Below are 56,589 nucleotides of genomic sequence, written 5' to 3'. Positions count from 1 at the left end.
GTGCCTTCCCGGTATCGGTGGTGGTCACCCATGCCAGCTTGCGAGCAGGGTCCCAGGCCACGGCCCAAGGGGTGCCGTCGACGTTGCCGTACTGGTGGAGGCGGATTACGTCGTCCGCGGTATAGACCGCCAGGCGCTTGCCGGAGGTGTCGGAGCCGAGGACAATCGCGCCCTCACCAACCGCAATCTGGCCGATGCCTTGACCCGCACGCAAACGGCCGCCCGCACGATCTTTCTCCCAGTCGATGGACTGAATCGTGGAGTCAGCGCGCAGAATCCGAACCACGTTATCGGTGCCGTCGAGATTCGGAACGGCCAACAGCTGATCTGAGCCTTCCTCGACCTTGATCTCGCGGTCGCGCTTGCCATCGACGTAAATGCCCACGGCGTTGGACTCGTGGGAACCGACGAAGAGCTCGCCCGAGGAAAGCTGCGTGGCCACGGTGACCGGAGTTTCTTCTTCCATTGCGACCTCTTCAGGCGCTTCCGGCTTGGCGGGGTCAATGAGCAAGACCTTGTCGCCGCACGCGAGGACAAAGCCTTGCTCGGAAGAGCTAAGGTCGCCGCACCTGTCATCGATGGCAACCTTCTTCGGGGAACCGCCTAGGAAGTCCTTCTGGGAGCCAACCAAAAGTTCTGCCTTGGTCCGCGCTGCAATGGTATCGCCATGAGCGGCCAAGTCAACGACATCCGCATCAACTTGGGCGAGCTTGCCAGCGGGTTTGCCGGCAGACGAGGAACTCGGCGCCGGGGTAGCGTTTGCCTTCAGAGCCGAGTCAGGATCTCCTCCGACTCCCGTTTCCGGCTGACATGCACTCAACGCGAGAGTGCTAATGGCCAGCGCTAGAGGCATCAATTTCTTTGTCTTGGCCTGTGCGTTCACGATTGTTTATCGTAGCAGCCAGCGTGGGTAAATCCCGAAGTGTGCCGCGGTATGTATGCTCTCCCGAGTGAATACCGCAGCAGCAACAGACGCGATGTCCTGGATCCAGGTCATTGTCCTATCCATCGTCCAAGGCCTCACGGAGTTTCTACCCGTGAGCTCCTCCGGGCACCTTCGCATCATCTCAGAGCTCTTCTGGGGCGAGGATGCAGGTGCTTCCTTTACCGCAGTCATTCAGCTGGGTACTGAAGCAGCCGTCTTGGTCTACTTTGCCGGCATGATTTGGCAAATTATCACCGGCTGGTTCCGCGGACTTTTCAACAAGGAGCAGCGGGGCCAGGACTATCGGATGGGGTGGATGGTCATCGTCGGCTCCATTCCGATCGGCATCTTGGGCGTTGTTGGTAAAGACCTGATTCGCGATAACCTCCGCAACCTGTGGATTACCGCCGCCATGCTCATCATCTTCTCCTTCGTGTTCATCGCGGCCGAACGGGTGGGCAAGAAGGAGCGCGGTTTCGACGAGCTTACGATGAAAGATGCCGTGGTCATGGGCCTATGCCAGTGCCTTGCGCTCATCCCAGGTGTCTCGCGCTCCGGCGGTACCATTTCGGGCGGCCTTTTCTTGGGCTTGGACCGTGAGGTCGCCACGCGCTTTAGCTTCCTGCTCGCCATTCCTGCTGTGCTGGCCTCGGGGCTTTTCTCGCTTGGCGACGCCTTTGGCCCCTCCGTCGGCCAGTCCGCCACTGGCGCGCAGTTGTTGGTGGGCACGCTCATCGCCTTCGTCATTGGCTATGCTTCCATTGCCTGGTTACTGAAGTTCGTGGGCAACCACTCCTTCGAGTGGTTCGCTGCGTACCGCATCCCAGTGGGCATTCTGGTGATGATTCTGCTGGCGCTCGGCGTCCTGCAGCCTTAGGAGGATTTACTTCATGCCTAATGCATCTGAACGTGCATTAGGTGCGGGTGCGGGGCTACGATAGACCGCATGCATTCTTGGCCCACACCCCGCGTTGATACTGTTCCCGGGAAACCTCACGCACTGCATCTTTACGATTCTGCGGATGAAACCATCCGCAAGGTAGAGGTCAGCGGCGAAACTGCCACCATGTACGTCTGTGGCATCACCCCCTACGATTCGACGCACTTGGGCCACGCAGCGACCTACCTGACGTTCGACTTGGCTTACCGCCAGCTGCTGGATAACGGCTACCAGGTGCACTACGTCCAGAACATCACCGACGTTGATGACCCACTGTTCGAGCGCGCTGAGCGCGACGGAGTGGACTGGCGTGAGCTGGGGACCTCGCAGATCAATTTGTTCCGCTCCGACATGGAGCTTCTTTCCGTTTTGCCGCCGCAGGATTACGTGGGCGCAATGGAAGTCATCGATGAAGTCACTGAGATGGTGAGCAAGCTTATCGACGCCGGCGCGGCTTACGTAGTCGACGATCCTGAGTTCCCCGACGTTTATGCCTCGATCGACGCCACTAAGAACTTTGGATACGAGTCCAACTACACCGCAGCCGAGATGGCGGAATTCTTTGCCGAACGCGGCGGTGATCCCGATCGCCCCGGCAAGCGCAACCCGTTGGATGCATTGGTCTGGCGCGCGCACCGCGAAGGCGAGCCTGCCTGGGATTCTCCCTTTGGCCCGGGCCGTCCTGGTTGGCACATCGAGTGCTCTGCCATTGCGACCAACCGCCTAGGCGCGCCTTTTGATATCCAAGGAGGCGGCAGCGACTTGAAGTTCCCGCACCATGAGTTCTCCGCAGCCCATGCTGAAGCGGCCCTTGGGGTAGAGCGCATGGCCCAGGTTTATGTCCACACCGGCATGATTGGCCTCGACGGCGTCAAGATGTCGAAGTCGCTGGGCAACCTGGTTTTCGTTCACAAGTTGGTGGAAGCAGGCGTTGATCCTTCCGCGATCCGTCTCGGTGTCTTCGCAGGCCACTACCGTGCTGAACGCGACTGGTCCGATGAGGTCCTAGAACAGGCAAATGAGCGCCTCGGAGTATGGCGCGATGCGCTGCAGAACCCAGGTTCTCTCGAAGTTGCGCAGGAGCTCGTGGCCGCAATCCGCGGGGCACTGGCCAACGACTTGGACACCCCAGCTGTACTTGCGGCCGTTGATGCGTGGGCATCTGCAGATCGCGGCGCGAACAATGACGAGGCTGGGGAGCTCATCCGCACCGCACTTGATTCGCTGCTTGGCGTGCGGGCCTAGGGAACTTAGGGCAGAATTCACTGCATGAGCATTCGCGTAGATTTTCAGCCCAACATTGACGAGTTCATCAGCAACCTAGAGTCTTTTGCCACCGGCAGCTACCTCAAAGAAGATGAGAAGGAATTCTGGGAAGCGCCTTTCGATGCAGCAGCGTTGCCGGAGCTGCGCACCATTGTGGAGAAGCTTTTCGACGACCTCGATGCATTGCCGGACGATCCTGATGGCCCGACTTTGACGGCTGTGATCAACCGCTCCGTCGAGGAACTCGGCGCCTTCAACCGCAAGAATGCTGACGCCATCTTAGAGCCGGAGGAAAAGGAAGAGCTCACTGAACTGATCTACAACGCATCCGCCGCCACGGGCGCTGACGACGATGCCCTTTCTCAACTTCCAGAGCTAGATTTCTAAGACACATTCACTCTTTATGACCCCTCCTAACCACACTATCCGTCCCGCTGCCATCTTTTGGGACATGGACGGAACGCTGACCAATTCGGAGCCATTGTGGGCGGAGGCGACGCTTTATCTGTCGAGCCTTTTGGGCCACGAAATGACGCACGAGGAGCGCTTGGCCACAGTCGGTGCCACTTTTGAGACGACGCTAGATATCTGCGCAGGCTTGGCTGGGGTAAAGGTTGCCCCAAATGAAGTCGAGCGTTACCGCATGGCGATGTTCGACTATGTAAAAGGCCTCTTCCACGGCAATCTCGAAATCTTCCCTGGTGTGCCGGAGCTGTTGCGCGAGCTCCACGCCGACGGGATCCCGATGATGGTCACCACCAATACGGAACGCTATGTGGCTGGCTCCGCTATCGCTGAGTTGGGCGAGCACTTCTTTGTGGACACGATCTGTGGCGACGAAGTACCCACAGGCAAACCGGCCCCGGACATGTATGTCGAAGCGGCCCGTCGATTGGATTTGGACCCGCGTGACTGTTTGGTCTTCGAGGATTCAGCCGCAGGTATGCGCGCCGCCGTTGACGCGGGGTGCACGGTCATTGGTCTCCCGGAAGACAATCGCGTGGAGGTCCCAGAAGAGGTTGTGGAAATATCCTCCCTGCATAATTCTCGCCACTTGCACGGCGCGGGCGCCGCTGACATTTACGCGTGGTTTGCGCAGATTGGAAGCTAGACGCCTCATAAGTACGCCGTTGATGCAGGTAGGTCAAGCCCTCACAAATAGGGTAGTGGTAGCTCCAGAAGAGATATTTTAAACACCAATTACGACATTGTATGCGTATCTGTGGAAGAATAGGAAACCGTGAAGAATTTTGAGTCGCTTTTTGTTGAACTGTCCGAGAAGGTTGCCACCCACCAAGAGGGTTCCGGCACCGTAGAAGCATTCGACAAGGGCGTCCATCATCTTGGCAAGAAGATCATCGAGGAAGCCGGCGAAGTCTGGATTGCTTCCGAATACCAGTCGGACGAAGAACTCGCTGAAGAAATGTCCCAGCTCATCTACTGGACTCAGGTCATGATGCTCAAGCGCGGCCTGCAGCCAGAAGACATTTACAAATATCTGTAAACGCGTTTCCCGTAACGTCATCCCATTCACTTAAGACTCCCACCGCTCTCTGATTGCTAACGCAGCAAGAGTGATGCGGCTTATTGCGAAGGTTCCATCATGATCAAGATTGCCGTCCCTAATAAGGGTTCACTGTCAGAGGCAGCAATAGAGATTTTGGCCGAAGCAGGCTACAAAGGCCGCGGCCATAACAAAGCCCTTAACATCGTCGACGAGGCGAACGACGTTGAGTTTTTCTTCCTCCGCCCCAAAGACATCGCTATTTACGTCGCACAAGGTGTATTAGACCTTGGCATCACTGGCCGCGACCTTGCCCGAGACTCCAAGGCCAAGTTCAACGAGGTCCTCGACCTGGGCTTTGGCACTTCGACCTTCCGCTATGCCTCCCGCCAAGGCGAAAACTGGACGGTTGAGAAGCTCGCTGGAAAGCGCATTGCTACCTCGTACCCGAACTTGGTTCGTGACGACTTAAAGACTCGCGGCATTGGGGCCGAGGTCATTCGCCTCGACGGCGCGGTAGAGATCTCCATCCACCTAGGCGTCGCCGATGCGATCGCTGACGTTGTCTCGACAGGCACCACCTTGCGACAGCAGGGGCTCGAGCCATTTGGCGAGCCAATTATCACCTCTGAAGCAGTGGTGATTAAGCGCGAGGGACAGGAAGTCACGCCTGCCGAGCAAGTAGTACTCAGCCGCATCCAAGGTATTTTGCACGCACGTAACTACTTGATGATTGATTACAACGTTTCGACGGATAATCTCGATGCCGCATCCGCAGTTACGCCAGGACTCACCGGCCCGACCGTATCTCCGCTAGCTCGCGAGAACTGGGTAGCGGTCCGCGCAATGGTCCCGCGCAAGGAGGCAAACCACATCATGGACAAGCTATCTGCGCTGGGCGCCGAAGCCATTTTGGCTTCCGATCTCCGCATCGCCCGCTTTTAGGGGTAATTATTAGATTTATCCCATAGATCGGGCACCCATACGGCGGGGCTGGCTACGATGGGCGTTGAGTTTACTCACCCTTTCATCGTTCAAAATGTTCGTGAATAAATAGCGAGCATTAACCTACTAAGGAGTCCCGCCAAATGGCTAAGACCACTAAGAAGGATGTAGAGATTGACGCCAAGGAGGAAGGTGTAAAGCCATCCGCCTCTGAAGCAAAGGATGCTGCTAAGGCAACGAAGTCTTCGAAGAAGACTCGTACCGAGACCGACCTTCTCGGCTCCCTGGAAATTCCGAATGACGCGTACTACGGTGTCCACACCCTTCGCGCAATCGACAACTTCCAAATCTCGTACGTAACCATCAACACCATCCCGGACTTTATCCGCGGCATGGTGATGGTAAAGAAGGCCACCGCGATGGCAAACCGCCGTCTGCACGTTCTGCCAAAGAAGAAGGCAGAAGCCATCATTTGGGCTTGTGACCAAATTCTGGATGGGGGCCGCTGCATGGACCAGTTCCCACTGGACGTATTCCAGGGCGGCGCTGGCACCTCACTGAACATGAACACCAACGAGGTTGTGGCAAACCTCGCTCTCGAGTACCTCGGCGAGGAGAAGGGTGCTTACGACATCATCAACCCGAACGATGATGTCAACATGTCGCAGTCCACCAATGACGCATACCCAACCGGTTTCCGCCTCGGCCTGTATTTCTCGCTTGATGCCCTCATTGAGCGCATCGACGCGCTGCAGGCATCCTTCCACGAGAAGGGCAACGAGTTCCAGGACATTCTGAAGATGGGCCGTACCCAGCTGCAGGACGCAGTCCCAATGACCCTTGGTGACGAGTTCAAGGCCTTCGCCCACAACCTGGCCGAAGAGCAAGCTGTCCTGCGTGACGCTCAGAAGCGTCTGCTGGAAATCAACCTCGGCGCAACCGCAATTGGTACCGGCGTAAACACCCCAGCTGGCTACCGCCACCAGGTCACCGCCGCCCTGTCCGAGGTCACCGGCCTCGAGATCAAGACCGCTCGCGACCTGATCGAGGCAACCTCCGACTGTGGCGCTTACGTGCTTCTGCACTCCGTGATCAAGCGCACCGCCATGAAGCTCGCCAAGATCTGTAATGACCTGCGCCTGCTGGCCTCTGGCCCACGCGCTGGTCTGGGTGAAATCAACCTGCCTCCTCGCCAGGCTGGTTCCTCCATCATGCCGGGTAAGGTCAACCCGGTTATCCCAGAGGTTGTCAACCAGGTCTGCTTCAAGGTCTTCGGTAACGACCACGTCGTCACCATGGCCGCTGAAGCCGGCCAGCTCCAGCTCAACGTCATGGAGCCGGTTATCGGCGAGGCACTGTTCCAGTCCATCCGCATCATGGGCAACGCCGTTGATACACTCCGCGAGAAGTGCGTCACTGGCATCACCGCAAATGCAGATGTCTGCCGCGCATACGTCGAGAACTCCATCGGTATCGTCACTTACCTCAACCCGTTCATCGGCCACCACAACGGTGACGAAATCGCCAAGGAGTCCCTGAAGACTGGCAAGGGCGTCAAGGAGCTGGTCCTGGAGAAGGGTCTCATGGACGAGGCAACCCTGTCGAAGGTCCTGTCCGTAGAAAACCTTATGCACCCAGAGTTCCGCGGCCAGCTCTACGTCGACGAGGATTAATTCCCACTTTAAGGCCGTGTGGGAATCTGCACGGTCTTAAGAGATAAGAGTTTCAAAAGCCCGTTTCGGACTAGTTTTTGACTCGTGCCACCCCCTTAAATGGGCAGGGTGACACGAGGGCGGAAAGCTTCGTTCGAACCGGGCTTCTTGTATATCCAGGGGTTTTGATGAATTTCAATTAACCAACCGTAATATAAAGAATTAAATATGTGGGAACAAACACAAACGGGCGATTTGGCTAACAAAAGCCACATTGTTTGGGGGACAATAGGAGGGACAGAGCATGGCTCCCTCATGAATTTGGGCTGAGGAAGCCATTCATTTCAAACCTGTGGAGACTCTCATGGTTATAGTCCATATCCTCATTGTCCTTGCGGCAATTTACTTGGGCGCCCGCATCGGCTCAATCGGTATCGGTATGGCCGGCGGCCTCGGCGTACTGGCCCTTGGCCTTACCGGTATCCCCGTTACCCGCGAAGACATCCCATTCGATGTCATCGGCATCATCATGACCGTTATCGCTGCCATCGCGGCGATGCAGCGCGCTGGCGGCATGGATTACCTGGTTTATGTCGCAGAGCGCTTCCTGCGTAAGAACCCTCGCCGCATTACCTACTACGCACCAATCGTTACCTGGTTGATGACCGTACTGGCTGGTACCGGCCACACTGCGTTCTCTACTCTTCCGGTTATCGTCGAGGTCGCAAAGGAAGGCAAGGTTCGTCCTTCCCGGCCGCTGTCCATCGCCGTCGTTGCCTCACAGATGGCAATTTGTGCATCCCCGATTTCCGCAGCAGTCGTCCTGTTGGCCTCGCTCCTCGAGCCAGTAGGCATTGGTTACCTGCAGCTTCTCGCAGTATTGATTCCAGCTACCTTCCTGAGCATCTTCCCGGCTGCTTGGCTTGCCAACCACGCCGGTAAGGAACTCGACGACGATCCGGTTTACCAGGAGCGCCTGGCACAAGGCCTCGTATCGAAGCCGAAGGGGGAGTCCGGCCATACTGTCCAGAAGGGCGCTAAGGCCTCCATCGGTATCTTCCTCGCCGCCATCGTCATCGTCATGATCTGGGCAACCCTGACCTCTGAGCAGGTCGGCCTCATCACCGACCCGACCCTGCCACGTAACGAGGCAATCATGACGGTCATGCTGACCGCCGCTGCACTCATCGTGATGATCACCAAGATTCCGGCCGCGGACGTTCTCAACACCCCAGTGTTCAAGTCCGGCATGTCTGCCTCGATGTGTGTTCTGGGCGTCGCTTGGCTCGGCACCACCCTCATCAACCACTACCTCGAAGACATCCAGGCAATGGCTGGTGACATCATCAAGTCCGCTCCGTGGATGCTCGCCGTGGTTCTCTTCTTCGCAGCAGCGCTCCTGTACTCCCAGGCAGCTACCACCAAGGCACTGCTTCCAGCTGCTCTCGCTCTGGGTGCAAGCCCACTTACCGCGCTGGCAGCATTCCCAGCAGTTTCTGCTCTGTTCATTCTCCCGACCTACCCAACTCTGCTTGCAGCGGTCGAGATGGACGATACTGGTTCTACCCGCATCGGAAAGGCCGTCTTCAACCACCCATTCCTCATCCCGGGTACGGTCTCCATCGTGGCCTCTGTCCTGCTGAGCTACCTTTTGGGTGCAGTTATCGCCTAGCTTCTTGAGGCACCTGAATTACCCACCACAAAAGGTAAGTTTAAAGCCAGCCGCTTGGCCCCCAAATCTTTGAATTTGGCCGGATCAAGCGGCTTTTTCTCGGTAGCATAAAGCCATGACTACCCACCTGACAGACGTTGAAATCGCCCAGGCTCACCACCTCGAGCCCATCACCGATATCGCAGACCGCGCCGGCATCCCGGCAGAAGCTCTCATCCCTTACGGCAACACCAAAGCCAAAGTCGACATCACCAAGCTGGATCACTCTAAGCCCAAGGGCAAGCTGGTCTTGGTAACGGGTGTTTCGCCAACTCCTGCCGGCGAAGGCAAGTCCACCACGCTCATCGGCCTCACCGATGCGCTCTCCCTCCTCGGCCACAAGGCCATCGTCGCTCTGCGCGAGCCTTCTCAAGGCCCAGTCATGGGCATCAAGGGTGGTGCCGCTGGCGGCGGTTACTCTCAGATCGTCCCAATGGAAGACATCAACCTGCACTTCACCGGTGACTTCCACGCCATTGCCGCCGCCACCAACACTCTTGCGGCAATCATCGATAACCACATCCATCAAGGCAACCAACTAGGCATCGATCCTCGACGCGTGACCTGGCAGCGCTGCCTCGACGTCAACGACCGTGCACTGCGCAACGTCGTCACCGGACTCGGCGGACCCGCCCACGGAGTCCCGGCAGAAACTGGTTTCACCATCACCGCAGCGTCCGAAATCATGGCAATCCTGGGCTTGGCTACGGACCTCGAGGATTTGAAGAAGCGCCTCGGTGACATCACCGTCGGCTACACCTACGATCAAAAGCCCGTCACCGCACGTGAGCTCAACGCAGAAGGCGCGCTCACCGCGCTTATGCGCGATGCCCTGAACCCGAACTTGGTCCAGACCCTGGGCGGCACCCCGGCATTCGTGCACGGCGGCCCGTTCGCCAACATTGCCCACGGCTGCAACACCTTGCTGGCTACCCAGACTGCTATGGAGTTCGGCGACATCGTCCTCACCGAAGCTGGCTTTGGTGCAGACCTTGGTGGCGAGAAGTTCATGGACATCAAGGCTCGCTTTGGCGATCTCGACGTCGCCGGTGCAGTGGTCGTAGCAACCATCCGCTCCCAGAAGTACAACGGCGGCCAGGCTCGTGAAGACCTCACCACCGAAAACCTGGATGCGCTGCGCAAGGGCATCGTAAACCTAGAGCGCCACGTAGAGAACCTACGGAAGTTTGGCCTACGCCCAGTTGTCGCTCTGAATTCCTTCTTCACCGATACCGACGCCGAGCGTGAGTTCATGCGCACGTGGGCTGAGGACTTCGGTGTTGCTCTCGCCGAGGCAGACGTCTGGGGCAAGGGCGGCGAAGGCGCAAAGGAACTTGCTCAGACGCTCATCGACAATCTGCAGGACGGCGCAGCCCACCAGCTCTACGACCCAGCAGAGGGCGTCGAGAAGTCCATCGAGACCGTCGCCAAGGAAATCTACCGTGCCACCCACATCGAGTATGGCCCCAAGGCGAAGAAGGACCTGCAGTACATCGAGGACAACGGCTGGAATGAATTCCCAGTCGTCATCTCTAAGACGCAGTATTCCTTCTCGGACAACCCGTCTGCGCTGGGGGCACCGGAAGACCACACCCTGCATGTGCGCGAGCTTCTGCCACGTACCGGCGCTGGATTCATCGTCGTCCTTACCGGCGACGTCATGACCATGCCGGGTCTGCCTAAGAAGCCGGCCGCGAACAACATCGACGTTGACACCGACGGAACCATCTCTGGTCTGTTCTAAAGACAGAAAATCAAAAAGGCTGCCGAGTACCCGAAGGGGAGCAGTTCAGATAACAATGTGTACTCGGCAGCCTTTGTTTATGAGTTGCTAGCTGTTAACTAGGAAACGTCCGCCGTGGACCCGGGCCAGCCCGGGTACTCCGGAGGGGTGCCGCCGAACTCGGGGCACAGCTTTTGGAAGGAGCACCAGCCGCACAGCTTCGAGGTCTTTGGCCGGAAGACGCCCTCTTTGCCGTCACCTTCGATTTTCGCCCACAAATCGCCAAGGTCGCGCTCGAAGTACTCCAGCTCCTCCCGAGTTGGTGCAAGGAACATCGAGTCCAGCACCTTGAGGTACATCAGGCGCAGCTGGGCTGGAATGGTCCCGAGGATGCGCCAATAGACCAGCGCATAAAAACGCATCTGGAACTGGGCATCGTGGCTGTAACGGGGGAGCGGCTTCTTGCCCGTCTTGTAGTCAACAACGCGCACCTCGCCCGTTGGCGCCACATCAACACGGTCGATAAATCCGCGGACCGGTACGCCGTTGGGCAAGACAGTATCGACGTACATCTCGCATTCTTGGGCGTCGAAGCCCTGCGGGTTTTCCATCTGGAAGTAACCCTTGACCAGGTCCCGGGCAGAGACGAAGAAGTCGAGAGTGGCGTCGTCAGGCACCAGCTCCTTAAGCTCCGAATCCGCCGCCACCATTTTCTCCCACTCCGGCTTAATCATCTTCACCGCAGTGGGGTAGTCGCGCTGCTCACGGGGAAGCTTGTGGGTGTTTTCGAGAACCGCGTGAACCAGCGTTCCCTTCACCTGTGCCAGCGTCTTCGGTTCGGGGAGTTTGTCAATTGCTCGGAAGCGGTAGAGCAATGGGCATTGCTTATAGTCAGAGGCCCGTGACGGTGAAAGCGCCAGCGGTCGGGGAGTGCGTGCATCAGCCATGGTCCTTTTAGCCTAGCGCCCGAGCATTCATGGCAAAGTAGGGGGTATGAGTATTTCGGATGAGTTCCTCGATTTTATTGCTGCAAGCCCTTCTTCCTATCACGCAGCGCACGAAGTAGCGCGCCAGTTGGAGGAGGAAGGCTTCGTCCGTCAAGATGAATCCGCCGAATGGTCAGCGGCGCCTGGCGGACACGTCATGATTCGCGGTGGCGCAGTAATGGCTTGGTATGTGCCCGAAGGTGCGGACAAGAACTCGGCCTTCCGCATCGTAGGCTCTCACACTGACTCACCAGGCTTGGTCCTAAAACCCACCCCGGACTTTGATTCCGCCGGCTGGCAGCAAGTCGCAGTGGAAATCTACGGCGGCGCGCTCCTGCATACGTGGTTCGACCGCGAGCTCACCGTTGCTGGCCAGGTAGTCACCAAGGATGGCGAGCACCTCCTGGTCAACACCGGCCCAATCCTGCGTCTGCCTTCTTTGGCCATCCACCTCTACCGGCAAGACGAGTTCAAGCCGGACCGCCAGCACAACATGCAGCCAGTGCTTTCCGTTGGCACTCCTGATGCCTCCGTCTTGAGCGTCGTTGCGGAAAAGATAGGTGTGGAAAAAGACGAGATCTCGGCCTTTAATCTCATCACCGCTGACGCTCAGCGCGGTGCCGTCTTCGGCGTCGGTGAACCACTCATCGCAGCTGGCCGCATGGACAACCTGGCTTCGGTCCATGCTTCCTTAGTAGCCATGAAGAACGCGGCACAGAAGGGCGCGGTTGCGCATAACGACGTCCTCGTTATGGCCGCCTTCGACCACGAGGAGGTGGGCTCTTCCTCCCGCTTTGGTGCTGCTGGTCCAATCCTGGCGGACGTGCTGGGCCGTACCGGCCGCGCACTCGGCGCCAACGAAGAGGAGCGCTACCAGATGTTCGCACGCTCCTCCTGCGTATCTGCCGACGCCGCGCACTCCGTACACCCGAACTATGTAGGCAAGCACGATCCGACACACCATCCGATCATCGGCAAGGGTCCGGTCACCAAGATCAACGGTAATCAGCGCTATGCCTCCGACGCCACCACTGTTTCCTTGTGGGAACGCGCGTGTGAGCGAGCAGGAGTTCCTTTCCAACGCTTCGTGGGCAACAACGACGTCCCGTGTGGCTCCACCATCGGCCCCATCACCGCAACGCGGCTTGGCATCGACACTGTCGACGTCGGAGTGCCCATGCTCTCGATGCACTCGGCCCGCGAAATGGTCGGCGAACGCGACCAAGTATGGATGGGCGAGGCCATTGAGGCATACTTGGTAGGTTAACTAGACCCTCTCCACAGAAAGCATAGGAATCCCCACGATGCCTTACTCCGGACCATTTCACTATGGCGATCGCGTCCAGCTGACCGATGCTAAGCGCCGCCACTACACCGTGGTGCTCGAAGAGGGCGGGGAATTCCACTCGCACAAGGGCATCATCCGCCACGACGAGATCGCCGGAATGGACGAGGGCTCTGTCGTGCGCTCGACTTTGGGCAGCGATTTCCTGCTCTTCCGCCACCTCATGGTGGACCACGTGCTGTCGATGCCGCGCGGCGCCGCCGTCATTTACCCCAAGGACTCTGCTCAGATCCTGGTTGAGGGCGACATTTTCATGGGCGCCCGCGTCCTGGAGGCAGGCGCGGGTTCTGGCGCGCTTTCGATGACTCTGCTGCGTGCTGTGGGCCCAGAGGGCCACGTCTTCTCCTACGAGGTTCGCGACGATCATCTCGAGTACGCGGTGGACAACGTCAAGGAATACTTCGGTAAGCAGCCGGAGTGGTGGTCGCCGCGCTTGGGTGACTTGGCCGATGTCACCGTCGACGAGTTGGGCGGCCCAGTTGACCGCGTCATCCTCGATATGCTCGAGCCATGGGAGCACCTCGAAAAGGTGCGCGACATCCTGATTCCTGGCGGCGTGTTCATGACCTACGTGGCCACCGTCCCACAGCTGATGAAGGTCATGGAGGGCATCCGCGAGCTGCAGTGCTTCACCGAGCCTAAGGCTTGGGAGTCCCTCGTGCGCGAGTGGAAGGTCGAGGGCTTGGCTACCCGCCCAGAACACCGCATGAACGCACACACCGCATTCCTCATCTGGACGCGCCGCCTTGCCGACGGCGTGACCCCGCCGCGCCCGCAGCGCCGCGCTCGCAAGTAACGCCGCCCAAGCCCTGCGCGCCACACACAGCACACCAGGGTGCACCCTCACGAATGAGGGGTACCTAACCTTGCGGAGAGCCGTACGCGCTAGTGTGTAGCTATGAACGACGCAAGTCACACCGCCGACCTCAAACGGCAGATTGATCAACTCGCCGAGCGCAACACCAAGCTCGCGTCCTTGTTGCAGGACTCTCGCAACAAGCTGCAGCAGATGCTCGCTGAAGTCAACGCCCTTTCCGAGCCTGCTTCGACCTATGGCGTCTTCCTCGGATACTCAGGCCGCGAGCACGACTCCCGCCGTGATGCCGAGGTCTATACCAACGGCAGGCCCATGCGCCTGAAGATCTCGCCCAACTTGGAGCCGGGCAGCCTCAGCGTGGGCCAGCAGGTGCGGCTTGGCGACGGCTTCGTGGTCGTCGAAGGCTGCGGGCATCCAGATACCGGCAACCTTGCCACCGTGCAGGAAAAAGTCGATGACTCTCGCGCCATCGTGGCTAATTCCTCTGGTGAGGAACAGGTCGTTCTGCTCGCCACCCGTCTCCGCGAGGGCGTACGCGCTGGCGACACCATCCTCATCGACTCCAAGTCCGGCGTCGCACTAGAGAAGATCGAAAAGACCGAGGTTGCGCAGCTCTCGCTGGAGGAAGTTCCTGACGTCACCTACGAGGACATCGGTGGCCTCGACGCGCAGATCTCCCAAATCCGCGACTCCGTGGAGCTACCCTTCCTGCATCCGGATCTCTACCGCCAGTATGACCTCGAGCCGCCCAAAGGCGTGCTCCTATACGGCCCTCCCGGCTGTGGCAAGACCCTGATCGCCAAGGCAGTGGCCAATTCTCTTGCCAATAAGATGGGCAGCGCCGGCCCGAGTTACTTCCTCAACGTCAAGGGCCCAGAGCTGCTCAACAAGTATGTCGGTGAGACCGAGCGCCGCATTCGCCTCATCTTCGAGCGCGCCCGCGAGCTGGCGGCTCTCGACGCCGCGCGTCCTGTCATCGTCTTTTTCGACGAGATGGAGTCCATCTTCCGCACGCGTGGCTCCGGCGTGTCCTCCGATATGGAGACCACCGTGGTCCCACAGCTGTTGACGGAGCTCGACGGCGTAGAGAAGCTGGGCAACGTCATCGTCATCGGTGCCACCAACCGCGAGGAACTCATTGACCCCGCGATTATGCGCCCGGGCCGCCTCGACATCAAGATTCGTGTGAACCGCCCCAACAAGCAGAGCGCACGCGATATCTTCTCCCGTCACTTGGGGGAAAAAGTCCCGCACCAGGGCGATGTCGATGCTCTTATCGACGCCGCGGTAGAGGATCTGTATTCGGAACGCCCATTTGTGCGCTTGCACTACTTGAACGATGAGCCGCGCATTCTCTACTACCGCGACTTCGTGTCCGGCGCGATGATCGCAAACATCATCGCCCGCGCGAAGAAGCTGGCCATCAAGGAGGCTCTGGCCGGGGATGCCCGCGCAGCCCAAGGCATCACCGAGAATCACCTGCGCCAAGCGATCGCCGCGGAGCAGGCGGAGTCCGAGTACGTCCCAACCTCCGCAAGCCCGGAGGAGTGGACAAAGATTGTCGCGGGAACCGAGGCTGGCGCCGAGGTCACCCGCGTTGAGTTGATGGGTTTTAGGAGCACCTCATGGCACGCGTCTTAGGAACTGAAACTGAATACGGCATCTCCACGCCAACTAACCCGGAGATGTCACCTATTGTCACCTCGACTCACGCGGTCGTCGCTTATGCCGCGCTGCATACAGGGGCCCGCTCGCGCTGGGATTTCCGGGAGGAACACCCGCTGCGAGATTCCCGGGGCTTCGACCTCAAGCGCTACCAGACGGTACCCATCGTGGACCCCAACGCCATTGGTGTTGCCAACGTGGTCACCGCCAACGGCGCGCGCTTCTACGTCGATCACGCGCACCCCGAGTATTCCTCGCCAGAGTGCACCAATGCTTGGGACGCCATGCTTTACGACGCTGCCGGTGACCTCATCCTGCGCCGCGCCGCCGCATCCGTCGCGGAGCTCACAGAGCAGGGCACCTCGGTGCTCGCCAACCATGATCCGTGCCCGCCGCTGAAGTTCTACAAGAACAACGTGGACGGCAAAGGCGCTTCCTATGGTTCCCACGAGAACTACCAGTATCGCCGCAGCACCGACTTTGGCGACATCGCTGCGGGACTCATTCCCTTCTTTGTCGCCCGCCAGGTAGTCATTGGTGCAGGACGCGTGGGCAGGGGACAAGACGGCGAGGAGGCCGGCTTCCAAATTTCCCAACGCGCCGACTACATCGAGCAGGAGATCTCGCTAGAGACCACGCTCAACCGCGGCATCATCAACACTCGTGACGAGCCGCATGCCGTGGCAGCGGACTTCGGGCGCCTGCACGTCATCATCGGCGACGCGAACATGTCGCAGACCTCAAACTTCTTGAAGCTGGGCATGACCTCCTTGGTCCTCGATGCCATCGAAGCCGGCGTTGACTTTAGCGATCTGCAGCTGCGCGACGCCGTGGCCGAGGTATCTAAGGTCAGCCACGACCTCACCTTGACCCACAAGCTGCAGCTCAAAGACGGCCGCGAACTCACAGCACTCGAGATTCTCGCGGTCTACCGCAAGCGCGTCGCTGCGGTGACGGACGTCGACAAGCGCGTGCTCGAAGCCTGGGACGAGGTGACAGGCCTGCTGTCTGCCGCCCCAATGTCGGCAGCGCATCTCTTGGACTGGGTGGCCAAGTACCAGCTCATCAAGGGCTATATGGACCGCGGCGTGGATCCTGCGAACCCGAAGCTTGCGCTCATCGATCTTCAGTACACTGACATCGACCCAGCGAAGTCGCTATACCACGCGCTCGTGCGCAAGGGACGCATGCGCACGCTCGTCAGCGATGAGGACATCGCCCGCGCTGCGGATAATCCGCCTCGCGACACCCGCGCCTTCTTCCGCGGCAGTATCACGCAGAAGTACAGCGAAGATCTGCTGGCGGCCAGCTGGCAGACACTGTCTTTCCGCACCCCGACGGGCACGGCCACCGTAGCGCTGGACGATACGCGCGGGCTTGGCGCTGACGACGTCGAGAAGCTCATTGCGGACTCCGCAGACTCCCAGGAGCTATTGGCCAAGCTCGGCCACATGGGCGTAAACGTCGAGTACTCTAAACATGGTTAAGAAAGGAAAAGTAGAGCTATGAGTGGAAACCAATCCCAGGTCAACGCTGGCAACGGCGGAAACGACGGCGACGCATCTGAGGACTTGGCCGCAGGCCAGGTTAGCATCAACAGCGCCGGCACCGAGGATCTCCTTGACGAGATCGACGGACTGCTGGAGAACAACGCCGAGGAATTCGTGCGCGCTTACGTACAAAAGGGCGGCGAATAATCGTGGGGGAACTCGCCACAGGTCCGGTCTATGCCCGCCGCATTATGGGAATTGAGACCGAATACGGAATCACCTCGAGTGCCAGCGGCGATCAACGGAGAATGACTCCGGACGAGATCGCCCGCATCCTTTTCCGTCCCGTGGTGGACGAGTACTCCTCCTCGAATATCTTTCATCCCAACGCCTCACGCTTGTACCTCGATGTAGGTTCCCACCCGGAGGTGGCCACCGCGGAGTGCGATAGCCTCACCCAGCTCATCAACTATGAGCGCGCTGGCGACCGCGTGGTTGATGACTTAGCACGCCGCGCTGAGGAAGCTCTCGCGGCGGAACAACAGCCCCGCGCGGTGTACCTGTTCAAGAACAACGTTGACTCGGTCGGCAATTCCTATGGTTGCCACGAGAACTACCTCATCAGCCGGCACGTGGTGCTCAAGGATTTGGGCGTAGCCCTGCTTCCATTCATGATTACCCGCCAGCTGATCTGCGGTGCGGGAAAGGTTCAGCCCGCGCGAGGCGAGGAATCAGCGCACTTCCTGCTTTCGCAGCGCGCCGACCAGGTGTGGGAAGGCGTTTCTTCCGCGACCACTCGTTCGCGCCCCATCATCAACACCCGCGACGAGCCGCACGGTGACTCAAAGCGCTTTCGCCGCATGCACGTCATCGTGGGCGATTCCAACATGTCCGAGCCGACGTTGGCGCTCAAGGTCGGCTCTGCGTTGTTGATGCTGGAGATGCTCGAGGCCGGATTCGACGTTCCGCGCTTCGAGGTTGTTGATCCGATTCACCACATTCGCGAGATTGCCAGGGATACGACGGGGCGAACGCCGCTGCCATTGGCTGATGGTTCCACGATCACTGCGTTGGAGGTGCAGCAGGCGCTATGCGACGCCGCCCGCCGCTGGCTTAACGAGCGCGAAGACGCAGGCACCCCGTCGGCTGAGATGGCGCGCGTGGTCGACTTGTGGGAGCGCACATTGCATGCCATTGAGACCCAGGACTTCTCGGGCGTTGACCGCGAGATCGATTGGGTTATTAAGCGCGGACTGCTAGACCGTTACCGCGACCGCCTGGGCGGGGAGTGGGGCCACCCGAAGCTGGCACAGATTGACCTGACCTATCACGACATCCGGCCGGACCGCGGTTTGTTCAGCATCTTGGAAAGCCGCGGAATGGTGGAGCGTTGGACCACTGACGAAGCAATTGCTAAGTGCATCAACACCCCGCCGCAGACCACGCGCGCCAAGTTGCGCGGGCAGTTCCTGGCGGAGGCGCGCAGGCTGGGATCTAATGTCACTGTGGACTGGACACGCTTGAAGGTCAACCGCCCTGAGCCCATGACGGAGGAGTTTTCTGACCCGTTCGTTTCAGAGGATCCCCGCCTGCAAGCGTTGTTAGACTACATGGAGCATAACGCCTAGTTCCCGTGCCTGCCTAGATCCCGTGCGTATGGTTGGCGCGGTGCAGGTATGCGCGCTGTATTCTTAAATAAACCTGTTTGCATATAACCGATGTGAAGGAGCATGCCCGCATGGCTGAAGGGAATCCGGCAAAGCGCGACGAGGCCGTCGAGCGGCTGACCAACCTTTCCTTTGCCTTGCAAGGCGCGGCACATGGTGGCGGCAGCCCGGACCGCAGCGCGGCTTGGATCCGCAAGAATGTCGAGGGTTATCAGAATCGCAGCGATGAGGCCTTCTTGAAGCAGCTCTCGCGCGACGTCGTCACGCTGCAACGCGCGGGTGTCCCAGTGGTCCACTCCAGTGGCGAGAATGGATCGATGTACCGCCTCAACCAGGACGAGTACCAGCTGCCGCCCGTTGACTTCACTCCTGAGGAGGCCATGGTCTTGGGCGTGGCTGGCGGAATTGGCAAGCCAGGCGGCTTGAGTGACTTCACGCTGTCGGCGTGGACGAAGATCGCAGCCTCTGGTGCATCCCGCGACCTGAGCGGCGCACCCGTCTACGTTGCGGTCAACGACATCACCCGCATCAGCCCGGAGCTGACCACCGCAGTCATCACGGCGGTGCGCGCGCATCTCCGCATTACTTTTGATTACTACGCCACGCCCTCCTCACCGGCAGTGCGGCGCACGATGGACCCGTGGGGACTAGTCAACCACAACAGCCGCGTGTACTTGGTTGGCTGGGACGTTGACCGTGAGGCGCCCCGCGTGTTCCGTGCAACGCGCATCGATAACGTCAAAAGGTCGCGCCAGGACGCCACGCACCTTACTGTGCCTGGCCCGCTGCAAGACCTCGTTGTTGAGGCTCTCCAACGCGGCGAGACCGTGGCCGCGCTCGTTTCGATCCCGCAGGGCAGCGCGCTCGAGCTCGCTGCTGCTGGCACCCAGCGGGAAGATGGGCTCTATGCCATGAATGGAGTGGAAAAGGACTGGCTTGTTCGCACTGCTGCTAGCTATGCACCAGGCGTTGAGGTCCTCGAGCCCGCCGCGGTTCGCGCCGCCATCATCGAGCTGCTTACCGCAGAACGCCCGCAGGAAGGGGAGAAGTAGACATGGCTGATGGTTCCCAAAAGCTCCAAGCGCTGGTGCGCTCACTTAATCTGATTCCCTATTTCCGCAACCACCCTGGGCAAAGCCCAATGGAGGCCGCCACGGACCTGGGGATGACACCAGCGGAGCTCAAGGACGCGGTGGATCGCCTCTTTTGTTCAGGCGTTGGGCGTAATACAGAGGACCTCATCGATCTTTCCTTTGATTACCGCGACGGTATCCAGATCTACAACGATCAGGGCTTGACCCAGGCACTGCGTCTCACGCCTACGGAGGCGGGCGCGTTGCTGCTGACCCTCGAGTCCTTGGAAGCCATGCCGGGTCTAATCGACACTGCCGCTGTGCGGTCCGCCGCTGCAAAGCTGCGCGACATCATGGACGAAAAGACCGCAGCCATCTACGACTCGCTGGCGCACATCGACCCCACTGAGTCCGAGGTGCAGGCCGCGCTTGCGGGCGCCGTCGACAAGCGCCAACGCGTGCGCTTCAAGTACTGGTCCGCATCAAGCAACCAAGAAAAGGAACGTACCGTCGATCCGGCGCGTATTTTCATCTTCGAATCGGAGCCCTACCTCGTGGCCTGGGACGAGTCTGTAGGCGCACACCGCACCTTCCGCCTTGACCGCATGCGTCAAGTAAAAGTGCTGGAAGAAAAGGCTAATCCGCGCGTTCGTCAGCTCGACTTTGACCCTGCCCAGCCTTTCGAAATGCGACACGCCAAGACTGCGCAACTAGAGATTCAACCAGAATTCACTTGGCTTGCTGAGCAGCACGATATGACTTTAGGTGAGGCCCTAGAAAATGGTCGTGTAGCTGCAACGATGCCAATTGGTGGTGAGGACTGGTTTATTCGTTTCGCACTCAGCCAAGCAGATAGAGTGCGAGTTGTGGGCCCTGAAACGCTTGTTCAAGCAATTGCAGATCGGCGAATCGCGGCCCTTAAGCGTTATACTCAATAGCCGAAAGTTAACTCAATAGACCAGCTCCACATGAGCCTGTCGAACAGAAAGAGGCACCCATGCCAATCGGTCCTAGGGAATTACTTATTATCCTTCTCGTCGTCGTCCTGCTTTTCGGCGCCAAGAAGCTGCCTGAGCTGGCTCGCTCTATGGGCCGTTCGATGCGCATTTTCAAGTCTGAGGTCAACGAGATGAAGGCTGAGAATGAACAGCAAGGCCAGCTCGCAAAGCCTGCGAATCAGACTGATGAAGAGTTCTGGAACAGCCCGGAAATGCAGCCTCGCCAGACCCAGCCGCGTTCTGAAGGCAACCCAAACTCATAGATGTGGTTAGCGCTTCTGACACGCAATAGCCGTGTCGGAGGCGCTTTATTCGTTCCAGATTTTTCTTTTCACGGAAGGTCGATGTCAATGTCTGCACAGGGAAGTGTTGCTGGCCAACAAAGGCCAGCGCGTAAGCGACCCCTGCTCAAGAGGTTCGGCAAGCGTAAGTCCAATCCCATGGGCGAGATGACGCTGGTTGAGCACCTTCAGGAGTTGCGCAAGCGCATCGTCATTTCACTCGTCGTGCTCGCCATCGGCGCCGTCATCGGATTCATCTGGTACGAACAAGCTCCCTTGGGGCTGCGCCCGCTAGGCGAGATCCTGCGTGGCCCATATTGTGAACTTCCTGCTGAGCGCCGCGCCTCCTTCAGCGCTGACGGGGAGTGCCGCCTCTTGGCCACCAGCCCGTTTGAAATGCTGACTTTGCGCTTGAAAGTGGGCACACTCGCTGGCACTGTGCTGGCCTCACCGGTTTGGCTGTACCAAATCTGGGCGTTCATCGTGCCTGGCCTGCACAAGAACGAGAAGAAGTACACCTTCATCTTCGTTACCACCGCCGTCATTCTCTTCGTTGGCGGCGCCGTACTGGCCTACTACATTCTCTCCGTCGGCCTTGAGTTCCTCATGAGCATGGGCGAGGAGTTCCAAACGGCCGCTCTGACTGGTGAGCGCTACTATTACTACCTTCTCGCGATGCTCCTCATCTTCGGCGTGAGCTTTGAGATCCCGCTGCTGGTAGTCATGCTCAACATCATCGGCATCTTGGAATACCGAGTGATCAGGAACAAGCGCCGCATCATCTTTGTGGTCATCCTCATCTTCGCGGCGGTGGTTACTCCGGGCCAGGAAGTCTTCTCGATGATCGTCTTGGGCGTAGCGCTCGAGGTCCTCATCGAGTCCGCGTTCCAGTTCTGCCGCATCAATGACAAACGGCGCAACCGCAACCGTCCGGATTGGTTGGATGTGGACGACGAGTCTGCTTCGGCGTTGGATGACGACACCACGGGTATCGGGCTGCCTACGCCGGTTGAAGCCGCACAACCTGTTTCTTCCTCGCACCTGGCACCCCGCACTCATGGCGCGCCGCCAACCGCACCTTCCGCAGCGCCTAACTCGGCGCCAAGTACGCCGCCTAACGCGGGCTTCTTCGACGACGTCCTGTAGCAGCGGGTAACCTGAGGACTTATGACTTCCACACACCTGGATACCTTCCGCGATAGACTGTCCCACCCGCTGGATGATTTTCAGGTCGAGGGATGCCGGGCCGTTGAAGAAGGACACGGTGTCCTCGTCTGCGCGCCCACCGGCGCGGGCAAGACCATTGTGGGCGAGTTCGCTGTGTCCCTGGCGCTAAGCCGCGGAACCCGTTGCTTCTACACCACGCCCATCAAGGCGCTGAGCAACCAGAAGTACCACGATCTTGTCGCCGCACACGGCGCGGACGCCGTCGGCCTGCTCACGGGCGATGTCTCCATCAACTCCCAGGCAGAAATCCTCGTCATGACCACTGAGGTTCTGCGCAACATGATCTACGCAGAGTCCGGGGCGTTGGACCGCCTGAGCCACGTGGTCATGGATGAAGTCCACTTCCTCGCCGATGCCTCTCGCGGCGCAGTGTGGGAAGAGGTCATCCTGAATCTCCACGAGAGTGTCTCCATCATCGGCCTGTCCGCCACGGTGTCGAACTCGGAGGAGTTCGGCGAGTGGCTTTCCGCCGTGCGCGGCGACACCACGGTTATCGTCTCTGATCATCGCCCGGTGCCTCTGGACCAGTGGATGATGATTGGCCGCAAGATCTACCCACTGTTTGAGCCCGAGTCCGGCGGCCAAGTCAATGCCGAGTTGGCACGGCGCATCCGTCGTCTTGAGGCGGGCGATAGCGACGACGGGCGCAACGACGCCCATTCGGGCCAGGGCTTCCGCGCCCGTGCCCGCCACAAGGGCGGTGACCGCGATTCACGTAACTCCCGCGGTGGCCGCGGCCGTTCCGGCGCCTCCCGCCCGCAGGACCGCTACCGTCCGCTGGGCCGCCCTGAGACTCTCCAGGTTCTGCAGGGCATGGACATGCTCCCTGCCATCACGTTCATCTTCTCCCGCGCGGGTTGCGATGGCGCGCTCCACCAGTGTCTGCGCAGCCGCATGGTGCTCACCACGCAAGAAGAATCCGAGCGCATCAAGGCCATCATCGACGCAGGTGTCGAGGGCATTCCAGAAGAAGATCTTCAGGTCCTTGACTTCAAGCGATGGCGCGAAGCATTGTCCCGCGGCTTTGCGGCCCACCACGCGGGAATGCTTCCTGCATTCCGGCACATCGTCGAAGACCTCTTCGTGCAAGGCTTAGTCCGCGCCGTATTCGCCACCGAGACTCTTGCCTTGGGCATCAACATGCCTGCTCGCACGGTCATCCTGGAAAAGCTGGTGAAGTTCAACGGCGAGGCGCACGTCGATCTCACCCCGGGCCAGTACACGCAGTTAACCGGCCGCGCGGGTCGTCGCGGCATCGACACCATCGGCAATGCCGTGGTGCAGTGGGCCCCAGCTATGGATCCGCATGCGGTCGCAGGTCTGGCCTCCACGCGTACCTACCCGCTGATTTCCACGTTTGCGCCCGGCTACAACATGGCTATCAACCTGCTGGGCATGCTGGGCTTCGAGGAGTCACTACGCCTGCTCGAGAAGTCCTTCGCGCAGTTCCAAGCTGATGGCTCGGTCGTCGAGGAGACCCGTGAGATCGAAAAGGCGGAGCACCGCGTGCGGGAGCTGCGCAATCAGCTTGACGACGCCATCGATGCACTCGCACCTCCATCACGCGATGGTGAAGACCCAGCAGAGGTCCTCATGGACTACATCCGCCTGCGTCGCAAGCTCACCGACGAGGAGAAGTCGGTGCGCGCCAACAACAATGCGCAGCGCAACCAAGAGGTCGCCGTGGTGCTCAGCCGTCTCCAGCTGGGCGACGTCATCGCCATCGCCGGCAAGAGGCATCCCATTCTTGCCGTCGTGGTCACTCCCGCGAATCAAGTCGCGGACCCACGCCCATGGGTGACTACCGAAACTGGATGGTCTGGCCGCATCGATGTCTCCGGCATCAACAATCCGCCAATCGTCGTGGGCCGCATGAAGCTCCCGCGTCCGGTGCAGAAAAACCCGCGTCGCAACACCAAGTTCATACAAGATTCCTTCAAGCGCAACCGCTACGACCGCCCAAAGAAGATGCGCATGGCGCCGCGCAACCGCACCAACAAGAAGGTGGGCGAGCTACGCGACGCCATCCGCAACCATCCGGCCCACTCGTGGCCAGCAACCGACCGCGAGCAACTGGCGGGTATCGCGCAAAAATTGGCGCGGCGCGAAAGGGACCTCGAGAAGGTCAGCAAGAAGGTCGAGCGGGCTACCGATACCTTGGGCAAGACCTTCGGACGTATCGTCGACTTGCTCTCTGAAATGGATTACGTCGAGTTCGAAGGCTTTGGCGAAGACCGCCGCCCAGTCATCACCGATGAAGGCGAGCGCCTTTCCCAGATCCACAGCGAGTCAGACTTGCTCGTAGCGCAGTGCTTGAAGCGTGGCATCTGGAATGAGCTAGACCCAGCGGAGCTAGCCGGTGTGGCATCCCTGTGCCTCTTTGAAAACCGCAAGGAAACCCGTGGCGAGCCGGAAGCGGCCACGGATGCCATGGCCGATGCCATGGAAGCTACGTATCGCATCTACACCGAGCTCATTGCCGACGAGGCCCGCCATAACCTCCCACGCACCCGTGAACCGGAAGCCGGCTTCGCACTCGCCATCCATCAGTGGGCCGCCGGAGCCCCGCTGGGATACTGCATGGCTGCCGCGAACGAAGCCGGTGCGGAACTTACCCCCGGCGACTTCGTGCGCTGGTGCCGCCAGGTGGTGGACATGCTGCAGCAGATCGCCAAGACCGGCTACGAGGAAGACATCCGCCGCAATGCCCGGCGCGCCATCGATGCAATTCAGCGCGGCGTCGTGGCCATCGGCGCTTAAGCACACCGCGTCCCCTGAAATGAAAGGGCGCGGGGTGCGCGGGTAGGCTCATGCACATGTCTGATTCGAACAGTACTTTTCCAGTGTCTGTATACGCCGACCGCTTGCAGCGGGCTCAAGAGGTATCCGCTGAAAAGGGGATTGACCTGCTTATTTTGGGTACCGGAGCCGACTTTGCTTATCTCACTGGTTCCTGGGTCTCCTCCCACGAGCGCTTAACCGCTTTGGTGCTTGGCCCCACGGGCAAGCCTTTCATCGTTGCCCCGTCTACGGACATCGAAACGCTCAGCTCCTCGCCTGTGGCGCAGCTCGGTTTGGAGTTGCGCGGCTGGAGCGATGGCGAGAACCCTTATGAGCTCGCCTGCGAGCCTCTGCGCGCCACGACATCTTCCAGTACCCCCACGGTGGCGCTTGGTGCATCGCTGACCGCTGACCACGTCTTGCGCATCCAGGGCCTGCTTGCTGAGTCCGCCCAGTCTGGTGCACAGCCTCAGTACGTGCTGGCCACCTACTCCTTGGCCGAGTTGTTTACCCGCAAGGACGCCGCCGAGCTGGAGGAGCTGACCAAGGCGGGCGCGGCTATCGACGCCGTCCACGCTGCTGTTCCTGGTCTGCTCAAGGCAGGACGCACCGAGGCTGACGTCGCAGCGGACCTGCGCGACCTGATCCTCCGCCAACACGTGGAGGTCGACTTCATCATCGTCGGTTCTGGCCCCAACGGTGCCAACCCGCACTACGACTACGGTGACCGCGTGCTGAGCAAAGGCGATCCAGTGGTCGTTGACATCGGAGGCACCCTGCCTTCGGGTTATCACTCCGACACCACCCGTACTTACGTTGTGGGCGGAGATCTGAGCGCAGCGCCTCAGGACTTCCAGGACGCTTACGCAGTACTGGAGCGCGCCCAGGCAGCTGGCCGCGCAGCAGCCAAGCCCGGCGCGACTGCACAGGAAGTCGACCGCGCTACCCGTGAGGTCATCGAGGAAGCCGGCTACGGCGAGTACTTTACGCACCGCACCGGACACGGCATTGGCCTGTCTACCCACGAGGAGCCCTTCATTATGGCTGGCAACGAGTTGGTCCTTGAGGAGGGCATGGCCTTTTCCATCGAGCCGGGCATCTACGTGCCAGGCAAGTGGGGCATGCGTCTTGAGGACATCGTGTACACCACCGCGGATGGATACGAATCCGTCAACCAGGCCCCCCGCGAGGTCCGCTAGATGGCAGGTGTGTTAATCCTCGGCGGGCGCAGTGACATCGGTGGCGAGATTGCGCAGCGTCTTGCTCCGGGAAACGAAATTGTCCTTGCAGCACGCGGCACCCACGGCATGGACGAGCGCATTAAGAAGCTCCGTGCCGCGGGCGCAACTGCAATCCATACTCTCGACTTCGACGCCACCGCCGTCGAGCAGCACCGTGCCATATTTCGTGCGGCACGTGAGCTGTGCGAGCACAGCGACGGAATCACCACCGCCGTAGTGGCTTTCGGCATCCTTGGTGACCAAGACCGTGCTGAGCACGATGAGGCCCATGCTTTCGATATCGCCTTGGTGGACTATGGCGCCCAGGTATCGATGCTGACGGTACTTGCTGATGAGATGACCCGCGGCCACATCATCGCCTTCTCGTCCATCGCCGGGCGGCGTGCCCGGCGCGCCAACTACGTCTATGGCTCTACCAAGGCTGGTCTCGATGCTTTCTGTCAAGGACTTGCCGATCGCCTGCATGGCGGCCCGCTCGCACTCATTACCGCGCGTCCGGGCTTTGTCATCGGTTCCATGACCACCGGAATGAAGCCAGCCCCGCTTTCGGTGACCCCAGACGCGGTTGCCGACGCCGTGGTTGATGCCATGTCTGGCAAGGGCGCGGGCACTGCTGACGCGCCGCGCAGCCGCACCCTCTGGATTCCGCGTCCCCTCCAAGCGTTGGCATGGGTCATGCGCGTGGTTCCGCGCCCCGTGTGGCGCCATATGCCGCGCTAGCTTGTTCTTACTTGTTACAGCAAAGGCGAATTCACGTCGAAGATAAACCCACGTGGTGCCAGCACGCGCAGGACCACTTCGGCGTCGCCTTCCGCGATGTCATGGAACACGAGCCCCTGCCACGGGGTGACCGTGATATCGACGTCGAGGCGTCCGATCAGGTCCGCGAACTCCGCTGGGATTACTCCCTTGTGCAGTCCTGCTCCTAGGTCAACGCGCCCTTCAGGGGTATGCTCAGCCAGCCAGCCGATGGGCTGGGTCGGCTTGTCCGAGGTCTCCGTTGCAGACAGCTTCAGCTCTTCCGTTCGGCCTGTATCCGCAGACGCTTCCTCCGGCGCCTTCGCCGCCGCTTCTTCAATCGCATTAACCAAGGCGGGCACGAGGTCCTCGATGGCCAGCACAGCGTCGGAAAGCACGCCCTGCGCAATCAGCTGAGCGCTGTCAGTGCCGCGTAAGAGCACGCCATAGTCGACGCCCTCCGCAACAATGTCGCCGCTTCCGTCATCGACGCCTAGGACAAGCTCAGAAGCCGCCTCCAGCCCCTCACAAACCGCCGCAATATCGCGGGCCAGTTCGCGCGCTGCTGCCGAGAGAGGGGAAGCCAAGACAGGCCGGCTTAGCGTGCTCAATGCAGGAGCGCTAACGCGAGCCACGAGCTGCGCTACGTCGTGGACACCGCGCAGCTCCAATGCTGCGTTCTGGGCGAGGTAGACATTGCCGTCGCCGAAATCCTGAGCCAGTCCTGCGATTTCAATCCAGTCTTCCGCCGTCGTCGCACCGGCTACCGGTTGGAAACGCGCGACGGTTCCATGGACGGCGTCGTCAAGCAGCAGCGGCGAACCTACGTGAGGCGTTTCAGGGGTATCAGTCATGGCTGCGAGTCTAACCGTTGCGTTCACTGCCCCTAGATTCCGGTTGTAGAAAACACGTCAGCGGGTGTTGGCCACGGCATGTATGCCGCGGATGGGTAGGGTAGAGGCCATGCCATTCGTTCTGTTTATCGCCTATACCTTGCTTGAGACACTCGCCTTTTGGGCCGTGGCCAAGTGGATTGGAATCCTGTGGGCACTCGTGGCCTTGTTCGTGTCGATGTTCTTCGGCATGTCCCTCGCAGGTATTGAAATTCGCCGCATCATGAGCCGCCAGATTGTGCGCGGGCAAGACGGGATCTACTACATGGACGGAAACCAAGCTGGCAAGACCGCCGGCAACGTGGGCCTGACGCTGGCAGGCGGCCTGTTGCTATCGATGCCAGGGTTTGTCTCAACGCTCATCGGCGCGCTACTCATCTTTGCGCCAACGCGCTCCCTGGCGCGCACGATTCTCGCGGCTTCTATGGTGCGCAAGATTGAGCACATGGGCACCCGCATCTTTGAAGCTTCGCCCATGGCGCAGCACCATGATTCCTATGGAAGCTTCGGAAACGCTGCGGACTACGGTTCAGCAACCGGGTATCCAGGCGGTGCCCAGGGGAGCCGCCCAGAGCCGGAGGTCCTCGACGAGGAAGAGATCCGTCAGTGGACCGAGAACCTCGATCCTGATGACTTCACCGGTGGCTCGGCCGACGACTCCGGAAACGATGCGGGAGACTCCAAGAAGTAATGAAACAATTTCTGTGCCGCCTAGCGCTTGCCGGCGTTTCAGGCGGTGTTACTTTTTGCGCTGTTGAGCCACTGGGTTGGTGGCCCATGGGGATCCTCGGTATCGCGTTGCTCTTTGCCGCCTTGGTGCCGTGGAGAGCCTCAAGCGTGAGCCTGAAAGCTGGAGCCGCAATCGCCAGCCTTCACGCGTTTTTTCTCTATCTGCTCACCTTGCCGTGGATCGGGGAGTTGGTGGGTAATTTCCCCTACATTGCTTTGGCATTCTGGCTCTCCCTCTATGCCATCTTGCTAGGTATCGGCGGGGCTGCACTTGCCCGCATGAGGTCGGGTTTCCTCTTGTTCCCGTTCTTTTACGTAGCGGTCGAGATGTTGCGCTCGAGCGTTCCCTTCGGCGGCTTTTCCTGGGTCCGCCTTGCCTGGGGACAGATTGAAGGGCCGTTGGCTAATCTGGCGCCGTGGGGCGGGCCAGCGCTCATCACTTTCGCCACCGTCATGTGCGCGTGCGGATTGGTGGGTTTGGTACAGGCCCGCGGAAAACTCCGTGCGGCTGCGCTGGCGGCAGTGGTGCTTCCCTTGGTGGCAGGGCTCGCGGCGGGACTCGGTATCAACCGCCCGGACCATACTGTGGGCGAAGTCAAGGTAGCCGCGATTCAGGGCAACGTCCCGCGGATGGGCCTGGATTTTGCCGCCCAGCGCAGGGCCGTATTGGAAAACCACGTCCGAGTCACACAGGAAGCCGCCAATGCGGCCCAGGAAAACAAGGAAGACCCCATCGATCTGGTGATCTGGCCGGAGAATTCCTCCGACGTCAATCCTCTTAAGGATGCGCAGGCACGCATGCTTATCGACGCCGCCGTCGACGCCATCGACGCGCCCGTTCTGGTGGGTACGCTAACGAAGGACGCGGTGGGCTACCGCAACACCATGCAGGTTTTCGAGCCAGGTGGGGAAGTAGGAGAGCACCACTACAAGAAGTATTTGCAGCCCTTCGGCGAGACGATGCCTATGCGGAATTTCTTCCGCAAGTTCACGGACATGGTCGACCTAGCCAGCGATTTCAAGCCGGGCGACGGCCCCGGTGTGGTCACGATGAACGACGTTCTCGTCGGTGTGGCCACATGCTACGAGGTCTCTTTCGACCAGGCATTCCGCAGTTCGGTGAACAACGGTGCTCAAATTCTTTCGACGCCTACGAACAACGCCACCTTCGGTTACTCCGACATGACCTATCAGCAACTAGCCATGAGCCGCCTGCGCGCCTTGGAGACTGACCGCGCCGTGGTTATCGCCGCAACATCGGGAGTCTCGGCCATTGTCCATCCGGATGGCCGGGTGAGCCAACACAGCGAAATCTTTGAGCCGAAGTATCTCATTGAGACGCTGCCGCTGCGCAAGGGAGTGACCTTTGCCGTGAGGTATGGTTCGCTCCTGCAATGGCTCATGGTTATCATTGGAACAGTCAGCGCACTACTTGCTCTCCGTTCTGCACGCAGGACAGGCAATCTTGAAAAGCCAGGAGCCCGTGGCAAGCAACGTGCGCCTAAACAAAACTCTGCTACACCGGCAGCAAACAACGAGGAGCTTTAAAACGTGAGCACTACCCACGCTTCCACCTTGGTTATCATCCCGACCTACAACGAGATTGAGAACCTTCCGCTGATCACCGGCCGTGTCCGCAAGGCAACCCCAGAGGTCAGCATTCTGATCGTGGACGATAACTCGCCTGACGGCACCGGTGAGGCTGCAGACAAGCTGGCTGCTGAGGATGACAAGCTGCACGTCCTCCACCGTGAGGGCAAGGGCGGCCTCCTAGGTGCTTACATTGCTGGCTTCAAGTGGGGCTTGGAGCGCGACTACCAGGTCCTCTGTGAGATGGACGCTGACGGTTCCCACGCACCTGAGCAGCTGCACTTGCTCCTCGCTGAGATCGACAAGGGCGCGGACCTCGTCATCGGTTCCCGCTACGTACCGGGCGGCGAGACCATCAACTGGCCTGCTTCCCGCGAATACCTGTCCCGCTTGGGCAACTTGTACATCTCCGTGGCGCTGGGCGCCGGCCTGTCCGACATGACCGCAGGCTACCGCGCATTCACGCGTGAGCTGCTGGAGTCCATCGACTTCGACGACCTGTCGAAAGCTGGCTACATCTTCCAGGTTGACTTGGCTTTCCGCGCTGTCAAGGATGGCTGGGATGTACGCGAGGTACCAATCACCTTCACCGAGCGCGAGTACGGTGAGTCGAAGCTGGACGGCTCCTTCGTCAAGGATTCCCTCTTCGAGGTCACCAAGTGGGGCATTGCACACCGTTCCGAGCAGGCCAAGGACTTGGCTGGCGAGGTCAGCAACATCGCGTCCTACACTTACCGCCACAGCTCCCTTCCGGGCCTGGCTGGCAAGCTCAAAGAAGGCTTTGCCTGGACCGGCGACTTCGCTGACGAGGTACAGTCCCTGCTGAAGCACCAGTTCGGCAGCAAGTCTAAGTAGGCAAAGCAAGCCGAGTAGGCTCCGAGCGGCTCACCATGAGCCGCCTACTAAGACGAAAGGGGCGCGCTACATTCCCAGCAATGGGGAAGTAGCGCGCCCCTTTTGTGCGCTATGTACAGCATGTGCGGCGCTGCAGAAACCGAGTTCTAGCTCTGATTCTCCTGCTGCTCCTTGAGCAGACGAGCAGCGGAGCGGCGGCGGGAGCGCAGCTGATCGATGCGCTCGGTAAGCAGTTCGTCGAGTTCCTCGATGGAACGGCGCTCACGCAGCATGTCCCAGTGGGTACGTGGCGGCTTGGCTGGCTTGGATTCTACGCCTTCGCCCTCCATAAGGGTGCCCAGCTTACCGTTCTTACACATCCACTCCTCAGGAATTTCCGCATCATCTGCGAAAGGAACTTCGTAGATGTCACCGTCTTCGGTGCGGTACTTGACCATCTGGCGTGGTGCTAGGTCGTGGTCACGGTCCGTCTCGTAGCTGACGGCGCCCATACGGCTACCACGGAGTACGCGATCTGCCATGCAACATCATCCTTTTCATAAAGAGTGCTCGGAAGGGTTGATATAAATCACCCAAGAAACTAACAGTATAACGAAGTACAGCGTGCGTTTGTTCCCACCCCGGGTTAAATGGACTAAGGTGTAACAGGTGATCCGTCAAGCTAGCCGCGACCGTGCTGTCGCATCGTGTCAATGGTGCGGCAAGGAGATCCCACAAGGAGGGCGCGGACGCCCTCGCAAATTCTGTAGCGCATCATGCAAGCAACGCGCATATGAGCAGCGTAATAACGTTTCGGGTACATCAATTCCGAAGAACGCTGTGATCATGACTCCGGAGCGTGCTGATGAATTGCGGGATGGATTATTTGAACTACGCTGCTCAGCCGAGGACGTCGCAATGGCAGCGAAGGAAGGTGCAGATGGAGATGAGCTCCAGGAACTGTGTTCTGAACTCGTCGCCTTGGCACGTCGGCTCGAGGAATTGAGATAAGGAAAAATGCAGAAACTTCTAGGTAACCGCAAGCTGGTCATTTCCATTTTCGTGGTGCTAATTCTCGTCGCCACGGTGGTTGCACTTGGCCCGTTGTTCTATTCGATTTACATGGGCCGTGGTGTCCAGACAAAGCCTGTTGATGCAGCGCACACCAAGCCAGCTAGCACCGATGTCGATGGCACCTGGAACGTTGTTGCTGGTACGCCACATAATTTCACCTCGGTTGGTTTCACCATCAACGAGGTTCTGCCTGCTGAGAAGACCACGACCTCCGGCTCCACCAAGGACGTGACCGGCCAGGCTGTCATTAAAGACGGCAAGATCGAAGAAGGCACGATCACCGTGGACATGACCACCTTGACCACGGATAAAAAGGTTCGTGACCAAAACATGAAGGACAAGCTGTTTATCACGCGCCAATTCCCTGAAGCCACGTTCACTCTGACTGAGCCTGCTGATATTTCTGCAGTGCCAGACGACGGCTCGGTGGCCAAGGTTAAGCTGACCGGCGACCTAACGATCAAGGGCAAGACCAAGAAGGTCACCCAGGAATTCGACGTTGTTCGCGACGGTGAGACCATCGTTATGGGCGGCAACATTCCGGTCAACCGTCTAGATTACGGAATTGAGACTCCAGAGATGATCGCGGCCAAGATTGAAAAAGAAGGCGAAGTAAACATTCGCGTCACGCTTCAGAAGTAACTAGCAATACGGAAGTAACTAGCAATACGCAGGCATGAACTCTCAACATCTAATCCCAGTCATCTGGTTCCGACTCGTGGTGCTCATTAGCTTCGCAGTATTCGTCGGCTTCCAGAAAATGTGGCTACTCCTTGGCATCGCAGTATTGCTCGGCATTCTTACGGGCTGGCAACTTATCACTGCATACAACCGCCGTTAGAGCACACCCGCAATTCCCACTCACACCACCGTTTAACGTCACAGTGACATTAAACGGTGGTGTACTCAGTTAGGGCAGAAGCAACCCCAAAAGCCGAAAAAGCCCAAATTCAGCCACCGCGTCCGAGCCAGACCAAAACCGGACCCAAACCGGGGGCAAGCAGTCGGACCAACAAGCCAGACCAACAACCGGGTCAATATAAATCCAACGAGTTGAGCCGCGCGAGTAGCCCAGGACAAAGCCAAGCCGCTCGGCGACGTCTGCACCCAGCCGGGGAAATGCGCGTCACAAGAACTAATTGATACGTGAGTGCCGACAAATCGATATAGATGCACAGGGACGTATAGACGTAACGCCACTATTCAATAATTGTCCGATAATGTACATTATGTCATTTAGGATTTGTGTCGTTATCCCCCGGGCCCCTTATATAAGGGGCCCACCTGACCTCACAACTAGCTCACGTGCGCCGGCTCATTCAGTAGTTCCTCTGGGGCCTCCTCAGCAGGCAAAGGCTTACGGCGGACGAGTGCTGCGAATACCGCGCCCGTGATGTTCGCCCACACGGCTGCCACAACGCCTGGCAATGCAGCCTCAGGCGTAAAGAACTGCAGCGCCAGCGCGGAGGCCAAACCGGAGTTCTGGGTGGCAACCTCGATAGCCGTCGTACGCGCTGCTGCTTCGCGCTGACGAGTTACCTTCGCCGTATAGTAACCAAAGAGGAATCCGATGACATTCTGAATGGCCACACCGAGGAATACAACAAGACCAACCGTCAGCAGCTTATCCTGCGACTTTGCCACAACCGCAGTAACCACTGCACCAATACCGACGATAGCCACCCACGGCAGCACCGGGATGACATAATCAACCGCCTTGCTTGCCACAACGCGCAGCAACAGGCCAAGTGCAACCGGGATGAGAACCGTCTGAACAAGCGACCACATCATGCCCATTCCATCAACCTCAGCGCTCTGCCCCGCCAGCCACAGCATCAACAGTGGCGTCATAATTGGGGAAACCAAGGTAGAAACGGACGTCATGGCGACAGACAGCGCCACGTCACCCTTTGCCAAGTACGCCATGACATTGGATGCCGTACCACCAGGAACCGAACCAAGCAGGATTAGACCGACGGTAACGGCGTCGTTAAGCCCCAGCAGCTTAGCAACAAGCACCGCACTGGTCGGCATAACCACAAACTGGCATACAACGCCAATAAGGATGGGCAATGGACGCTTGGCAACGAGCGCAAGATCCGGGGTCGTCAGAGTAAGACCCATCGAGAACATAATGACCATAAGCAGCTGGCTCGTATAAGAGCTAACCGGGACAAAGGTCGACGGACTCATGAAGGCTGCAATTGCACACAGCACAATCACGATGGGAAATGCGTAAACCGCTAGCTTCTCAGAGCTGCTTTGCGCTTCCTGCGCCGCCGACGGATCGGCTACTCCATACTGGTGAGAAGTCATACTCGACATGTGGCTCGCCCTTACTACTTGGAAGTTACCCACCTCTTCCCCACTCGCATGTCCGGCTTGCCATCAGGCACCTTCATTGTGAGTGGAATCTGTGGGGGTAAAGGTTAGGGACCTTGCCCCCAGGAACGACACCCCTGAGCCCAACTTCCCTTTCCCGATCCCACCGACGTGGTGAATATCTTTCTATGGATTGATTGATTTCCAAACCATAGCACAACATCCCGTTAAATGAACTAGCAGTTTCGGACGTTGGGATACCGCTAATGAAGGGGTCTAAACTCGCCGCCCCCAACCGCGGTTAAACGAAGGTGACATTAGCCACACTTACTATCGGTCAACAGATATCTGGGACTAAGTTGAATGTATGCAAAAGCTTCTGAGTCCCGATTCAACAAAGATCTCTCGCCCACAGGGATCAACGAGCCAGGCAGATGCTGTACCAGCGAAGTACACCAACGGCTCCCCCATGTCGCTCATCAAAGACATGGAGGCCATCGTCGGTCCGGAAAACGTGCACGGACGCCTATCAGACCTTGTCCGATTCTCTTCCGACGCCGGCCCCTACCGATCCATTCCTCAAATCGTAGTGTCAGCGCGTAGTGCCAGCGACTTGTCTAGGCTCATGACCTACTGCCGCGAGAACGGCCGCCACATGACGTTCCGCGCCGCGGGCACCTCGCTCAACGGCCAAGCAATGTCAGATGACATCTTGGTTGATGTGAAGACCAACTTCACCGGCATGGAGGTCAGGGATGGCGGCAGCAAGCTGTGGTCCCGCCCAGGCGTTGTGCTTGGCGACGCCCAGGCAGTCCTCGGCCGGCACGGATTCATGCTCGGCCCGGACCCAGGATCAACCTCTGTATGCACCATCGGTGGCGTCCTCGCCGACAACTCCGGCGGCATGCGCTGTTCGCTGGAGCGCGATAGTTACCACTGCGTCGATGAGCTCGTCTTCGTCTTGCCCTCCGGAACCATTGTCGATACCGCTCGCGGCGACGATGCCTTCCGTGCACAGGAGCCTGAACTTCACGCCAACCTCCTCGCCTTCCGCGACCGCCTGCGAGCGAACACCGAGATGGTGGAGTTCTTGCGCAAGAAGTTCTCCATCCGCAATACCAACGGCCTACGCATTGACGCTTTCCTCGACGAGGACGAGCCGGTCAAGATCCTAAAGCGCCTCCTCGTCGGCTCCGAAGGCATTTTCGGCGCCATCGTCGAGTCCGTCATCAAGACGGTAAAACTTCCCAAGGTCAAGGCCACGACCTGGGTCGAGTTGCCGAACCTGCGCGATGCAGCCAACTTCGTGCACCCAATCATGGAGGCCGGCGCTGAAGCCTGCGAACTCCTCGTCGCACCGGTGATGCGCCGTTCGGCAGAACACTACGCCCACGCGCCAAAGTCCTGGATCGACCTTGATGACGATGCAGCAGCACTGCTCGTCGAGGTAGGCGGCACCGACCTCGCCGATCTCGAATCCGCGATGGAGCGCCTCAAGGAGGTCCTCAAGGACGCGCCGCTTTTACGCCCACTCGAATTCGAGACCACACCAGAGGGCATGCGCGGCGCATGGGAGCTCCGCAACGGTTTGTACGGCCTGCTCGGAGCCGACCGCCCGAACGGCACCACCTACATCACCGAGGACGTCTGCTTCCCGCCCGCAGAGGTAGGCAACGCAGCCGCCGATTTGCTGGATCTGCAGCACAAGTATGGCTACCCCGAGTCGGTGATGGGACACGCCGCCTTCGGCAACCTGCACTTCTTCCTTACCCCGCGCTTCGATCTAGACGAAGAACGCGAATCTTATGCCAGCTTCCTGGACGAGCTGGCTGAGTTGGTCATCGACAAGTACCAAGGTTCGATGAAGGCCGAGCACGGTACCGGCGTAAACATGGCTCCATTCCTCGAGCACGAGTGGGGCTCCGAAGCCTTCGAGCTCTTCTGGGGAGTCAAGAACATGATTGACCCGCAAGGCATCCTCGCGCCAAATGTGAAGCTCACCCGCGACAAGTCCGTGCACCTGAAGAATTTCAAGTCCTTCCCCAAGGTCGAGGACATGATTAATCCTTGCGTGGAGTGCGGCTTCTGCGAACCCGTTTGCCCGTCCCGCCACGCCACGGTCACCCCACGTCAGCGCATCGTCTTGCGCCGCGAGATGGCCCGCCAACCAGAAGGCTCTGCGGTCCTGCGCCAGCTGCAAGAGGAATATCAGTACGATGCCGTCGACATGTGTGCGGCGGACGGCACCTGTTCCATTCCGTGTCCCATCAGCATCGACACCGGCGCAGTGATGAAGCAGCTGCGCAAGCAGGAAGCTGGCCCCAAGGCCGAGAAGGTAGCCCTGTCGACCGCGCAGCGTTGGGCGCTCGTCGAGAAGCTCGCGCGTGCTGGCGTCATTTCCGCCAATAAGATTCCGCACAAGCCACTTGAGCTCGGCGCCAACATGGCCCGCAACGTCATCTCCCCTGACTTGCTGCCCACCGTGCCAGGTCCACTCCCTAAGGGTGCGTCCCGTCTACCGGAGACACCGCGTGAAGGCGCACAGGCCTTGTACTTCCCGGCTTGCATCAACCGCATCTTTGGCCGCCCTGCTGGCGCCGCCCCGGATTCGGTGGATCTGCCGCGCGCCGTCGTCGAACTTGGCCGCCGTTCCGGACAACCGGTGTGGATCCCGGATGATGTAGCAGGCGACTGCTGCGGTACTCCTTGGTCTTCTAAGGGCTACACCGAGGGCTTCGAATACCAGGCCACCAAGATCGTCCGCGACCTGTGGCACTGGTCTGAGCACGGCAAGCTCCCCATCATCGTGGATGCCGCCAGCTGTACCCACGGCTTGCTCGACAGTGTCCCAGAGGCGCTCTCCGAAGCGGACAAGGAATTATGGTCCCAGCTGCGCATCATGGACGTCGTCGAGTGGCTACGCGATGAGGTTGCCCCTCACCTACCGATCGTCCAGAACATGGGCACCATCGCCGTTCACCCAACCTGTTCCACTGCGCACATGGGCATCAGCGATGACTTGGTGCAGCTGGCCAACCTCTGTGGCCATGCCAAGGTTCCAGAAGGCGCTATGTGCTGTGGCTCCGCCGGTGACCGCATCATGCTCCACCCAGAGCTGGTGGAATCGGCTACCCGTGAGGAGCGCGCTTCCCTCGAGGCTGAGCACTTCGATGCTTATGTCTCCGATAACCGCACCTGTGAGATGGGCCTGGAGATGATCTCCGGCAAGAGCTACGACTCCATCGCTGTCTTGCTCGAGCGCGCCTCGCGCCCTGTGGTTACTCCTTAACCGCTTATCCTCTTAGCCAGTTAGCCCCTTAACCCTGCCTGGGGCTACTGCGTGGCCGATTGCAGCCTAACGGCGGCCGCCGCGATTGCGATGGGTCGCCGTTACTTGTACGGCGTCGATCATGCCCAGCTCGAAGAGCGCTTCACGCAACGCGAACTGGAAGGTCCACAGCCTGCGGAATACCGGATCGAATCCCGCTGCTGCTGCTTCGCGCAGGTGCCCGTCAAAGTAGCTACGCTGCTCACGCAGCGACTCCGCGTAATGGCTACCCACGTGAGTCTGTGCCACGATGCGAAGATTGGACTGCTTGTCAAAGAGCTTGTGTGTTTCCTCGATGGTCGGGTAATCCAAACCCGGCCAGATATAAGCCCGCAGCACCTGCAGTGCTGCCCGCCCAGCAGGCGTCATCGCATCCGTCGCAAAAGTAGAGGCCAATGCAACTCGCCCGCCTGGCACCAAGGAACGGTCCAGGACGCTCACAAAGCGCTTGCGCTCAGCCGGAGTGAGCAGCTCTAGTTTCTCCACGCTCACAATCGCGTCATAACGCCCACGCCACTGCTTGGGGTGAGGAATCACGGCGTCGCTAAGCTGCACGTGTACCGAATCCGCAGCGCCTTCGAGCAACAAGATCTCGTTGAACTCGTTAAGCTGCTCAGCATCGGCCGTCAACACATCCACCGTTGCGCGTCGACTCACAGCCTCCACCGCCACATTCAACCCCGTCGCGGGATAAACCAAAAGATGCGTACCCGCACCGGAATGCGTGGCGTCGAGGAGCCACTGTGCGCTGCGCCGCTGGCCGTCCCGCAGATCACTACGATCCACGCTCGTTGGCTCACTGACTTTAGTTACGTCAACAAGGTGTTCTTTAGGCTCTTTCCTGCCCGCCTGTTGGCTAAAGCTAGGAACCGCCTCGCGGACCGTCGTGGGAACCCCACTGGCAAAAATGCCACCGCTGTGTGTATACCCGTCACCTGCATATAACCGGACCAGCTCCACAGGAAGCTCCCCCGGAGCAGAAAGTTCCGGTGCAAGGTCCTTAGCCTTGGGCCGATACCCAGTCTGCAGCAGGCAGCGTAAAACCTTCACCAGCTTCTCCGAGTTTTCCATAGTCCATTCGCCTGCTAGATAAGACTCCGCAAAACCAAGCCATCCCGTAGCCGCAATGCGAGTAAACAGCGCATCGTGTAGGACCTCCATGTCTGGACCGTCTTCTGAATCCGTTTCCGGATCAAGGTCGATCTCCGCCAGGTCGCATGTCTTGGCAAATTCCGCCTCTGCGCGTCGGGCTTTAAACTGCCCAAAGCTCACTGAAGGAACATTCGCCACGCTTGGCCATTGCGCAGCGTCAATTGTGTCTAGGTGTGGAAAATTGACCATTTTCTTGGGGTCTCCTTGACCAGCTGCACTAAGGGTTTTGCACTCACCTTAATCTGAAAAGCCCACCTAAATACCTCGCCATGCCGAGGAAGAGCCAGTTTAAGGTATATAAAGTATGCATGTACGGTATCTAGGGTTTAGACTGATTCGGTACAAAAATTTTCGCTTTCTCAGGAAGGTATCACCCCACCATGGCTGAAACCCCTTACCGCCCAGCCGGCGGCCGCCACCACGTAGTCGTTATCGGCGCAGGCTTTGGCGGTCTCAACGCAGTACAGCAGCTAAAGAATGCTGACGTCGAGATCACCCTGATTGACAAGAAGAACCACCACCTGTTCCAGCCGATGCTGTACCAGGTAGCAACCGGCATGATCTCCGCCGGTGAGATTGCTCCTTCTACCCGTCAGCTGCTGCGCGGCCAGGATAACGCCCACTTCGTTAACGGCGAAGTAACCGATATCAACATCGAGGATCAGACCGTTACCGCTGAGCTCGACGGTTTTAGCCGTACTTTCGCATACGACTCCCTCGTCGTAGCTGCTGGTGCCGGCCAGTCTTACTTCGGCAACGACCACTTCGCTGAGTTCGCGCCGGGCATGAAGACCCTGGATGACGCACTTGAGCTGCGCTCCCGCATCGTGTCTGCCTTCGAAAAGGCTGAGTTTGTTGACGATCCTGTCGAGCGCGAGCGCCTCCTTACCTTCATCATCGTTGGTGCTGGCCCAACCGGTGTGGAGCTAACCGGCCAGATCGCCGAGCTTGCAAACCGCACGCTGCGCGACCAGTATTCCAACTACGGCACCACCAGCGCCAAGATTTACCTCTTGGATGGTGCGCCGCAGGTACTGCCGCCGTTCGGCAAGCGCCTTGGCCGCAAGGCTCAGCGCTCCCTCGAGCGTCTCGGCGTCGACGTACGTCTGAACGCTATGGTTACCGACGTCACCGAGGACGCTGTCACCTACAAGAACATGAAGAACGAGGACGTTGTCACCCTCGAGGGCGCAACCAAGATCTGGTCCGCTGGTGTGTCCGCTTCCCCGCTGGGCAAGATGGTTGCTGACCAAGCAGGCGTCGAAGCAGACCGCGCTGGCCGCGTCTCCGTCAACGACGACCTGACCGTGGGCCAGCACGACAACGTCTACATGGTCGGCGACATGATCTCCCTGAACCGCCTGCCAGGCGTAGCACAGGTTGCTATCCAGGGTGGCGCACACGTTGCCAAGCTCATCAAGGCAAAGGTCGATGAGGAGTCCACCGCCAACGAGCACGAGGCATTCGAGTACTTCGACAAGGGCTCCATGGCCGTCATCTCCCGCTTCAACGCTGTTGTGAAGATGGGCAAGACCGAGTTCGACGGTTTCCCGGCATGGGTTTCCTGGATGGGCTTGCACATCATGTACGTCCTTGGCTTCCGCAACCGCACCACTGTTGCTGTCAACTGGATCCAGAACATGATTTCCCGCGACCGCGGCAACCTGGAGATCACCGATCAGCAGCGCATCGCTCGCAACTTCATCAACAAGAATAAGTAAATGAAGTCACGCCGATGACGGGCCAGGCGCGCACTTCAGCGCCGCCTCCCAGCCATCCTGCATCCCGCCCCCGCCTGGCCAAGCTTTTAGGTTTGCTCACGCGGGGGCGGTTTCTGTTTTGTTCTCAAGCTACTGATTCTGCCGAATCTGCCACAATTTAGCTCCGCCAGATAGTGCTTTTTGTTAACCTCAAAACTTACAACAAGGGGTGCCGTTGAAAACGGCTGAGATTAGACCCTAAGAACCTGCACTCAGTTAGTACTAGCGAAGGGATAGTTGTGGAATCCACGGATCCACGTGGCACTTTGCCACGCGTTTTGACCATTGCCGGAACGGACCCCACGGGCGGTGCCGGCGTCCAAGCCGACCTAAAGTCTTTTATGGCCGCAGGAGCCTACGGCATGTCGGTGGTCACGGCTTTGGTGGCGCAAAATACGCAGGGAGTGCGTGCGGTGCACACTCCCCCTCTATCGTTCCTGCAGGAGCAGTTTGACGCAGTGCTTGACGACGTCGCGGTTGACGCAGTGAAGATCGGCATGCTCGGCACCGCGGACATTGTGGCCAGTGTTTCTCGCTTCCTGGACGAACTCGCCCCAAATACCCCAGTTGTCTTGGACCCTGTCATGGTGGCCACTAGCGGGGATAGGCTCCTCGACGAGAAGGCAGAAGCCGCAGTCCGGGAGCTGTGCCGCCAGGTCACCGTCATCACGCCTAACCTCAAAGAACTTGCGGTGCTAACGTCGACGCCGCAGGCGAGCAGTCTCGAAGAGGCGATTTCGATAGCCCAGGACTGGGCCAGCGAAACGGGCACCTATGTCATCGCCAAAGGCGGTCACTTGCAGGCAGGCCACGCAGACAACGCCGCTGTGGGTCCAGAAGGAGTGCTCTGCCGGGTTTCAAGCCCGCGGGTAGACACGAAAAATACGCACGGCACCGGCTGCTCGCTCTCGTCGGCACTAGCCGCACGCCTTGGCGCGGGGGAAACCCTGCCGGACGCTCTTGAGTGGTCCACCGCATGGTTGCATGAAGCCATTGAAAACGCCGATGATCTGCGCGTCGGACACGGGCACGGACCTGTGGATCACGGACACCAGCTGCGTCGACAGGCCGGGCTGCTTTAGAACAGTTCGCGAACTGTTTTCGAACCCTTCTCGAGAGTCTCTAGGACGGTCATTCTCTAGGACTGTATCTGGACGCTAAAGCAGGTCTGCGCCTGGGCGGGTCAGCACCGCTACCAAGAATGTCGAGCTCTCCTTGAATACCTTCATATCCCACGAGGAGAAAAGGAAGTCAACGCGGAAGCCCACCTCCTTGGCCAGGGTCAGGAAGTCATCAAAGGCCCAGCCGCGGCCTTCACCAAAACCGACGACAAAACGGCCGTCAGAATGCAGCGAGTTGTAGATGTTGCGAATGGCTGCCTCGCGGCCATCAACTGCGAGGAAGGTCATAACGTTGCCTGCTGCCACGGCCAAGTCAAAGTTACCCTCCGGAATCTCGTCCTCCGAGAGGTCACCTACCACCCACTGGCCGTCCGGGAAATCATGCTCCGCGTGGCTAATGAGGATGGGATCGACGTCGACACCGACGACCTTGTGGCCACGATTGACCAACTCGCCACCAAGCCGGCCTGTGCCACAGCCTGCATCCAAAATTAGGGAGCCTCGCTCCACCATTGCGTCCACTAGACGCGCCTCACCGTGGATATCTTTGCCCTGCGCAGCAAGCATTTTCCACTTGCGGGCAAAGTTCTCTGAGTGTGCAGGGTTGGCAGCGGTGACTTCTTTCCAAGTAGGCATAAAAACTAGTATATGCCCCGTGGCAGTGTAGGCTTTACCCGCTAGTTAAAAATTGCCTGCCGAAACCAATTTCGGCTCACGTCTGCTCATAAAGTGAAGGAGGCTGAAACGATGCCGTCTGTACCGTCGCCCTTTAGGCCACGCAAGAAGAACGATCCACCCAGTTCCTCCCGCACTTTCTCTGTTCCGGCAGAACGAGCAATAGAACATTGCCGGGTCTTCGTCGATGGCGAGTCGCTTCCGGGCGAGTTCACCCCGCACACGGCTTTGCAGACTGTGGAGGAATACGGACGCGGATTCGTGTGGGTAGGCCTGCATGAGCCTTATGAGTCCCAGATGACCAAGGTTGCGTCCGAGTTTGGTATCCACGAACTGATCGTGGAAGACGCCGTCCAAGCACACCAGCGCCCCAAACTCGAGCGCTACGACGATCAACTGTTTATGGTCGCCCGTTCGGTCAACTACCGCGACCACGATGAGGTTGCTGATAAGCGCCAGATCATCTCCACAGGTGAAATCCAGATGATTCTGGGGAGCAACTTCATCATTACGGTCCGCCACTCTGCCAAGCTGCCAAACCTGGCCTACACGGTCCAGGACGAGCAGGACTTGGTCGAACTCGGACCAGTAGCCATGGCATGGAAGATTCTTGACATGATGGTGGATCGCTACTCCGAGATCGTACGCCTGCTCGCCATCGAGGTCGATGAGATCGAGGAAGAGGTCTTTACGCCGCAGACCAAGTTCAACATTGACAGGATCTACATGTTCAAGCGTGAGATCTTGGAGATGAAGCACGCCATTGACCCGCTTTCGGTCGCGCTGAAAGCCATGATCAATGACCACAAGGACTTGATCTCGAAGCAGATTCGTTCTTACCTGCGCGACGTCAACGACCACGAGCTCGTGGTCAAGGACCAGGTGGCAGGCTTTGACGAGCGCCTCACCTCGCTTATCGACGCCTCTGTGGCCAAGGTGACCATGCAGCAAAACAGCGACATGCGCACCATCTCTGCCGTGGTCGGCATGTGGGCTGCTCCTACCCTGGTCGCTGGCATCTACGGCATGAACTTCGATGTCATGCCGGAACTGCACTGGCCCGGCGGCTACTTCATGGCGCTAGGCCTCATGGTGCTCGTGGTCGCGGTCATGTGGTGGTGGTTCCGCCGCAACCACTGGCTCTAGGGCGGAAACAAAGCCCTAGGGAGTACACAGCACTCCCTAGGGTCCGCAGCACTATGGGTTGACCATTGTGCGCAGGTTCGTGCGCGCAATGAGTTTGCCGGCTTGGCGCATCTCAATGCACCAGATGTGGGTGCGCCGACCCAGCTGTACTGGTGTTGCCACGGCTTCCAGAATTCCGTCAGACACTGAGCGGATGAAGTCGGTGTTGTTGTTGATTCCAACTACCGGTGCAGCCGCTGCAACGAAGGATGCAATGGAGCCCACGGATTCCGCGATGGAGCAATAAAGGCCGCCGTTGGCCGCGCCCCACGGCTGGTGGTGCTCAGGCTTGACCTCAAGCCGGGCACGTACTTCGTCCTTCGACACAAAAGCAAAGTCCAGGCCGAGCAGCCCGCCAAGGCCGTGGTTGTGGGCGTTGAAAACCGCGATTTCCTCAGCGGAAAGCGGGCGTTCTTGGACGGTGGCGACCATCTTCGCCATGAGTTCAAACTTGTCTGGGTTTTCTTGGCTCATGCCATGACAGAATAGCGGGAAAGTCTGACGTAGGATAGAGCACATGACTGAAAAGACTGAACTCGCCCACATTGGCGTTGTCGGCTTGGCTGTTATGGGCTCTAACTTGGCCCGCAACTTCGCCCACAACGGCAACACCGTAGCCGTCTACAACCGCAGCCCGGAGAAGACCCACAAGCTCATCGAAGAACACGGCTCCGAGGGCAACTTCATCCCTTCCGAGACCGTCGAGGACTTCGTCGCATCGCTTGCGCGCCCGCGCAAGGCCATCATCATGGTTCAGGCAGGTAAGGCTACCGATGCAGTAATCGACCAGCTGGCTGCAGCCATGGATGAAGGCGACATCATCATCGATGGCGGCAACGCCCTCTACACCGACACCATCCGTCGTGAGAAGGAAGTAGCTGCCAAGGGCAAGCACTTCGTTGGCGCCGGCATCTCCGGTGGCGAGGAAGGCGCGCTCAACGGCCCGTCCATCATGCCCGGTGGCCCTGCTGAGTCCTGGAAGACCCTCGGCCCCATCCTGGAATCCATCGCTGCCAAGGTTGACGGCACCCCGTGCGTGACCCACATCGGCCCGGACGGCGCCGGCCACTTCGTCAAGATGGTCCACAACGGTATCGAGTACGCCGACATGCAGGTTATTGGCGAGGCCTACCAGCTGCTGCGTTACGGCGCTGGCCTCGAGCCTGCCGAGATCGCTGCTGTGTTCAAGGAATGGAACTCCGGCGATCTCGACTCCTACCTCATCGAGATCACCGCTGAGGTTCTCGCACAGACCGATCCGGAAACGGGCAAGCCGCTAGTCGACGTCATCGTTGACGCCGCCGGCCAGAAGGGCACCGGCCGCTGGACCGCCATCAATGGCCTAGAGCTGGGTGTTCCGGTTACTGCCATCGCTGAAGCTGTCTTCGCTCGCGCTCTTTCTTCGGCTACCGAGCAGCGCGCAGCGGCCCAAGAGGGTGAGCTTCCAGCCGGCGTCATCGAGACCGACGTCGACAAGCAGGCGTTCATCGAGGACGTGCGCCAGGCGCTCTACGCTTCCAAGCTCATCGCTTACTCCCAGGGCTTCGATGAGATCAAGGCGGGCTCTGAGCAGTTCGGCTGGGACGTTGACCCACGCGACCTTGCCACCATCTGGCGCGGCGGTTGCATCATCCGCGCTAAGTTCCTGGACCGCATCCGCGAGGCTTATGACACCAACCCGCAGCTGCCGGCCCTGATTCTCGATCCTTACTTCAAGGGCGAGCTCTCCGAGCTCATCGCGCCTTGGCGCCGCGTGGTTGTCACCGCGACCCAACTAGGCCTACCGGTACCGGTCTTTGCCTCTTCCCTGTCCTACTACGACAGCCTGCGCGCTGAGCGCCTGCCCGCTGCCCTCATCCAGGGCCAGCGCGATTTCTTCGGCGCTCACACCTTCAAGCGCGTGGATAAGGAAGGAACCTTCCACATCGAGTGGTCAGCCGATCGCAGCCTGAGCGAGCTTTAGATTCAGCTGGCTTGACGCCACCGAATCTTGCGCAGCGCTAGGTCCTCTTCTTGAGGCCCTAGCGCTGCACTCGTTTTAGTCTTAGTTCCTCCGCGCGGTTCAATCCGGACTTTGTGTGTTTTCGGGATTACGGAATCATGAGGCTTGGCCACTAAGCTAAAGGGCAATGACTACTTTCGCCGACCTCGGCTTACCTCAAGAAATCGTGCGTGTCCTCAACAAGCAGGGCATTACGGAACCTTTCCCTATCCAGCAGGCGGCAATCCCCGACGCCCTCGCTGGCAAAGACGTCCTCGGCCGCGGTCCGACGGGTTCTGGAAAGACCTTCACCTTTGGCCTTCCCATCCTCACCCGATTGACGCACACTGGTGCCTCGAAGCCGGCTCGCCCGCGCGCTTTGGTGCTTACACCGACGCGTGAGCTCGCGACGCAGATCCACGATCGCCTCGATGAGCCCGCGAATGCTTTAGGCTTGCGCGTCCTTTCTGTGGTCGGCGGCGTGAACATCAACCACCACATCCGCTCGCTCGCCCGCCCCGTAGATCTGTTGGTGGCAACCCCTGGACGCGCACAGGACCTCATCAATCAGGGCAAGCTTTCGCTTGACGACGTCGCGATTACTGCGCTCGACGAAGCTGACCACATGGCTGACATGGGCTTCCTCCCGCAGGTCCGCAAGCTCATGGCGCTCACGCCCAAGAAGGGACAGCGTTTACTCTTCTCTGCCACGCTGGATGGCGATGTGGACAAGCTGGTCAAGCAGTTCATGCACTCCCCTGTTACACACTCAACCGCACCGGTTGAAGCAGCAGTAGACACCATGACCCACCACTTGGTTTTCGTTGGGGACCGCGATAGCCGCAACGACGTGGTTGTGCGCATCGCCGCACGCGAAGGCAAGACCATCTTGTTCATGCGCACCAAGCACGGTGTAGACCGTCAAGCCAAGAAGCTGCGCCGCGTAGGAATCAATGCCCTGCCGCTGCATGGTGATAAAGGCCAGGGCGCGCGCACGAAGGCCATTGAGGGTTTCGCTGATGGCTCGGTTCCCGTGCTTGTGGCCACCGACATTGCGGCCCGCGGCATCGATATTGCGGACGTCTCGCTGGTCGTGCACGTGGACCCACCTGCTGAGCACAAGGCCTACCTGCACCGCGCCGGGCGTACCGCGCGTGGTGGTGCCTCTGGCGCGGTGGTCACTTTGGTCATGGATCAGCAACGCGATGAGGTTGCCAAGCTCATCAAGAAGGCCGGAGTCAAAGCCTTCGAGCTTGATCTAAGTGATCGACCTAATCCTGCTGGCGCTCCGGAGCTCGCCAAGATTACCGGCGCACGCAAGCCTTCTGGTGAACCCCTTCCGCCGCCGCACCAGAACAATCCGGCTTCGCGGGGCGGTAGTTCCAAGCGCCAGAACGCTGGCGACCAGTCTGGACAACCTGGACGCGGCAGACACGGTGGCCGTGGTGGCCGGGGTGGCGCGGGTGGCCGCGGCAGTCGAAACCGTTCCCGCAATGGAAAGCCAGGGGGCTCGGGCCGCCGAGGTGGTGGTCAGCGCTAATGCTGCTGCAGCCCAACGAGTGGCGTCCCCGCTACGATGCGCATGTTGCACGTGCTGAGGAGCTCCTAGCCGAGTTTCGCCACCCCGGTGGCTATCACCCGGTCTATGATTTCCTCTTCGAGTACTACCCGGTGCGGCCTTCTCATCTTCGACGTTGGCACCCAGGCTTTGGGGTTACGCTCTTGGGCGAGCCGGGACAGGTTCCGCACGAGGAGTGGCGCGACTACCGACGCACGAGTCAGGGGATACACCTTGATCTGGACTCTTTCTGGCAAAGACGCGGGGAATCTATCACCTATATCCGTAACCTGATGGCAAAGACTGCGGCCAATCCTGCACAGTTTGACTGCTTCGGGTTGCACGAATGGGCGATGGTTTATAAAACGGACACTCCGCGCCATGACTTACCGCTGCGCTTGGGCGCGGCGGGCACCAATGAGGTCGTCGAAAACCATCGAATCCGGTGCACCCACTACGATGCTTTTCGCTTCTTCACTGAGCCAGCACGTCCGCTCAACCTCACTGTGTTGACGCGCGAAGGACAGCCGGACAGCGATCAGAGCGGTTGCGTCCATGCGACGATGGACCTGTACAAGTGGGCATGGAAGTTGGGCCCCTTGGTGCCCGGTGAGCTATTCATTCAAACCTTGGAGTTAGCCATTGAAGCCCGCACTCTTGATATGGAGGCTTCGCCGTATGACTGCCGCGATTGGGGCTTCGGCGTGGTGCCTATTGAAACCCCAGAGGGCAAAGCTGAATACGTTGGGCGCCAACGTGCGCTGGCAGCCAAGGCTAAACCGCTGCGTCAACGGCTTGTCACCCTCGTGGATGAGGCGTCGGCGGCTACAATGACAAACCGATAAAGTGAGCATAAGCCCGGGTGGGGCTATGGAAACGGCACGAGCCGTCCAGTGTGGAAGGAATACTCATGGCACGACATTCCAATGGCAAGAACACGTTCGCGATGGCGGGTTGGGTGTTGGCCCTCCTGGCCGCACTTATTCTCGCTATTGCGGTGGGCTTGTTCTTCCTTCTGCGGGGCGGGGACTCCCCTAAAGCCACGACGGCAGCTGACTCAGAAGTCGCCGAAACCACGGCAGAAGCCAGTGCTGCAACTTCCACGAGCAAGGAAGCACCCAGTTCCACGTCCACGGCTGCGGATTCGAGCGCCAGCTCCACGAGCGCTGCGCCGGATAACGAAGCTGGGGCCGCCTTCGCGGACAACACCCTTGTCCTGCTTGATACTTCAGAGGGACTCGCTCCCTACTTCAACCCTGTAACGCAGGCCCTAGCGGAAACAGCCACTGCTCTCGGTGAGAAAGATGGCCTAGTGAGCCTGTGGAACTATTCCTCACCTATTTCCGAGACCGCCACAGTGGGATACCGCCAAAACATTGGCTTCGGCGAGGCCGGCCCAGTGGCGTTTGCGGTTCAGCAGTTCGGTACCGGTGGTGTTCCCCAAACCCGTAGTGCAGTCACTGCTGCGCTGACGAATGCCTCTGAGCAGGCTGCTGGTACTGGCAAGAACGCTAAGGTCCTCCTCGTCACCACGGGCACCGCGCAGGACATGGATGATTCCACATTCAAACAAGTACTCAACGAAGCCAAATCCAAGGACGTAACCTTGTCCGTCGTCCACGTTGGCGAAGGCGACAAAGACACAGTGCTTGACGACGCCGCAGATTCCTTCACCGCCGTTGCAGACCCAAGCGATGAGGCAGCAGTAGCCAAGGCACTCAAGGCAGCCGCTGGCGCGTAGCGCTTTGCACCAGCCGCGTGCCGCGCACCAATTGAAAAGTAGATAGTGCGGCTAGATTCTGCCAGACAAACAAAACAGCTATAGGCCCCGACTCACGTGAGCTTGAGTCGGGGCCTATAGCTTTGGTCAAAGAACTCCTAAGAGGTCTTGCGCTTGCGGCGAGCAGCGAGCTCGTCGATTCCTACAACAGTTTCTTCTTCGAACTCGTCGACGCGCTCGGCCGGGAAAGAGGAAATGGTGCCGGAGAGCTCCTTGAGGATGCCAGGCACAGCAATACCGAATACACCCTGGCCGCCGGCCAGAAGGTCGATGACCTCATCGTTGGAGCGGCACTCGTAGACGGTGGTGCCGTCGGAAACGAGGGTCAGCTCAGCAAGGTCATTGACACCGCGGTCGCGCAATGAATCAACAGCCACGCGAATGTTCTGCAGCGAGATCCCAGTGTCAAGCAAACGCTTAACGATCTTCAAGACAAGCACGTCCTTGAAGGAGTACAGACGCTGCGAACCGGAACCGCGGGCGGTACGAATGGAAGGGTTAACCAGGTTGGTGCGTGCCCAGTAATCAAGCTGGCGGTAAGTAATGCCGGCAACCTGACAAGCGATTGGAACACGGTAACCCAGTTCCTCGTCAGGCCCCACATCGAAAAGGGACTCTTGGACGTATCCTTCGTCCGCGCCGAAGGTGGCGGTGTACTCGTCGCGTTCGCCGTTGATGCTCACGTAATTACTCCAATGGTGTTTGTTGGAAGCTCTAAAGCTTTATTAAAGGCCACCACCCTGACCCCGTCAAGGGCAAGGCATGACCAAACTCTCTAGTGCAACTTTAGACTTCTTTATCCCCATTGTCATCATTAGTCACACGCGTGTCATTAGTTTCTTTTCCATCGTTTTCTTCAAGAAAGTCCTCTTCAGACACACCTAGAGAGCGCATCATCGCCTCAAAATCGGCATCTGCCTGGGGATTTCCTGAAGCAGAGCTGTCTGAGCCGAGGGTTTCCCCTGCTTCTTCCGCAGCGGGGGGAACGGGGGGATCAAAGTGAAAACCGAAGTAGGCTTCCATGTCATCTGCCGTCACAAACACCGACACTTTATTGAGCAGCTCTTGATCGACGGTGATTGGAACTCCAAAGTGTTCGGAGACTACAAGCGCATCGGTGAGCTTAGCGTCATGAACTTCCCCGGTTTCATCGACGATGTCAATCATGAAGGTGCCTTCGTAGTAATTGACTATCTCGATCGAGCCAACGCCGCCGGCCATTTCGATGAACTCCAGGAGTAGATCATGCGTGTTAGGGCGAGTCTCGCTATATCCGTCGAGGCGCTGCATGACGCGCGACCCCTCAAGCGGGGAAAGCCACACGGGGAGGATCTTGTTTCCTTCTACCCAACGCAGCAACGCGCATAGTTCATTTTCCGGCTCCATTACATGGATGCCGTGGAACTCAAGACTAGTTTTTTCCATACTCTCCACTCTCCCACATTTGGGCCGATCGTGGTGGCAGGCCCAGCGCAAGAAGTGAGCTCCGCGGGCCGGAAGGTCTTGAGTCCCCGAGTCTGTTTAAGAGTTGTACTCGTTGCGCAGGTCAGTCTTGACCAAAGTGGCGTGCAAGGAGACGACCAACGCGGTCATCTGCTGGGAGAGTTCCTCCGCCTGGTGAGCAGCGGTGTCAGATTTGGAGTTGGCCACTGGGGAGGCAACCTGCGCGATGAGGTCAGCCTGCCGGCGAGCATTGTTGCGCAAGGACTTAAGCTGACGCTCCTCAAAGCCGAAGGCCTTGAGCGCCACAGCTGCAGAAACCGCGGCGACGTCGTCAGCGTCAAAGAATCCAGACGCATCCGGAGAGATGAGGCCAACCTTGACCAGGCTTGCCACCTCTGCTTCAGTGGAGCCAGCCTGGGCGGCAACTTCCGCGTCAGTCAAACGGGTGACGGCCGGTGCACGGAACTGATCGGGGCGCAGAAGTGTTTCTGCCTTGCCCGCAGACACGATAGCCATAACCTGACCAGAATCCATGGCTTCAAGCTGCTCACGAATAACCTTCAGCGGCGTGTAGTTGTCTCGCTGAGTAGTCAGGATGTAGCGAAGGCGATCGACGTCTTCCTGAGTGAAGCGGCGGTAACCGGACGCAGTACGTTGTGGCGTGATCAGACCTTCGGATTCGAGGAAGCGAATCTTCGACACGGTAACGTCAGGGAACTGCTTGTTCAGCTGCTCCAAAACGACGCCGATCGACATGGTCTTGGCCTTCTTCGCCTTCACTGCCCCTTTACGCAGGGCTGCGGCGTTGGACTGTGCTGCGCTCACGATATTTCTCTTGGTGCTTCTCTCAGGGTCGAACGTGATTCGTTATTACTGGTTGGCGATGAAAACCAGACGGAACTTGCCGATCTGAATTTCATCGCCCACGTGCAGTACCTGGGAGTTGCGAGGCTCGCGGTTGACGTAGGTGCCGTTGAGGGATCCGACGTCGACTACCTCGAACTCGCCCTCATTCACGCGGAATTCGGCATGGCGGCGAGAAACGGTGACATCATCAAGGAAGATGTCAGCCTCTGGGTGACGGCCCGCAGTGGTGGTGGGCTGGTCAAGAAGGAAACGGGCGCCAGCATTTGGTCCACGCTTTACAACGAGAAGTGCTTGCCCCTCAGAGAGGTTCTCAGCACCAGCAACGGAGGTCTCGTTACCCGCCGCGGCGCCGTTTTCCATCTCCTTGAGAAGGTCTGCACGGAATACAGAAGTGGTTTCTACCAGCGGTTCCGGGGTTCCGGTCTGCTCGCTCATTTTTACCTCCGAATGGTCGGATTCATGTTGACTTATTCCATATTAGCGACTCACCCGCGCGCGCGAGCATCGTCACCCTATTTGTTTCGTAAATTATGTTAACGGAAAATATTGCCGATACCTTTAAGTACCGAATTTCCAACGCCGGACAAGGGATTATCCGAGACCATGTAAGTCCACGTGGCGCTCGGGCGAGCCAAGCCAGAATCTTCCATGTGTGCCCCCGCTTCGTCAATGCTGACCTTCTTAAAGGTATCCACGGATTCCTCCACCGCGCGCTGTGCTAGCTCCTTGAATTCGCGCACCGCAATACGGTGATATTCATCAATCGGAGTCTCACGCGCGATAGCACGAAGATGGATGGACTCACGCACATCATCCATGAGTTCCAGGTGGTCTGCCCAGGCGAGGTCCAGGTGATAAAGCATGATTTCACGCGCAGCGGCGATGCGAGCACTTTCTGGGACCTCTGCCAGTTCGGCCGCCCGCTGCGGCGCACGTTGCTCGAGTTCTTCCCAGGCTTGGGCGGAATCAAGCAGCTTTGCACGGCGTTCGTCGATGATGATGCGCTGATCAGCTAGGAGCTGGTTGTATTTCCAGGTTTGCGCGTGGATTTCCAGCAACTGGCCCTCGGTAACGCGTTGGCAGTGCGCCACGAAGTCAGAGACACGCTTCGATTGAATCAAGCCGGTTTCATCCGGCTGCGCCGACAGCGCTTCGTCGCCACCGCCTTGCTTGACGACGTCGTCCTCCAAGGACACGAAGAACAGAGACAGACCCGGGTCGCCTTGGCGTCCTGCGCGACCACGCAGCTGATTATCCAGGCGCGAGGTGCGATGCCGCGAGGTGCCAATGACCGCGAGGCCACCAAGCTCGGCAACTTTGTCCCTATCTTCTTCGGTGGCGCCGCCCAACTTGATATCAGTACCGCGGCCTGCCATCTGAGTAGACACCGTTACACGCCCAATGTCGCCGGCTTCGGCCACAATCCGCGCCTCTTCGGCATCGTTCTTCGCGTTAAGAACGCTCACGGCAATGCCCCGCTCACGCAAAGCTGCCGCAAGATCCTCAGATTCGGCCACGTCGTGGGTGCCTACCAGCACCGGCTGCCCAGTGGCATTGATGGCAACGATTTCTTCGACGATTGCTTTGGACTTGTCCTCGACCGTTGCATAAATACGGTCGGCCTCGTCAAAGCGCTGCAGCTCCTTGTTCCTGTCGATGACCGAGACGTGAAGGTCATAGAACTGCCGCAGCTGATCCGTTGCTTCGACTGCGGTGCCGGTCATGCCGCACACCAGCGGGTAGCGGCGCATCAGCTCCTGCAGAGTGATGGTGTCAAGGATACGGCCGCCCTCGGAAACCTCGAGTCCTTCCTTCGCTTCGACGGCCGCCTGCAGTCCGTCTGGCCAACGCTGCAGGTCCGCTACCCGTCCGCGGGAGGCGTCAATAAGCTGCAGCTTGCCGTCTGCGACGATGTAGTGAATGTCGCGAATCAGCAACGCCTTGGCGTGGAGCGCAAGGTTGACCTTCACCAGCACGGTGCCGATGTTTTCCTCGGAATATAGGGAATCGATGCCAAGCTCCCGCTCGACGCGTGCTGCGCCGTCTTCGGTAAGCGCTACCGTGCGGCCGTCCTCAGCAATGACGTAATCGAGGTCCTCACGCAGGCGGGAGACAACGTTGGTGATATGACCTGTGGGGGCTTGACCGGGGCGATTGCCCGCCAGGACGAGAGGCACGAGGGCCTCATCCACCAGAACGGAGTCCGCCTCATCGACAAGCGCCACATCCGCGCGGGCCTGAACGGTCTGGGAGCGATCCGTGATCTGGTTGTCGCGAAGCACGTCAAATCCCAGTTCATTGACGGGGGCATAAATGATGTCGCAAAGGTATGCCGCGCGACGCTCATCCGCTGTCTTCTTTTCGGTAACTGAGCTAACTGTCAGACCGAAAAACTCCACCAGAGGGCGCATCCATTCAGCATCACGATCTGCAAGATAGTTGTTGACCGTCACAAGATGAACGCGCTTGCCCGTGAGCGCGAAACCGGTTGCCGCCATCGCACCAACCAAAGTTTTGCCCTCACCGGTGGCCATTTGGATGACGTCACCGGTGAGCAATCGGAGCACGGCTTGGGACTGTACGGTGAAAGGATACATTCCCAGGGTGCGTTCACTGGCCACCGCAAGAGCCGCCAAAAATGTGGCTTTATCTGCGATTTCACCATCCCGCACGGAGTCGCGCGCGGCCTGGGCAACCGCGGCGTCGTCAAGCGCGGCTAGCTCCTGCGTGGCAGAACTTGAGCTTTCAACGATCGCTTTGGACTTCTTATCGTTTCGCTCAGACTGCGCACCCATGGCTTTCCAGAACCAACCAAATGCACCCATGCTCGTCTCCGTTACTTCCAACGACTTAACGTAAATTCATTTAACTCTTTCGACTCTAGCTAACCCACTGTGGCCTATGTGGCGAAGGCTCTATATCCTAGAATTTATGCAATCCGTGAACGTGAAGCTCCCGTCCTCCACCGGAACCATGATGGCGGGAACCATCGACTTTCCAGACTCTGCGCCGCAAGCATTCGCCATCTTTGCGCACTGTTTTGCAGGCTCCCGCCACACGCCTGGCGCCGCCCGCGTTTCCAAGCAGTTGACCAACTTCGGCGTAGCCACCCTCCGCTTTGATTTCCCTGGCCTGGGCCAATCAGAGGGCAACTTTGCAGAAACCAGCTTCAGCCAAAATGTGGCCGATATTCAAGCAGCCGCCACATGGCTCGCTGAGAACTATTCCGCACCGCAGATGCTGATGGGCCACTCTCTCGGCGGCGCCGCTTCCTTGGCCGCGGCAAGCGGAATCCGCTCACTCAAGGCAGTAGCTACCATCGGTGCGCCTTTCGACCCGGCACACTCCGTGCTTCACTACGCAGACAAAATCGGTGAGGTCGACGCAAACGGTGAAGTTGAGGTCACCCTGGGTGGACGTGCGCTTACCATTTCGCGTCACTTCCTTGAAGACCTTGCTGATACCAATCCAGAGGAGTACCTGCGCCACCTGCGCAAGCCGCTCATGATCCTGCACTCCCCGATCGATCAGACCGTGGGCATCGATAATGCACAGAACATCTTCCTTAAGACTCGCTACCCCAAGTCTTTGGTGGCGCTCGATAAGGCGGATCACCTCGTGACCAAGCAGGGCGCTGCCGCACGTGCGGCGGACCTTATCGGCGCATGGTTCGAGCAATTTATTGTTCCAGAGAACGTGCCAGCGCACGTTGACGATTCCGCGGCCCAGGCACAGCCTGCAGTGGGCACCAAGTTCGGCGTTGTGGTGCGCCACAATGACCTCTCTGTCCCTGCGGACCGTACTAAGAAGCAGGGGGGCAAGGGCCAAGGTTTCACCGCTGAGGGCCTGCTCATGTCCGCATTGGCAACGGCTAGTACTCAGTCCATCAAGCAGGCGGCCAAGGGCATGGCGCTTGACGACGTCGAGGTAACCGTCACCCACGTTCATGACAAGACTTTTGAACGCCGCATTGAGTTGGTGGGTAACCTAAGCGCCGACGAAAAGGCGGAGCTTTTCAAAGCAGCGACTACTTCTGAAATAGAACAGCTTCTGGGCGCTGCCCACATCGTGGATGTACACGCATGATCGTGCTCAATCCATTAAGCCCAGAAGCCCGTTGTCCTTGTGGGCTTGGCCTCAGCTTCGGTGAATGCTGCGGGCAGTATCACGGTGGTAAACCCGCGCCCACTGCCGAGGCTTTGATGCGCTCCCGCTTCTCTGCTTTTGTGACGGGTGATGAGGAATACTTGCTCAGGACCTGGGACCCAGACACCCGCCCTGAGCGAGTACACCTAGAGGACAATGGAATTCGCTTTTATCGCCTAGACATAATCGACACAGAGGACGGCGGGCCGCTCGATACCACCGGTGTTGTGGAATTTGAGGCCTTCTATAAGGGCGCCGCAGTAGGTTCCCAACGTGAACGTTCTCAGTTCCGCCGTCAAGACGGGAAATGGGTCTATAGCTCCGGTGACTTTTAGTTAAAACAACAGCTCATCTAGGCGATTGGAAACAGTGAATACGACTGATGTAATCTAATCACGTTGCGTCCTCAAGGCGTGACGGCGGACTATGGCGCAGTTTGGTAGCGCACTACACTGGGGGTGTAGGGGTCGCAGGTTCAAATCCTGTTAGTCCGACAAAATGGCTCCAAGCAGATTCTGCTTGGAGCCTCTTCGTTTTGCTGCATAGCCCAAAATATTTTCTTCAAAAGGCCCACATAAACAATCACGGCCCCCGTTTGGCTTAATGCCACGGGGGCCGTCGTTGTCGACAGCCAGTGAGACGGCTGAAGATGTCGAATTAAAACTACTGTCTAGTTAAAACTTAAGCGCCAGCGTTACCGATCTGGTCATCCAGCTTGTCACGCCCCTGCTTGATCTGATCAGCCTTGTCCTCGCCCAGCTTGTCCTGCGCTACCTCTGCGCCCTTGTCGAGCACCGAATCGGAGATCTGCTCTCCCTTTTCCGAGTTGAGTGCGTCCTTAGCCTTATCAAAAATACCCATAAGATGCCTCAGCCTTTCCAACGAAAGTTTCTTGCTCTAACGTTCAACATGTTCGCGGTGCAACCAAGACTGGCTGAACGAACACGTGCCCCACCGTACATACGAATACGCCTTCCTGCCATAAGAAAATTCTTAAGTGAGTTCGCTCCCGCAAATCTTCTTAGTTAAACCCTTGATCAAAGATTCCTGGTGCTACCGTAAGACGTAAGAGGTCAAGAATTTAATGCCGGTACTTGTTTTGGGCAATCCTCGGAACTAGAACCTAAGCGGGCACCTAGTAGAGCTCAAAGTATCGTTAATACCGAAAGTTTCAAT

52 protein-coding genes, 1 tRNA gene and 1 riboswitch (1 of these 54 running past the window's edge) are annotated in these 56,589 nt (G+C 58.9%); of the genes, 39 read left to right on the top strand and 14 right to left on the bottom strand.

Annotation, left to right across the window (positions count from 1 at the left end; genetic code table 11):
* A protein-coding gene (locus HMPREF0308_RS10785; protein WP_005531537.1) for a hypothetical protein crosses the window boundary here: on the bottom strand, positions 1–883 show its 5' portion. 158 nt of this gene lie to the left of the window's left edge; only the first 883 of its 1,041 coding nucleotides appear in the window; it begins with the start codon at positions 881–883; its stop codon lies beyond the left edge, outside the window.
* A 94-nt stretch (positions 884–977) separates the two neighbouring features.
* On the opposite strand from HMPREF0308_RS10785, the gene HMPREF0308_RS10780 reads away from it, so the two are divergent.
* From HMPREF0308_RS10780 to HMPREF0308_RS10740, 9 genes are all read left to right on the top strand, one after another.
* Positions 978–1,802, top strand: coding sequence for an undecaprenyl-diphosphate phosphatase (locus HMPREF0308_RS10780; protein WP_172453490.1), 825 nt, complete (start codon positions 978–980; stop codon positions 1,800–1,802).
* 69 nt (positions 1,803–1,871) lie between these two features.
* Complete coding sequence (gene mshC, locus HMPREF0308_RS10775; RefSeq protein WP_005531533.1) at positions 1,872–3,110, top strand: cysteine--1-D-myo-inosityl 2-amino-2-deoxy-alpha-D-glucopyranoside ligase; 1,239 nt, start codon at positions 1,872–1,874, stop codon at positions 3,108–3,110.
* Positions 3,111–3,134: 24 nt separating this feature from the next.
* Positions 3,135–3,518, top strand: a complete 384-nt coding sequence (locus HMPREF0308_RS10770; protein WP_005531532.1) for a hypothetical protein — start codon at positions 3,135–3,137, stop codon at positions 3,516–3,518.
* Positions 3,519–3,534: 16 nt separating this feature from the next.
* Positions 3,535–4,242 (top strand): HAD family hydrolase, encoded by a 708-nt coding sequence (locus tag HMPREF0308_RS10765; protein WP_005531530.1) that lies wholly within the window; start codon positions 3,535–3,537, stop codon positions 4,240–4,242.
* 129 nt (positions 4,243–4,371) lie between these two features.
* Positions 4,372–4,635, top strand: a complete 264-nt coding sequence (locus HMPREF0308_RS10760) for a phosphoribosyl-ATP diphosphatase (RefSeq protein ID WP_005531527.1) — start codon at positions 4,372–4,374, stop codon at positions 4,633–4,635.
* Between the two features lie 99 nt (positions 4,636–4,734).
* Positions 4,735–5,580 carry an ATP phosphoribosyltransferase gene (gene hisG / locus HMPREF0308_RS10755; protein WP_005531525.1) on the top strand — a complete coding sequence of 282 codons (846 nt, stop codon included), beginning with the start codon at positions 4,735–4,737 and terminating at the stop codon, positions 5,578–5,580.
* Positions 5,581–5,723: 143 nt separating this feature from the next.
* Positions 5,724–7,253 (top strand): aspartate ammonia-lyase, encoded by a 1,530-nt coding sequence (gene aspA, locus HMPREF0308_RS10750; RefSeq protein WP_005531523.1) that lies wholly within the window; start codon positions 5,724–5,726, stop codon positions 7,251–7,253.
* Positions 7,254–7,596: 343 nt separating this feature from the next.
* Positions 7,597–8,904 carry an anaerobic C4-dicarboxylate transporter gene (locus HMPREF0308_RS10745; protein WP_005531521.1) on the top strand — a complete coding sequence of 436 codons (1,308 nt, stop codon included), beginning with the start codon at positions 7,597–7,599 and terminating at the stop codon, positions 8,902–8,904.
* Positions 8,905–9,019: 115 nt separating this feature from the next.
* Positions 9,020–10,687, top strand: a complete 1,668-nt coding sequence (locus HMPREF0308_RS10740; protein ID WP_005531519.1) for a formate--tetrahydrofolate ligase — start codon at positions 9,020–9,022, stop codon at positions 10,685–10,687.
* A gap of 98 nt (positions 10,688–10,785) precedes the next feature.
* On the opposite strand, the gene HMPREF0308_RS10735 is transcribed toward HMPREF0308_RS10740, so the two are convergent.
* Positions 10,786–11,613: a RecB family exonuclease gene (locus tag HMPREF0308_RS10735; protein WP_034657506.1), complete on the bottom strand. Its 828-nt coding sequence runs from the start codon at positions 11,611–11,613 to the stop codon at positions 10,786–10,788.
* Positions 11,614–11,659: 46 nt separating this feature from the next.
* Between HMPREF0308_RS10735 and HMPREF0308_RS10730 the strand changes: the two genes are divergently transcribed.
* The 13 genes from HMPREF0308_RS10730 to HMPREF0308_RS10670 all read left to right on the top strand — a co-directional run bounded on the left by HMPREF0308_RS10730 (position 11,660) and on the right by HMPREF0308_RS10670 (position 26,957).
* Entirely contained in the window at positions 11,660–12,919 is a 1,260-nt protein-coding gene (locus HMPREF0308_RS10730; protein WP_005531514.1) for a M18 family aminopeptidase, read from the top strand.
* 37 nt (positions 12,920–12,956) lie between these two features.
* Positions 12,957–13,793: a tRNA (adenine-N1)-methyltransferase gene (locus HMPREF0308_RS10725; RefSeq protein WP_005531513.1), complete on the top strand. Its 837-nt coding sequence runs from the start codon at positions 12,957–12,959 to the stop codon at positions 13,791–13,793.
* Between the two features lie 102 nt (positions 13,794–13,895).
* Positions 13,896–15,455, top strand: coding sequence for a proteasome ATPase (gene arc / locus HMPREF0308_RS10720; RefSeq protein ID WP_005531511.1), 1,560 nt, complete (start codon positions 13,896–13,898; stop codon positions 15,453–15,455).
* Positions 15,440–16,966: a depupylase/deamidase Dop gene (dop, locus tag HMPREF0308_RS10715; RefSeq protein WP_005531510.1), complete on the top strand. Its 1,527-nt coding sequence runs from the start codon at positions 15,440–15,442 to the stop codon at positions 16,964–16,966. The genes arc and dop overlap by 16 nt, the downstream gene beginning before the upstream one ends.
* A gap of 18 nt (positions 16,967–16,984) precedes the next feature.
* A complete protein-coding gene (locus HMPREF0308_RS10710; RefSeq protein ID WP_005531508.1) occupies positions 16,985–17,176 on the top strand; it encodes a ubiquitin-like protein Pup in 192 nt (63 codons plus the stop codon).
* Between the two features lie 44 nt (positions 17,177–17,220).
* Entirely contained in the window at positions 17,221–18,597 is a 1,377-nt protein-coding gene (gene pafA, locus HMPREF0308_RS10705; RefSeq protein WP_050765453.1) for a Pup--protein ligase, read from the top strand.
* 110 nt (positions 18,598–18,707) lie between these two features.
* Entirely contained in the window at positions 18,708–19,688 is a 981-nt protein-coding gene (locus tag HMPREF0308_RS10700; protein WP_005531504.1) for a helix-turn-helix transcriptional regulator, read from the top strand.
* Between the two features lie 2 nt (positions 19,689–19,690).
* Positions 19,691–20,647: a helix-turn-helix transcriptional regulator gene (locus HMPREF0308_RS10695; protein WP_005531502.1), complete on the top strand. Its 957-nt coding sequence runs from the start codon at positions 19,691–19,693 to the stop codon at positions 20,645–20,647.
* Between the two features lie 59 nt (positions 20,648–20,706).
* Complete coding sequence (gene tatA, locus HMPREF0308_RS10690; RefSeq protein ID WP_005531500.1) at positions 20,707–20,970, top strand: Sec-independent protein translocase subunit TatA; 264 nt, start codon at positions 20,707–20,709, stop codon at positions 20,968–20,970.
* An 87-nt stretch (positions 20,971–21,057) separates the two neighbouring features.
* Positions 21,058–22,134: a twin-arginine translocase subunit TatC gene (gene tatC, locus HMPREF0308_RS10685; RefSeq protein ID WP_005531498.1), complete on the top strand. Its 1,077-nt coding sequence runs from the start codon at positions 21,058–21,060 to the stop codon at positions 22,132–22,134.
* Positions 22,135–22,155: 21 nt separating this feature from the next.
* A complete protein-coding gene (locus tag HMPREF0308_RS10680) occupies positions 22,156–24,975 on the top strand; it encodes a DEAD/DEAH box helicase (protein WP_005531497.1) in 2,820 nt (939 codons plus the stop codon).
* 56 nt (positions 24,976–25,031) lie between these two features.
* Entirely contained in the window at positions 25,032–26,195 is a 1,164-nt protein-coding gene (locus tag HMPREF0308_RS10675) for a M24 family metallopeptidase (protein ID WP_034657504.1), read from the top strand.
* Positions 26,196–26,957 (top strand): SDR family oxidoreductase, encoded by a 762-nt coding sequence (locus HMPREF0308_RS10670; protein ID WP_005531492.1) that lies wholly within the window; start codon positions 26,196–26,198, stop codon positions 26,955–26,957.
* A 14-nt stretch (positions 26,958–26,971) separates the two neighbouring features.
* Here HMPREF0308_RS10670 and HMPREF0308_RS10665 read toward each other — a convergent pair whose 3' ends face one another.
* Positions 26,972–27,829 carry a cobalamin biosynthesis protein CobG gene (locus tag HMPREF0308_RS10665; protein ID WP_005531491.1) on the bottom strand — a complete coding sequence of 286 codons (858 nt, stop codon included), beginning with the start codon at positions 27,827–27,829 and terminating at the stop codon, positions 26,972–26,974.
* Between the two features lie 109 nt (positions 27,830–27,938).
* Between HMPREF0308_RS10665 and HMPREF0308_RS10660 the strand changes: the two genes are divergently transcribed.
* From HMPREF0308_RS10660 to HMPREF0308_RS10650, 3 genes are read left to right on the top strand one after another with little or no spacing between them, the layout of a single operon-like run.
* Positions 27,939–28,559, top strand: a complete 621-nt coding sequence (locus HMPREF0308_RS10660; RefSeq protein WP_034657502.1) for an FxsA family protein — start codon at positions 27,939–27,941, stop codon at positions 28,557–28,559.
* The gene (lnt, locus tag HMPREF0308_RS10655) at positions 28,559–30,145 is read left to right on the top strand and encodes an apolipoprotein N-acyltransferase (RefSeq protein ID WP_005531488.1); all 1,587 of its coding nucleotides are present in this window, start codon (positions 28,559–28,561) and stop codon (positions 30,143–30,145) included. Before HMPREF0308_RS10660 ends, lnt begins: the two co-directional genes overlap by 1 nt.
* Positions 30,146–30,148: 3 nt before the next feature.
* Complete coding sequence (locus HMPREF0308_RS10650; RefSeq protein WP_005531487.1) at positions 30,149–31,042, top strand: polyprenol monophosphomannose synthase; 894 nt, start codon at positions 30,149–30,151, stop codon at positions 31,040–31,042.
* Between the two features lie 146 nt (positions 31,043–31,188).
* Here the strand turns inward: HMPREF0308_RS10650 and HMPREF0308_RS10645 are convergent, their stop codons facing one another.
* Positions 31,189–31,563: an RNA polymerase-binding protein RbpA gene (locus HMPREF0308_RS10645; RefSeq protein ID WP_034657500.1), complete on the bottom strand. Its 375-nt coding sequence runs from the start codon at positions 31,561–31,563 to the stop codon at positions 31,189–31,191.
* Positions 31,564–31,693: 130 nt separating this feature from the next.
* Here HMPREF0308_RS10645 and HMPREF0308_RS14245 point away from each other — a divergent pair, with 130 nt between their 5' ends.
* The 3 genes from HMPREF0308_RS14245 to HMPREF0308_RS13930 are packed head-to-tail and all read left to right on the top strand — an operon-like array spanning position 31,694 to position 32,936.
* Complete coding sequence (locus tag HMPREF0308_RS14245) at positions 31,694–32,032, top strand: hypothetical protein (protein ID WP_080548661.1); 339 nt, start codon at positions 31,694–31,696, stop codon at positions 32,030–32,032.
* A gap of 6 nt (positions 32,033–32,038) precedes the next feature.
* A complete protein-coding gene (locus HMPREF0308_RS10640) occupies positions 32,039–32,737 on the top strand; it encodes a YceI family protein (protein WP_005531484.1) in 699 nt (232 codons plus the stop codon).
* Positions 32,738–32,771: 34 nt separating this feature from the next.
* Positions 32,772–32,936 carry a hypothetical protein gene (locus HMPREF0308_RS13930; protein ID WP_005531483.1) on the top strand — a complete coding sequence of 55 codons (165 nt, stop codon included), beginning with the start codon at positions 32,772–32,774 and terminating at the stop codon, positions 32,934–32,936.
* 455 nt (positions 32,937–33,391) lie between these two features.
* Here HMPREF0308_RS13930 and HMPREF0308_RS10630 read toward each other — a convergent pair whose 3' ends face one another.
* Complete coding sequence (locus HMPREF0308_RS10630; RefSeq protein WP_005531482.1) at positions 33,392–34,420, bottom strand: bile acid:sodium symporter family protein; 1,029 nt, start codon at positions 34,418–34,420, stop codon at positions 33,392–33,394.
* Between the two features lie 364 nt (positions 34,421–34,784).
* On the opposite strand from HMPREF0308_RS10630, the gene HMPREF0308_RS10625 reads away from it, so the two are divergent.
* A complete protein-coding gene (locus HMPREF0308_RS10625; protein WP_034657498.1) occupies positions 34,785–37,706 on the top strand; it encodes an FAD-binding and (Fe-S)-binding domain-containing protein in 2,922 nt (973 codons plus the stop codon).
* A gap of 66 nt (positions 37,707–37,772) precedes the next feature.
* Here HMPREF0308_RS10625 and HMPREF0308_RS10620 read toward each other — a convergent pair whose 3' ends face one another.
* Entirely contained in the window at positions 37,773–39,086 is a 1,314-nt protein-coding gene (locus HMPREF0308_RS10620) for a class I SAM-dependent methyltransferase (protein WP_005531480.1), read from the bottom strand.
* Between the two features lie 191 nt (positions 39,087–39,277).
* Here HMPREF0308_RS10620 and HMPREF0308_RS10615 point away from each other — a divergent pair, with 191 nt between their 5' ends.
* A complete protein-coding gene (locus HMPREF0308_RS10615) occupies positions 39,278–40,618 on the top strand; it encodes an NAD(P)/FAD-dependent oxidoreductase (RefSeq protein WP_005531479.1) in 1,341 nt (446 codons plus the stop codon).
* Between the two features lie 194 nt (positions 40,619–40,812).
* A riboswitch (TPP riboswitch) is annotated at positions 40,813–40,909 on the top strand.
* The gene (thiD, locus tag HMPREF0308_RS10610; RefSeq protein WP_005531478.1) at positions 40,897–41,739 is read left to right on the top strand and encodes a bifunctional hydroxymethylpyrimidine kinase/phosphomethylpyrimidine kinase; all 843 of its coding nucleotides are present in this window, start codon (positions 40,897–40,899) and stop codon (positions 41,737–41,739) included. It overlaps the preceding riboswitch by 13 nt.
* Before the next feature lie 75 nt (positions 41,740–41,814).
* Here the strand turns inward: thiD and HMPREF0308_RS10605 are convergent, their stop codons facing one another.
* Positions 41,815–42,414 carry a class I SAM-dependent DNA methyltransferase gene (locus tag HMPREF0308_RS10605; protein ID WP_005531477.1) on the bottom strand — a complete coding sequence of 200 codons (600 nt, stop codon included), beginning with the start codon at positions 42,412–42,414 and terminating at the stop codon, positions 41,815–41,817.
* Positions 42,415–42,525: 111 nt separating this feature from the next.
* Here HMPREF0308_RS10605 and corA point away from each other — a divergent pair, with 111 nt between their 5' ends.
* Entirely contained in the window at positions 42,526–43,599 is a 1,074-nt protein-coding gene (gene corA / locus HMPREF0308_RS10600; RefSeq protein WP_005531475.1) for a magnesium/cobalt transporter CorA, read from the top strand.
* 51 nt (positions 43,600–43,650) lie between these two features.
* On the opposite strand, the gene HMPREF0308_RS10595 is transcribed toward corA, so the two are convergent.
* On the bottom strand, positions 43,651–44,112 hold the full coding sequence (locus HMPREF0308_RS10595; protein WP_005531473.1) for a PaaI family thioesterase: 462 nt from the start codon (positions 44,110–44,112) through the stop codon (positions 43,651–43,653).
* Positions 44,113–44,155: 43 nt separating this feature from the next.
* Between HMPREF0308_RS10595 and gndA the strand changes: the two genes are divergently transcribed.
* From gndA to HMPREF0308_RS10575, 4 genes are all read left to right on the top strand, one after another.
* A complete protein-coding gene (gene gndA / locus HMPREF0308_RS10590; protein ID WP_005531471.1) occupies positions 44,156–45,601 on the top strand; it encodes an NADP-dependent phosphogluconate dehydrogenase in 1,446 nt (481 codons plus the stop codon).
* A gap of 166 nt (positions 45,602–45,767) precedes the next feature.
* Complete coding sequence (locus HMPREF0308_RS10585) at positions 45,768–47,159, top strand: DEAD/DEAH box helicase (protein ID WP_005531468.1); 1,392 nt, start codon at positions 45,768–45,770, stop codon at positions 47,157–47,159.
* A complete protein-coding gene (locus tag HMPREF0308_RS10580; RefSeq protein ID WP_005531466.1) occupies positions 47,159–48,022 on the top strand; it encodes a hypothetical protein in 864 nt (287 codons plus the stop codon). Before HMPREF0308_RS10585 ends, HMPREF0308_RS10580 begins: the two co-directional genes overlap by 1 nt.
* A gap of 65 nt (positions 48,023–48,087) precedes the next feature.
* The gene (locus HMPREF0308_RS10575) at positions 48,088–48,918 is read left to right on the top strand and encodes a vWA domain-containing protein (RefSeq protein WP_005531465.1); all 831 of its coding nucleotides are present in this window, start codon (positions 48,088–48,090) and stop codon (positions 48,916–48,918) included.
* A 137-nt stretch (positions 48,919–49,055) separates the two neighbouring features.
* Here the strand turns inward: HMPREF0308_RS10575 and HMPREF0308_RS10570 are convergent, their stop codons facing one another.
* From HMPREF0308_RS10570 to secA2, 5 genes are all read right to left on the bottom strand, one after another.
* The gene (locus HMPREF0308_RS10570; protein WP_005531463.1) at positions 49,056–49,640 is read right to left on the bottom strand and encodes a MerR family transcriptional regulator; all 585 of its coding nucleotides are present in this window, start codon (positions 49,638–49,640) and stop codon (positions 49,056–49,058) included.
* A gap of 103 nt (positions 49,641–49,743) precedes the next feature.
* Positions 49,744–50,382 carry a bifunctional nuclease family protein gene (locus tag HMPREF0308_RS10565; RefSeq protein WP_005531461.1) on the bottom strand — a complete coding sequence of 213 codons (639 nt, stop codon included), beginning with the start codon at positions 50,380–50,382 and terminating at the stop codon, positions 49,744–49,746.
* 96 nt (positions 50,383–50,478) lie between these two features.
* Positions 50,479–51,225: a transcriptional regulator FtsR gene (gene ftsR, locus HMPREF0308_RS10560; RefSeq protein WP_005531459.1), complete on the bottom strand. Its 747-nt coding sequence runs from the start codon at positions 51,223–51,225 to the stop codon at positions 50,479–50,481.
* A 45-nt stretch (positions 51,226–51,270) separates the two neighbouring features.
* A complete protein-coding gene (gene odhI / locus HMPREF0308_RS10555) occupies positions 51,271–51,702 on the bottom strand; it encodes an oxoglutarate dehydrogenase inhibitor Odhl (protein ID WP_005531457.1) in 432 nt (143 codons plus the stop codon).
* A 98-nt stretch (positions 51,703–51,800) separates the two neighbouring features.
* Complete coding sequence (gene secA2 / locus HMPREF0308_RS10550; RefSeq protein ID WP_005531455.1) at positions 51,801–54,092, bottom strand: accessory Sec system translocase SecA2; 2,292 nt, start codon at positions 54,090–54,092, stop codon at positions 51,801–51,803.
* A 106-nt stretch (positions 54,093–54,198) separates the two neighbouring features.
* On the opposite strand from secA2, the gene HMPREF0308_RS10545 reads away from it, so the two are divergent.
* The 3 genes from HMPREF0308_RS10545 to HMPREF0308_RS10535 all read left to right on the top strand — a co-directional run bounded on the left by HMPREF0308_RS10545 (position 54,199) and on the right by HMPREF0308_RS10535 (position 55,907).
* Positions 54,199–55,353, top strand: a complete 1,155-nt coding sequence (locus HMPREF0308_RS10545) for a bifunctional alpha/beta hydrolase/OsmC family protein (protein ID WP_034657493.1) — start codon at positions 54,199–54,201, stop codon at positions 55,351–55,353.
* A complete protein-coding gene (locus HMPREF0308_RS10540; protein WP_034657491.1) occupies positions 55,350–55,748 on the top strand; it encodes a YchJ family protein in 399 nt (132 codons plus the stop codon). The genes HMPREF0308_RS10545 and HMPREF0308_RS10540 overlap by 4 nt, the downstream gene beginning before the upstream one ends.
* A gap of 85 nt (positions 55,749–55,833) precedes the next feature.
* A tRNA-Pro gene (locus tag HMPREF0308_RS10535) sits at positions 55,834–55,907 on the top strand.
* Positions 55,908–56,094: 187 nt separating this feature from the next.
* On the opposite strand, the gene HMPREF0308_RS10530 is transcribed toward HMPREF0308_RS10535, so the two are convergent.
* Positions 56,095–56,274 carry an antitoxin gene (locus tag HMPREF0308_RS10530; protein ID WP_005531449.1) on the bottom strand — a complete coding sequence of 60 codons (180 nt, stop codon included), beginning with the start codon at positions 56,272–56,274 and terminating at the stop codon, positions 56,095–56,097.
* Between the last annotated feature and the right edge of the window lie 315 nt (positions 56,275–56,589).

The sequence above is a fragment of the Corynebacterium striatum ATCC 6940 genome (genome assembly GCF_000159135.1).
Lineage (GTDB): Bacteria > Actinomycetota > Actinomycetes > Mycobacteriales > Mycobacteriaceae > Corynebacterium > Corynebacterium striatum.
This window is presented reverse-complemented; position numbering and strand designations above follow the sequence as displayed.

What these genes read in the sequence shown, in the direction of transcription:
- HMPREF0308_RS10780 (WP_172453490.1), top strand. Translation starts at nt 978, where the DNA reads ATGTCCTGGATCCAGGTCATTGTCCTATCCATCGTCCAAGGCCTCACG.
- mshC (WP_005531533.1), top strand. Translation starts at nt 1,872, where the DNA reads ATGCATTCTTGGCCCACACCCCGCGTTGATACTGTTCCCGGGAAACCT.
- HMPREF0308_RS10770 (WP_005531532.1), top strand. Translation starts at nt 3,135, where the DNA reads ATGAGCATTCGCGTAGATTTTCAGCCCAACATTGACGAGTTCATCAGC.
- HMPREF0308_RS10765 (WP_005531530.1), top strand. Translation starts at nt 3,535, where the DNA reads ATGACCCCTCCTAACCACACTATCCGTCCCGCTGCCATCTTTTGGGAC.
- hisG (WP_005531525.1), top strand. Translation starts at nt 4,735, where the DNA reads ATGATCAAGATTGCCGTCCCTAATAAGGGTTCACTGTCAGAGGCAGCA.
- aspA (WP_005531523.1), top strand. Translation starts at nt 5,724, where the DNA reads ATGGCTAAGACCACTAAGAAGGATGTAGAGATTGACGCCAAGGAGGAA.
- HMPREF0308_RS10745 (WP_005531521.1), top strand. Translation starts at nt 7,597, where the DNA reads ATGGTTATAGTCCATATCCTCATTGTCCTTGCGGCAATTTACTTGGGC.
- HMPREF0308_RS10740 (WP_005531519.1), top strand. Translation starts at nt 9,020, where the DNA reads ATGACTACCCACCTGACAGACGTTGAAATCGCCCAGGCTCACCACCTC.
- HMPREF0308_RS10735 (WP_034657506.1), bottom strand. Translation starts at nt 11,613, where the DNA reads ATGGCTGATGCACGCACTCCCCGACCGCTGGCGCTTTCACCGTCACGG.
- HMPREF0308_RS10730 (WP_005531514.1), top strand. Translation starts at nt 11,660, where the DNA reads ATGAGTATTTCGGATGAGTTCCTCGATTTTATTGCTGCAAGCCCTTCT.
- HMPREF0308_RS10725 (WP_005531513.1), top strand. Translation starts at nt 12,957, where the DNA reads ATGCCTTACTCCGGACCATTTCACTATGGCGATCGCGTCCAGCTGACC.
- arc (WP_005531511.1), top strand. Translation starts at nt 13,896, where the DNA reads ATGAACGACGCAAGTCACACCGCCGACCTCAAACGGCAGATTGATCAA.
- dop (WP_005531510.1), top strand. Translation starts at nt 15,440, where the DNA reads ATGGCACGCGTCTTAGGAACTGAAACTGAATACGGCATCTCCACGCCA.
- HMPREF0308_RS10710 (WP_005531508.1), top strand. Translation starts at nt 16,985, where the DNA reads ATGAGTGGAAACCAATCCCAGGTCAACGCTGGCAACGGCGGAAACGAC.
- pafA (WP_050765453.1), top strand. Translation starts at nt 17,221, where the DNA reads ATGGGAATTGAGACCGAATACGGAATCACCTCGAGTGCCAGCGGCGAT.
- HMPREF0308_RS10700 (WP_005531504.1), top strand. Translation starts at nt 18,708, where the DNA reads ATGGCTGAAGGGAATCCGGCAAAGCGCGACGAGGCCGTCGAGCGGCTG.
- HMPREF0308_RS10695 (WP_005531502.1), top strand. Translation starts at nt 19,691, where the DNA reads ATGGCTGATGGTTCCCAAAAGCTCCAAGCGCTGGTGCGCTCACTTAAT.
- tatA (WP_005531500.1), top strand. Translation starts at nt 20,707, where the DNA reads ATGCCAATCGGTCCTAGGGAATTACTTATTATCCTTCTCGTCGTCGTC.
- tatC (WP_005531498.1), top strand. Translation starts at nt 21,058, where the DNA reads ATGTCTGCACAGGGAAGTGTTGCTGGCCAACAAAGGCCAGCGCGTAAG.
- HMPREF0308_RS10680 (WP_005531497.1), top strand. Translation starts at nt 22,156, where the DNA reads ATGACTTCCACACACCTGGATACCTTCCGCGATAGACTGTCCCACCCG.
- HMPREF0308_RS10675 (WP_034657504.1), top strand. Translation starts at nt 25,032, where the DNA reads ATGTCTGATTCGAACAGTACTTTTCCAGTGTCTGTATACGCCGACCGC.
- HMPREF0308_RS10670 (WP_005531492.1), top strand. Translation starts at nt 26,196, where the DNA reads ATGGCAGGTGTGTTAATCCTCGGCGGGCGCAGTGACATCGGTGGCGAG.
- HMPREF0308_RS10665 (WP_005531491.1), bottom strand. Translation starts at nt 27,829, where the DNA reads ATGACTGATACCCCTGAAACGCCTCACGTAGGTTCGCCGCTGCTGCTT.
- HMPREF0308_RS10660 (WP_034657502.1), top strand. Translation starts at nt 27,939, where the DNA reads ATGCCATTCGTTCTGTTTATCGCCTATACCTTGCTTGAGACACTCGCC.
- lnt (WP_005531488.1), top strand. Translation starts at nt 28,559, where the DNA reads ATGAAACAATTTCTGTGCCGCCTAGCGCTTGCCGGCGTTTCAGGCGGT.
- HMPREF0308_RS10645 (WP_034657500.1), bottom strand. Translation starts at nt 31,563, where the DNA reads ATGGCAGATCGCGTACTCCGTGGTAGCCGTATGGGCGCCGTCAGCTAC.
- HMPREF0308_RS10640 (WP_005531484.1), top strand. Translation starts at nt 32,039, where the DNA reads ATGCAGAAACTTCTAGGTAACCGCAAGCTGGTCATTTCCATTTTCGTG.
- HMPREF0308_RS13930 (WP_005531483.1), top strand. Translation starts at nt 32,772, where the DNA reads ATGAACTCTCAACATCTAATCCCAGTCATCTGGTTCCGACTCGTGGTG.
- HMPREF0308_RS10630 (WP_005531482.1), bottom strand. Translation starts at nt 34,420, where the DNA reads ATGTCGAGTATGACTTCTCACCAGTATGGAGTAGCCGATCCGTCGGCG.
- HMPREF0308_RS10625 (WP_034657498.1), top strand. Translation starts at nt 34,785, where the DNA reads ATGCAAAAGCTTCTGAGTCCCGATTCAACAAAGATCTCTCGCCCACAG.
- HMPREF0308_RS10620 (WP_005531480.1), bottom strand. Translation starts at nt 39,086, where the DNA reads ATGGTCAATTTTCCACACCTAGACACAATTGACGCTGCGCAATGGCCA.
- HMPREF0308_RS10615 (WP_005531479.1), top strand. Translation starts at nt 39,278, where the DNA reads ATGGCTGAAACCCCTTACCGCCCAGCCGGCGGCCGCCACCACGTAGTC.
- HMPREF0308_RS10605 (WP_005531477.1), bottom strand. Translation starts at nt 42,414, where the DNA reads ATGCCTACTTGGAAAGAAGTCACCGCTGCCAACCCTGCACACTCAGAG.
- corA (WP_005531475.1), top strand. Translation starts at nt 42,526, where the DNA reads ATGCCGTCTGTACCGTCGCCCTTTAGGCCACGCAAGAAGAACGATCCA.
- HMPREF0308_RS10595 (WP_005531473.1), bottom strand. Translation starts at nt 44,112, where the DNA reads ATGAGCCAAGAAAACCCAGACAAGTTTGAACTCATGGCGAAGATGGTC.
- gndA (WP_005531471.1), top strand. Translation starts at nt 44,156, where the DNA reads ATGACTGAAAAGACTGAACTCGCCCACATTGGCGTTGTCGGCTTGGCT.
- HMPREF0308_RS10585 (WP_005531468.1), top strand. Translation starts at nt 45,768, where the DNA reads ATGACTACTTTCGCCGACCTCGGCTTACCTCAAGAAATCGTGCGTGTC.
- HMPREF0308_RS10580 (WP_005531466.1), top strand. Translation starts at nt 47,159, where the DNA reads ATGCTGCTGCAGCCCAACGAGTGGCGTCCCCGCTACGATGCGCATGTT.
- HMPREF0308_RS10575 (WP_005531465.1), top strand. Translation starts at nt 48,088, where the DNA reads ATGGCACGACATTCCAATGGCAAGAACACGTTCGCGATGGCGGGTTGG.
- HMPREF0308_RS10565 (WP_005531461.1), bottom strand. Translation starts at nt 50,382, where the DNA reads ATGGAAAAAACTAGTCTTGAGTTCCACGGCATCCATGTAATGGAGCCG.
- odhI (WP_005531457.1), bottom strand. Translation starts at nt 51,702, where the DNA reads ATGAGCGAGCAGACCGGAACCCCGGAACCGCTGGTAGAAACCACTTCT.
- secA2 (WP_005531455.1), bottom strand. Translation starts at nt 54,092, where the DNA reads ATGGGTGCATTTGGTTGGTTCTGGAAAGCCATGGGTGCGCAGTCTGAG.
- HMPREF0308_RS10545 (WP_034657493.1), top strand. Translation starts at nt 54,199, where the DNA reads ATGCAATCCGTGAACGTGAAGCTCCCGTCCTCCACCGGAACCATGATG.
- HMPREF0308_RS10540 (WP_034657491.1), top strand. Translation starts at nt 55,350, where the DNA reads ATGATCGTGCTCAATCCATTAAGCCCAGAAGCCCGTTGTCCTTGTGGG.
- HMPREF0308_RS10530 (WP_005531449.1), bottom strand. Translation starts at nt 56,274, where the DNA reads ATGGGTATTTTTGATAAGGCTAAGGACGCACTCAACTCGGAAAAGGGA.